The following is a 50,506-nucleotide window of genomic DNA, read 5'->3' as shown; positions in this document are numbered from 1 at the left end:
GGGTGGTGCTGGACGCGCGCACGGGGCGGGTGGTGGCGCTGGCCAGCCAGCCCGGATACGACCCGGCGATCTGGGCGGGCGGGATCTCGACGCGTGGCTACCAGTGGCTGCTGTCGGACAAGTCGGGCAAACCGCTGGTGTCGCGGGCGATCAACGGGCAGTTCGCGCCGGGTTCGACGTTCAAGGTCTCGTCCGTGTCGGCCATGCTCCGCGCGGGCTATCCGCTGAACGGCACCTACTCGTGCCCGGGTTCCTACACGGTGGGCGGCCGGGCCTTCAACAACTTCCGCGGCATCGGCCTGGGCACGCTCAGCCTGCACACGGCGCTGGTCAAGTCATGCGACACGATCTTCTACCGGGCCGCCTACGAGCAATACCTCAAGGACGGCGGACGCCACCCGAAGAAGGCGCCGAAGGAAGTGTTCGCCAACATGGCCAGGTCGTTCGGATTCGGCAGCCCGACCGGCGTTGACCTGCCCGGCGAGTCCGCCGGCCGCATTCCCGACCGGGCCTGGAAGAAGGACCTGTGGAACAAGACCAGCGCGGTCAACTGCGAGCGGTCGCGCAAGGGATATCCGGAGGTGAAGGACAGGGCGCGGGCCGAGTTCCTCAAGCGGCTGGCGCTGGAGAACTGCACCGAGGGATTCCTGCTGCGGCCCGGTGACTCGGCCAACTTCTCCATCGGCCAGGGCGACGTGCTGGTGACACCGATGCAGCTGGCCAGGGCGTACCTGGCGCTGGTGAGCGACGGGAAGGTGCGCAGCCCGCGCATCGGATGGGCGCAGGTGCGCCCGGACGGCAAGGTGGTCAGGACCTTCCCGGTGCCGGTGGTGGGCAAGCTGCCGCTCGGCGAGAAGGAGCGGCTCTACATCAAGAACGCGCTGAGCCAGGTCGCCGCAGACGGCACCGCGGCGGGGGCGTTCGCCGGGTTCCCGATGAACAAGGTGCGCATCGGCGGCAAGACCGGCACCGCGGAGGTGTGGGGCAAGAAGGACACCTCGTGGTTCGCCTCGTTCGCGCCGACGCAGAAACCGCAGTACGTGGTGGTCGTCATGGTCTCCCAGGGCGGGATGGGCTCGCAGACGGCGGCGCCGGCCGTACGGGAGATCTATGAGGGCATCTACGGCATCAAGCGGCCGGCTGCCGTGCCCGGCGGGAGGCTCGTGACCAGGCTGCCGAGGTTCGCGCCCGACGGAACGGTGGCCGGGGGATGATCGCCCGGTCCGCCGCCGTCCGGCGGCCCTCGCTCGTGCAGCGCATGGTGCACGAGAAGTCGACCGTACGCAGGCTCGACGGGCTGATGCTGGTCGCGGTGGCCGGATTGTGCGTGATCGGCACGCTGCTGGTGTGGTCGTCCACCAGGACCTGGGCGCCCGGGTCCACGGGCCTGGTGAAGAAGCACCTGCTCAACGAGGTCATCGGGGTGGTGCTGTGCGCGATGGTGGCCATGGTCGACCACCGGGCGATGCGGGCGTACGCGCCCCTGGTGTACCTGCTGTCGCTGGTGGGGCTGGGGCTGGTGCTCACGCCGCTGGGCGCGACGATCAACGGGTCGCACTCGTGGATCCTGCTCGGCGGGGGCTTCGCGGTGCAGCCGTCGGAGTTCGCCAAGGTCGGGCTGCTGCTGATGATCGCGATGCTGCTGGCGCAGCCGGCCGAGGGGACCGATCGGCCGCGCGGGCTCGACATCATGCTGGCGATCGTCGCCGCGTCGATCACGATGGGGCTGGTGATGCTCCAGCCCGACCTCGGCACGGCCATGGTGCTGGCTGCGATCACCGCCGCCGGGCTGATCATCGGGGGTGTGCGCAAGCGGGTGATAGCGGCGCTGACGGTGGTGGCTGCCGCGGGGGTGTTCGCGGTGTTCTACTTCCAGATGCTGGAGCCGTACCAGGTGGCGCGGTTCACCGCGTTCGTCGATCCGAGCGTCGATCCGCGCGGGGTGGGCTACAACAGTACGCAGTCGCTGATCGCCATCGGCTCCGGGCAGTTGCTGGGCAAGGGGCTGCTCGGCGGCGGGCAGACGACCGGCAGGTTCGTGCCCGAGCAGCACACCGACTTCATTTTCACGGTGGCGGGAGAGGAGTTCGGGTTCCTCGGGTCGGTCACGGTCGTGCTGCTGCTCGGCGTGGTGCTGCTGCGCGGGCTGAAGATCGCCAGGAAGTGCGAGGACAGGTTCGGGACGCTGGTGGCCGGGACGATCGTGTGCTGGTTCGCGTTCCAGACGTTCATCAATGTGGGAATGACGATCGGGATCATGCCGATCACCGGGCTGCCGCTGCCGTTCGTGTCGTATGGCGGAACCGCCACGTTTGCCAATCTCATTGCGATTGGGCTGCTGCAGGCCATCAGGGTGCGCGGGCAGTCGTTTAATTAGAAATATGTTCTTGGCCTATTGCGATGAGTGCGAGGAGCGCTTCCTGCTGCCCGCGAACCACGTCGTCGGTGTGCACAACCTGGAGAGCGGCGTGATCGCCGTGGAGCTGACCTGCTACGAGGGGCACCACATCGTGGTGCTCAGCGGAAACGACATCGACATCACCGGACCAGCCACCGTCTGAGCGCCGCTACGCTGGACGGTATGCCTGTCGAGTCGATTTTCCACCGCCTGGAAGCGCTGCTGCCCAAGGTGCAGAAGCCCATCCAGTACGTCGGGGGTGAGCTCAACTCGACCGTCAAGGACTGGGACTCCGCGGACGTGCGGTGGGCGTTGATGTACCCGGACGCCTACGAGGTCGGGCTGCCCAACCAGGGTGTGGCGATCCTCTACGAGATCCTCAACGAGCTGCCCGCGACGCTGGCCGAGCGGACCTACGCCGTCTGGCCGGACCTCGAGGCGCTCATGCGAGCGGAGGGCGTCCCGCAGTTCACCGTCGACGCGCACCGGCCGGTGCGCGCTTTCGACGTGCTCGGGCTGTCGTTCTCGACCGAGCTCGGCTACACCAACATGCTGACGGCCCTCGACCTGGCCGGCATCCCGCTTCGCGCCGTGGACCGGGGCGAGGACGACCCGATCGTGCTCGCCGGGGGCCACGCGGCCTTCAACCCCGAGCCGATCGCCGACTTCCTCGACGCGGCCGTGCTCGGCGACGGGGAGCAGATCGCCATCGCCATCAGCGAGGTCATCCGCGAGTGGAAGGCCGAGGGCCGGCCGGGCGGGCGCGACGAGCTGCTGATGCGGCTCGCCGAGTCCGGCGGCGTCTACGTGCCCAAGTTCTACGACGTCGACTACCACCCGGACGGCCGCGTCAAGCGCGTCGCGCCCAACCGGCCCGAGGTGCCGTGGAGGGTGCACAAGCACACCGTCATGGACCTCGACGAGTGGCCCTATCCGAAGAAGCCGCTGGTCCCGCTGGCGGAGACGGTGCACGAGCGGTTCAGTGTGGAGATCTTCCGCGGCTGCACGCGCGGGTGCCGGTTCTGCCAGGCGGGCATGATCACGCGTCCGGTGCGCGAGCGGTCCATCACCACGATCGGCGCGATGGTCGAGCAGGGCGTCAAGGAGTCCGGCTTCAACGAGGTCGGCCTGCTGTCGCTGTCGTCGGCCGACCACTCCGAGATCGGCGACATCGCCAAGGGCCTGGCCGACCGCTACGAAGGCACCAACACCTCGCTGTCCCTGCCCTCGACCAGGGTCGACGCGTTCAACATCGACCTGGCCAACGAGTTCTCCAGGAACGGCAGGCGCTCGGGCCTGACATTCGCGCCCGAGGGCGGCTCGGAGCGGATGCGCAAGGTGATCAACAAGATGGTCACCGAGGAAGACCTGATCCGCACCGTCACCACGGCCTACTCGCAGGGGTGGCGGCAGGTCAAGCTCTACTTCATGTGCGGGCTGCCCACCGAGCAGGACGAGGACGTGCTCGGCATCGCCGACCTGGCCAAGAAGGTCATCAAGGCGGGCCGCGAGGCGACCGGCAGCCGCGACATCCGCTGCACGGTCTCCATCGGCGGCTTCGTGCCCAAGCCGCACACGCCGTTCCAGTGGGCCGCGCAGGCCGACCACGAGACCGTCGACCGGCGGCTCAAGGCGCTGCGCGACTCGCTCAGGGGCGACAGGCAATACGGCCGGGCGATCGGCTTCCGTTACCACGATGGCAAGCCCTCGATCGTGGAGGGCCTGCTCTCGCGCGGCGACCGCCGGGTCGGCGCGGTGATCCGCGCCGTCTGGGAGGACGGCGGCAGGTTCGACGGTTGGAGCGAGCACTTCTCCTACGAGCGCTGGATGGCGGCCGCCGAGAAGGCTGGGGTCGACGTCGACTGGTACACCACGCGCGAGCGGGAGGAGAACGAAGTCCTGCCGTGGGACCACCTCGACGCCGGGCTCGACCGCGAATGGCTGTGGCAGGACTGGCAGGAGGCCGTCTCCGGCGCTGAAGTCGAGGACTGCCGCTGGACTCCGTGCTACGACTGCGGCGTCTGCCCGACCATGGGCACAGAAATTCAAATCGGTCCCACGGGGCGAAAACTCCTTCCTCTTACGGTGGTTTAGCGCGCTCAGTGGGCGAGCCGTGCCTCGGCGTACACGTCCATACGCCGGGGCGGCTTATCCTGAGACGAAGGAACACTTACAAGGGAAGGACGACAAGCTCTGAAACCTGTTCCCGAAGGGCCTCCGCCCGCGCCCACGGTGCAGCGCCTGCGTGTGCGTTACGCCAAGCGCGGCCGCCTGCGCTTCACCAGCCACCGCGACATCTCACGGGCCGTCGAGCGGGCGGTCCGCCGTGCCGGCATTCCGGTGGCGTACAGCGCGGGCTTCTCGCCCCACCCGAAGATCTCCTACGCGGGCGCGGCGCCGACAGGCGTCGCCAGCGAAGCTGAATACCTCGAGATCGGTGTTACCACGCCGTGCGACCCCGAGCAGGTCAGATCCGGCCTGGACGAGTCGCTGCCGCCGGGGCTCGATGTACTCGACGTCGTGGAGGCGGGTCAGGGGGGACTGGCCGACCGCTTGGAGGTCTCCGACTGGGAGGTGCGGCTGCCCGGTGCCGATCGCGAGCTCGCCGAGGTGGCGGCGGAGAAGTTCCTCGCGGCGGGCACCGTGGAGGTCGAGCGCCTCACCAAGAAGGGACCCCGTCGCTTCGACGCGCGGCAGGCCGTGCTGGGGCTCACGGTGTCCGAGGGAACAGACAGAACCGCAGCTCAGGTGCATGGACGACCGTGTGTCATACTGCGCATGGTTGTTCGGCACATGACGCCTGCCGTTCGACCCGACGATGTGCTCACAGGGCTGCGTCTTGTGGCCGACTTCGCGCCGCCGGTTCCCCCCGAGGTGACCAGGCTGGCGCAGGGGCCGCTCGACGTCAGCACCGGTGCGCTTGCCGACCCGCTCGACCTGGACCGCGATAACACGCGCGGCGGCGAGGCGGGGCCGGTGGGTGAGTACGTCGCCGGTTAAGGACGGGCCCAGCGCGAGCCGGGCACGACCGCTGACAGGACTTGGCGCCCACGCCTCCTCACGGGAGGCGGGGGCGGACAACGAGACACGATGCTCCTGCGCGGCGCGGCGACGCGCCCGGGAGCTGACGGGAGAACGCCCGCATGCTCGACAACGAGCCCAACGCCGGGGTCACAGGCCTCGACGGGGAGACAACTGAACAGCCCGAGGTGACCAAGCGTCGCCGCTCCGCCAGCCGCCCGGCCGGTCCGCCGCCCGAGCTGCCCGAGGAGCCGGCCGCCGTTCCGGTCACCGTTCCAGCCGCGCAGGCCGCGCCGGCGGTGGCGGAGGGTGCGCCGGTGCAGCGCACCGTCGTCCAGAGAGCCGCCGGTGAGCCCGATCCGGACCTTCTCGCGGCTGCCGACACGACCGCCGCCGCTGCACCCGAGGCCGAGAGCCCTGCCGAGGGCGTCCTGGCCGACGCCGTCGCCGAGGCCGTGGCCGAGGAGAAGCCCAAGCGGGCCGCGAGGACGCGGTCCACTGCCACGTCGACGCGGCGGCGTACGACCACCAAGAAGGCCGCCGAGGCGGAGCCGGAAGTCGCGGGAGCGCTCCCGGAGGGCGGCGAGGCCGCCGCTCCCGAGGCACCCGCTGAGGCCGCGCCCGTGAAGCGACGCAGGGCCACCCGCAAGAAGGCGGAGCCGGCAGAGGCTCCCGCCGCTGCCGCCGAGGTGGCGGCTCCCTCCGGCGGTGCCGAGGCGGCCGCGCCGTTCGGCGAAGGCCAGGCGGTCGCCGGTGGCGAGGCCGGGGCGGAGGTTCGCACCGGTGAGTCCGCCGTGGCGCAGCCTGAGGCGGCGCAGGCCGGTCGCGGTGACGCCGAGGCCGGAGCTGCCGGGGCGGTGGTCTCCGGCGGTGACGTCGAAGCCGCTGCCGAGGAAGACGACATCATCGAGATCCTGCCCGAGGACGAGCCGCTCGACGACGAGCCCGCCGGCGAGGACCTCGACGAGGAGCCCGTGCGGCCGAGCCTGCTCGCCGACCCGTTCGGGCTGACGGCCCGCCGGCAGGACCAGCCAGACACCGCGTTCCAGCGGCCGGCGGCCATCTTCGCTCCGCTGTTCCAGGCGCCCGACCCCAGCCAGGCCAAGCCCGTCGCGGTCCGCCGCGCCGAGCCGCCGCAGCCGGTCGCCGAGCCTGCGAAGGAGGCCGAGGAGCCGGCCGACGAGGTTGTGAGCGAGGACGAGACCGACGCCGACACCTCCGACGAGCAGGAGGAGGAGGAAGGCGGCGGCCGTCGCCGTCGCCGCCGCCGTGGCGGCCGGGGACGCGGCAAGGCGCGCGAGCGCGACGAGGCCGAGGACGGCGAGGAGCAGGACGAGGACACCGACGAGGAGCAGGACGAGGAGGCCCAGGAGGAGGAGACCTCCACCTCCCGCCGCCGCCGGCGTCGGCGTCGGCGCGGCACGGAGGAGGTCGCCGAGCCGGCCGGCGACGATCCGCCGAACACGGTGGTACGCATCCGCGCGCCCCGCTCCGGACGTCCGGCCTCGCTCGACACCGCCACCGACGGCGTGCAGAGCGTGCGCGGCTCCACGAGGCTGGAGGCCAAGAAGCAGCGCCGCCGCGAGGGCCGCGAGCTGGGCCGCAGGCGCCCGCCGATCATCACGGAGTCGGAGTTCCTGGCCCGCCGTGAGTCCGTCGACCGGATGATGGTCGTGCGCCGCCAGGGCGACCGCACGCAGATGGCGGTGCTGGAGGACGGCGTGCTCGTCGAGCACTACGTCAACCGCGAGGCCAGCCAGTCCTACGTGGGCAACGTCTACCTCGGCAAGGTGCAGAACGTGCTGCCGTCGATGGAGGCGGCGTTCGTGGACATCGGCAAGGGCAGGAACGCGGTCCTGTACGCCGGCGAGGTCAACTTCGACACCGCCGGGATGGAGGGCCAGCCGAAGCGGATCGAGGCGGCGCTGAAGTCCGGGCAGTCCGTGCTCGTGCAGGTCACCAAGGACCCGATCGGGCACAAGGGTGCGCGGCTGACGTCGCAGATCAGCCTGCCCGGGCGCTACCTCGTCTATGTGCCCGACGGTTCAATGACCGGGATCAGCCGCAAGCTGCCCGACAAGGAGCGCACGCGGCTCAAGAGCATCCTGAAGAAGGTCATGCCGGAGAACGCCGGTGTGATCGTGCGTACCGCCGCCGAGGGCGCCTCTGAGGAGGAGCTGGCCCGCGACGTGGCCCGGCTGTCCGCCCAGTGGGAGAACATCCAGAAGAAGGCCAAGTCGGCCAGCCCGCCCGAGCTGCTGTCCGCCGAGCCCGACCTGACCATCCGGGTCATCCGCGACGTCTTCAACGAGGACTTCACCTCGCTGGTCGTGCAGGGCGAGGACGCCTGGGAGACGGTCGACGAGTACGTCAAGTACGTCGCGCCGCACCTGGGCGAGCGGCTGTCGAAGTGGGACGGCGACCAGGGAGACGTGTTCGAGTCGCACCGGATCGACGAGCAGCTCGGCAAGGCGCTCGATCGCAAGGTGTGGCTGCCGAGCGGCGGCTCGCTGGTGATCGACCGTACCGAGGCGATGACCGTCGTCGACGTCAACACCGGCAAGTTCACCGGCCAGGGCGGCAACCTCGAAGAGACCGTCACCAGGAACAACCTGGAGGCGGCCGAGGAGATCGTGCGCCAGCTCAGGCTCCGCGACATCGGCGGCATCATCGTGATCGACTTCATCGACATGGTGCTGGAGTCGAACCGTGACCTGGTGCTGCGGCGGATGCTGGAGTGCCTGGCGCGCGACAGGACCAAGCACCAGGTTGCCGAGGTCACCTCGCTGGGCCTGGTCCAGATGACGCGTAAGCGGGTCGGTCAGGGGCTGCTGGAGGCGTTCTCGACGCCGTGTGACTGCTGCAACGGGCGCGGCCTGATCGTCCACACCGAGCCGGTAGAGGCCAAGCCTGAACCGCGCGGCACCCAGGGGAAGATGGCCGTCGAGAAGGTGGTCTCCGACAAGGTTTCCGCGGCGAAGGACTCCGGCAGCCGTGATACGGTGACCGGTGCGCTTGAAGACGTCCCGGTTGAGGACGACCAGGCAGGCCAGACTTCCGGCAGGGGGCGGAGACGCTCCCGCCGAGCCAAGTCCGCCGAGTAGTTTCGGCGGACTCCGACGATCCGTCCGGTTCGCCTAGGGCACCGTTAATCCGGTACCCTGGTGAATCGGTGCGTCAGGTGACGTGCCCTGTTGGCACGCCTACTCGGTTCGTCGGTTCGAGACAGACCGAATGATGGGCGCAGCATTCGGCGGCCACCCCTTCGTGGGTGTGGCCGAGAATCGCAGAGCAATCAACAGTGAGTCAGTAGAAGGGTTCCGCGGTGTACGCGATCGTTCGTTGCGGCGGCAGGCAGCAGAAGGTCTCCGTCGGTGACGTCCTCGAGGTGGACAAGGTCGCCGGCGAGGTCGGCTCTTCGGTTTCGCTGCCGACGGTGCTCGTCGTCAACGATGGCGACGTGACCACGGAGGCGGGCAAGTTCACGGTCAGCGCCGAGATCCTCGGCGAGACCAAGGGTCCGAAGATCCGCATTCTCAAGTACAAGAACAAGACCGGTTACAAGAAGCGCCAGGGTCACCGCCAGCGGTACACCCAGGTGAAGATCACCGGTATCGACCAGGCCTGATCGGGGAGTTTAGAGATGGCACACAAGAAGGGCGCGTCGTCCACCCGGAACGGCCGCGACTCCAACGCTCAGCGCCTGGGCGTCAAGCGCTTTGGCGGCCAGCTGGTCAACGCGGGCGAGATCATCGTCCGGCAGCGTGGCACCCACTTCCACCCCGGCGACAACGTCGGCCGCGGTGGCGATGACACGCTGTTCGCGCTGGCCGCCGGTCACGTGCAGTTCGGCCTCAAGCGCGGCCGCCGGGCCGTGAGCATCGTTCCCGTCGCGGAGTAGCTTTTCCTCGTCGCGACCTGGGGATTGTTGTTTTATCGCTTAGTAGGGGTGGATCGAGCGGTCTCGATCCACCCCTTGGCCTTTTCCAGGGCCTTTGTGTTTGATATGTGATGCCCCCTGGTGGGGCGATGGGGGAGTGCTTACATGCCGGACTTTGTGGACCAGGTGGTCCTGCACATCAAGGCCGGTGACGGGGGGAACGGGTGTGCCTCCATCCACCGGGAGAAGTTCAAGCCGCTCGGCGGCCCCGACGGCGGCAACGGCGGGCGCGGCGGCGACGTGATACTCGAGGTCGATCCCAACACCGCGACCCTGCTCGACTATCACCGGCGGCCGCATCGCAACGCCGAGAACGGCAAGCAGGGGCAGGGGTCCAACCGGGACGGCGCCAACGGGGCCGATGTGATCCTGCCCGTGCCCAACGGCACCGTCGTGAAGGACGCCACCAGCGGTGAGGTGCTGGTCGACCTCGTGGGGGTCGGCACCCGGTACGTGATCGCCCAGGGCGGGCACGGCGGGCTGGGGAACGCCGCCCTGGCCTCGACCAAGCGGAAGGCGCCCGGGTTCGCGCTGCTCGGTGAGCCGGGTGACGCGCTGGACGTCATGCTGGAGCTGAAGAGCGTCGCGGACGTGGCGCTGGTCGGGTTCCCGAGCGCGGGCAAGTCATCGCTGATCGCCGCCCTGAGCGCGGCCAAGCCGAAGATCGCCGACTATCCGTTCACCACCTTGATCCCCAATCTGGGGGTGGTGACGGCGGGTGACAACGTGTTCACCGTGGCCGACGTGCCCGGGTTGATTCCCGGGGCCTCGCAGGGGAAGGGGCTCGGGCACGAGTTCCTGCGGCACGTCGAGCGGTGCGACATGCTCGTCCACGTCATCGACTGCGCCACCATGGAGCCCGGGCGCGACCCGATCAGCGACTACGAGGTGATCGAGGCGGAGCTGCGGGCGTACGGGAGGCTCGAGGACCGGCCGCGGCTCGTCGTGCTGAACAAATCGGACGTGCCGGACGCGCGGGAGCTGGCCGAGATGGTCACGCCCGAGTTCGAGGCCCGGGGGCTTCAGGTGTTCACGATCTCGGCGGCCACCCATGACGGGTTGCGGGAGCTGACGTTCGCGATGGGTGAGTGGGTCGCGGCGGCGCGGGCCAGCAAGCCGATCGAGGAGCCGACGCGGCTGGTGATCAGGCCCAAGCAGCTCGGGGAGGCCGGGTTCCGGGTGCGGCGGGTCAACGAGCACATGTTCCAGATCACTGGTGAGAAGCCGGAGCGGTGGATCAGGCAGACCGACTTCAGCAACGACGAGGCCGTCGGGTATCTCGCCGATCGGCTGGAGCGGCTCGGCGTCGAGGGGGAGCTGGCCAAGGCCGGTGCCACCGCCGGTGCCGAGGTGGTCATCGGGCCCATGGAGGGCGGCTACGTCTTCGACTGGCAGCCCACGCTCAACGCCGAGTCGGTACGCCAGGGGCCGCGCGGCTCGGACAACCGTTTCGTGTAGGCCGGGCAGGGGTCCTGCGACCCCACCGGAACGGTCGGGCCTGTCCCGGCCGGAGGATGGCACCGGGCGACGGCGGAGGCGTCCGCCACGGGATGTGGCGTGCGACGGCAGAGGGCTGCCTCCGGCGCGGGATGTGGGGACGGCCGCCCTTCCGCTGCGGGGGATGCGGCGGGCGATGGCCGTGCCGCGGGGAGCCTGGGGCGGTTGGGTTCGGGTGGCGTGGCTGATCGCCGCTATGGGCGCAGGAGGGCTTCGGCGCCGCCGTCGGCGTACAGGATCTGGCCGGTCATGAAGGAGTTGTGCGTGCTCACCGTCCACGCCAGCAGGGACGCGATCGCGGCGACCGGACCGGGGAAGCCCAAGGGCTGGGGCATCGCCGTGGCCACCGACGCGCGGGCGGCCGGGTCGTTCAGGAACGTCCTTCTGGCCGCATCAGTGTCCACCACGCCCGGTGCGACGGCGTTCAGGGGGATGCCGGCTCCTGCCCAGCCGGGGGCGACGGCGGCGCGCCGGAGCCACTGGTTGAGGGCGAGCTTGGCCGACGGGTAGACGATGCGGCCCCGGCCTGCCTCGATGGCGTTGATGGCGGCTGCTGCGGCGGACTCCTCATCCATGGACAGGCAGGCCTTGACGATGCTCTCGTCGGCGGCCACGATCGCGCTCAGCGAGGACACCGCGACCGCGCGGGGCCGGTCGGACTCGGCCAGGAGGGGGCGCAGGCCCTCCAGGGTCGCGAGGGTGCCGAAGAAGTTGAGCCGTACGGTGAGCGGCGACGGCAGGGCGACGCCGGCCACGGCGATCAGGCCGTCGATCCTTCCTCCGGAGAGCGCTCTGATCTGCGGTACGAGCCGCTCGCGGCCCTCCGGCGCGGCCAGGTCGGCGATCACCTCGGCGTCGCGCACATCGCAGCGGATCACCCGCGCTCCTGTGGCCGCCAGGTGGTCCGCGGTGGCGGCGCCGATGCCCGAGGCGGCGCCGGTGACGACGTAAGTGCGTTCACTCATGGACAAATGACTACATCAAATGTAGTTATGCAGTCAATGAAGTATGGGGGACGGCGGGCTCGCCGATGTGCGGGAGCAGAGCCCGGTTTTTCGGGGCGATAGGCTTCCAGACGTGCGGGAACAGATCAGCTCAGCGTCGAAGGTCGTTGTCAAGGTCGGCTCCTCCTCGCTCACCACCCCCCAGGGAACGATCGACGTCGATCGGGTGGACGCTCTGGTGGACGTGCTGGCGGCTCGGCGCCGTACCGGGACGCAGATCGTCCTGGTCTCCTCGGGAGCGATCGCGGCGGGCCTCGGCCCGCTCGGGCTGACCGCGCGACCGCGCGACCTCGCCACCCAGCAGGCGGCCGCCTCCGTCGGACAGGGCGTGCTCGTCGCCCGCTACACCTCCTCCTTCGCGCGATACTCCCTGCGCGTCGGCCAGGTCCTGCTGACCGCCGACGACATGATGCGGCGCGCGCACCACCTCAACGCGCAGCGCACCCTGACCCGGCTGCTGGAGCTGGGCATCGTGCCCATCGTCAACGAGAACGACACCGTGGCCACCGACGAGATCCGCTTCGGCGACAACGACCGGCTGGCGGCGCTGGTGTCGCACCTGATCCGGGCGGACGCGCTGGTGCTGCTGTCGGACGTGGACGCGCTCTACGACGGCCCGCCCAGCCGCGCCGGCGCACGCCGGCTGGCGGAGGTCCGCGGGCCCGAGGACCTCGCCGGCGTCGAGCTGGGCAAGAACGGCGCCTCCGTCGGCACCGGCGGCATGGTGACCAAGGTGCAGGCCGCCAGGATCGCCACCGGGGCCGGGGTCCCTGTCGTGCTCACCGCGGCCGCTCACGCGGCCCAGGCGCTGAGCGGAGCTGACGTCGGCACGTACTTCCACCCCGGCGGCCGCCACCCCGGCACGCGCCTGCTGTGGCTCGCGCACGCCACCACCGGGCGCGGCCGGCTCCACCTCGACCAGGGCGCCGTCGAGGCCATCGTGACGCGGCGCAAGTCGCTGCTGCCGGCCGGGGTGACCTCGGTGGAGGGCGACTTCGCGGCGGGCGACCCCGTGGACCTGTGCGCGCCGAAGGGGCTGGTGGTGGCCCGCGGGCTGGTCAACTTCGACGCCGTCGAGATCCCCGATCTGCTCGGGCGCTCCACGAGGGAGCTGGCGAGCGCGCTCGGTCCTGAATATGAACGCGAGCTCATCCACCGCGATGACATCGTCATACTGGAAGCCCACAGTTAAGTTCGACGAGGAGCACGTGATGTCCGAAGAGTTCCTGAAGGTCGCCCGCGCGGCACGAGAGGCCGCCGCCGAGCTGGCCCCGCTGCCGCGGGCGCCGAAGGACCGGGCGTTGCGCGCCGTCGCCGACGCCTTGGTCGCGCACGCGGCGGAGATCGTCGAGGCCAACGCCAAGGACGTCGAGCAGGCCAGGGCGCAGGGCACCGCCGAGGCGATGATCGACCGGCTGCGGCTCGACGAGGCCAGGATCGGCGCGATCGCCGAGGCCGTGCGCCAGGTGGCCGACCTGCCCGACCCTGTCGGCGAGGTCGTCCGGGGCGGCACGCTGCCCAACGGGCTGGAGCTGCGCCAGCTCAGGGTGCCGCTGGGCGTGATCGGCATCATCTACGAGGGCCGCCCCAACGTCACGGTCGACGCCGCCGCGCTCTGCCTCAAGAGCGGCAACGCGGTGCTGCTCAGGGGCTCCTCCAGTGCCTACTCCTCCAACACCGCCCTGGTGAAGATCATGCAGGGCGCGCTGGAGGGCACGGAGGTGCCCGCGGGAGCCGTGCAGCTCGTGCCCGGGCAGACTCGCGACTCGGTCAAGGAGCTCATGCGGGCCCGGGGGCTCGTCGACGTGCTGATCCCGCGCGGTGGCGCCTCGCTGATCAACTCGGTGGTCGAGGAGTCGACGGTGCCGGTGATCGAGACCGGCGTCGGCAACTGCCACGTCTACGTCGACGCCGAGGCCGACGTGGAGCTGGCCGTGCAGATCCTGGTCAACGCCAAGGCGCAGCGCCCGTCGGTGTGCAACGCGGCCGAGACGTTCCTCGTGCACGAGGCCGTCGCGGACGCGTTCGTGCCGGCGGCACTGCGGGCGCTCGCCGAGGCGGGCGTGACCGTGCACGGCGACGAGCGGATCGCCGGCCACGGCTCCGGCGTCGTGCCCGTCACGGAGGACGACTTCTACGCCGAATACCTCTCGCTCGACATCGCCGCCGCCGTCGTCGGCTCGCTGGAGGAGGCGGTGGCGCACATCAGGCGCTACGGCTCCGGCCACACCGACGCCATCGTCACCAGGTCCCAGCGGGCCGCCCGGCGGTTCGTCTCGCTGGTCGACTCGGCGGCCGTGGCGGTCAACGCCTCGACCAGGTTCACCGACGGGGGCGAGTTCGGGTTCGGGGCGGAGGTCGGCATCTCCACGCAGAAGCTGCACGCGCGCGGGCCGATGGGGCTACTCGAGTTGACGTCCACCAAGTGGGTCTATACCGGTGAAGGGCATCTGCGTACGTCAGAAGGCACGGTGGTGGCGGGTTAACCGGCGTGTCGGGCTGACCGGCGCCGCGCACCGTGGCTTGACTGGGAGACATGGAGATTGTCGTCGCCCTCGTGTTCTCGGCCGCGGTGCTGTTCGGCGCCGACCGGTTGCTGCTCTGGCTGGAGAGCCGCGGCCACCTCAACTGGCGCAGGAAGGGCCGCAGGCGGCTGTCGGAGGAACCCACGGCTGGGCTCGACAGCATGCTCTCCGACCACACACGCCGATAAACCTTCGGCGTGCCTCAAGCGACGACTCGCGTCCCGGCGCTAGGGTTGTGTCCCTTATGGGCGCGCCCGGCGGGGAGGGACGGTGAGCAAGCTCGGCAAGGTCGGGCCGTACACCCTGATCGAGCGGCTCGGCCGGGGCGGCATGGGCGAGGTCTACCTCGCGACCACCCGCCGTGGCGAGCGCGTCGCGCTCAAGGTCCTGCACGACCTGGCCGAGGACGAGACCTTGCGGGTCAGGCTCGAGCGCGAGGTTCGCGCGCTGCGCAGGGTCGAGAGCCCGTACGTGGCCAAGGTCCTCGACGCCGATCTGAGCTGCGCGCGGCCGTACCTGGTCATGGAGCACATCGAGGGCGTCACGCTGCTCGAGCGGGTGCGCCAGAGCGGGGCCCTCGACGTCTCCCAGCTCGTCGACCTGGCGCAGGGCATCGCCGCGGCCCTGGCGATCATCCACGCGGCCGGGGTCGTGCACCGCGACCTCAAGCCCGGCAACATCATCATGGGCACCGAGGGCCCGGTTCTGATCGACTTCGGGATCGCGCAGGTGCTGGACGCGACGCGGCTCACCATGACGGGTACGTTCCTCGGCACGCCCGGCTACACGGCGCCGGAGATCTTCGCCGACGAGCACGTCGACTCGCCCGCCGACGTGCACGCGTGGGCGGCGACGGTGGCGTTCGCGGCGACCGGGCGGCCGACGTTCGGGCGCGGGACGGCCGAGGCGCAGATGTACGCGGTGCTCAATGGACAGGCCGACCTCAAGGGCGTGCCGGTCGAGCTGCTGCCGCTGGTACGGGCCGCGCTCAACAGGGAGCCCGGCAAACGGCCGACGGCGGCGTTGCTGGCCGACCGGCTGTCGCGGCTGGCCAGGGCCACCAGCGGGCCCGAGCCCGATCCGGTCGCCGCCGACCTGGCCGAGGAGGCCGGCAAGGGCGCGGCCGTGCGGAGCCGTCCCGCTGAGGAGGCGGCCCGGGGCGAGGCGAAGTCCGCCCGTGGCAGGCCGAACAGCGCGGGCGCGGACGGGAAGGTGCCCGCGCCGCGTGGCCGTACGAACGCCGATCGCAACCGCACCGGCACGGACGGGAAGGGTGCCGCGGCGCGGAGCCGGACGAGTGCGGACGGGGCCGGAGCGCGGAGCAGGGCCAGTGCGGACGGGACCGGGGCGCGGAGCCGGACGAGCGCGGACGGTGCCGCAGCGCGGAGCCGGACCAGCGCGGACGGGAAGGTGCCCGCGCCCCGGAGCCGCGCGAGCGCCGACGGGAAGACCACCGGGCCGCGCGCCAAGATGACCGCGCCGCGGCCGCGCGCGGCCGCGGCCGTCAGGAGCAGGCCGGCCAAGCCGCAGGACCGCGGGCGGGGCGGGCTCAGGGCCGAGTCGTCCACCACGCTGCCCGCGGGCAACGGCGCCCTGCTGCTGCTCGCGGTGCTGGCCGTGCCGTGCGTGGTGACCTCGGTGATCTGGCCGATCGCGTCCATCGCGATCACGACGGTGTTCGTGGTGCTGACCAGGACGCTGTGGATGAGCCACTGGCTGGTCAGGAACCGCAGCGCGCGGCGTACCCGGGTGGCGCTGCGCGTGCTGCTCTTCCCGCTCGCCCTGGCCGGGGCGGCGGCGACCGCCGTCGTGTGGCCGGGCGTGCCCGTCGCGGTGGCGTCGGGCGGGGCGCTCTGGGTGACGGGCGGCGGTCAGATCGAGACCGACTGGTGGCAGCAGCCCGCGCCCGTGACGGTGGCGGGCGTGGTGTTCGGGATGCTGTGCGGCGGCATCACCGGGCGCGAGATCGAGCGGATCGGTGGCCGGCTGCCGGATCTGCGCAGGGAAGGGTTGCGCGCACTGGCCGTGCTGGGCGGGTTCGTCGCCCTGTGCGCGGCCGCGGTGCGCGCCATCGCCCTCCTGCTCTGACCCGCCGCCCTATTCATGGCGGATCAGGCGGCGGGTCAACGCGGCTGATCAAGCTGATCGGTCGCGTGCGGCGAACGGTCTAGCCCTGGCCGCCGTCGCGGCGGGAGAAGCGGTTGAAGATGCGCTCGCCCGCGTTGACCGCGCCCTCGGCCACGTCGCGCAGGACGCCGATGAACGGGTCCTGTGACTGCGACCAGGACGCGCGGTAGGACTCGGCCGCCGCCTTGATCTCGTCGGTCACTCGTGCGTTGGGGTCGTCCTCCCGGCGCGGGTAGTCGCCGCCGATGATGCGCTCGTACTCGCCGCTGCGCTGCCACTTGTCGAGCTCGGCCACGCGCACCACGGCGAACGGGTGTGTGGTGCCGAGCAGGTTGAGCACCTTGAGGAAGCCGTCGCGAAGGTCGCCCGCGGTGTCGTATTCCTGGTACTGCTCCAGGAACGCCTCGATGTTCATCTCGTGGGTGTAGTCGCCGCCGGCGAGCTTCATCAGCGCCCTCTTGGCCGCCTCTGGATTCTGGCCCGACAGCAGGCCGCCGCGGTCCGCGGACAGCTCCGACTTGCGGTACCACTCCTCCAGGCCCGCGACGATCGCGCGCAGGCCGATGTAGCCGAGCGGGATCCAGGCGACGCGGGTGGCGAGGCGGGTGAGGATGTCGAGCATCGTCCGGTAGACCGCGTGCCCCGACAGGATGTGCGCGGTCTCGTGGCCGATGACGAAGCGCTGCTCCTCCTCGTTCATGAGGTTGAGCAGGCCGGTGGTCACGACGATGAACGGGTCGTCGAAGCCGATGGCCTTGGCCTGGACGTGCGGATCCTGCTGGACGTAGATCTCGGGGATCCGGTGCAGGTCCAGTGTGTAGGCGGCGTCGCGGCCCATGTCGTAGAGGGAGCGGAACTGTGTCTCGCTCACCCGCACGGCTGACGCCAGATACATCAGGCGAAGGCGACGCTCGCTAATGAGGCCGGACATCTGCTTGAGAACCGTGTCGAACCCACTCAACTTACGCAGAGCGACCAGGGCGGACCGGTCTGCGGGGTGTTCGTAGGCTCGGGACGAGATGCCGGGCAGTTGGACGCGGTTGCGGTCCGGGGTGGTCGTCATGCCCGGCATGCTACGTCCGCAACGGAAGTGATGCGCGGTCATCCCGAAGGGGGGTGCCATCATGTTGTGGTAGGGCGTCCGCGTAAGGTCCGATTCATGATGAACGCTCCTGGTATGCAAGGGATGCGGCGAGTGGGGGTGATGGGTGGGACGTTCGATCCCATCCACCACGGGCACCTTGTCGCGGCCAGCGAGGTGGCCCATCACTTCGAGCTCGACGAGGTCGTCTTCGTGCCGACGGGACGGCCGTACCAGAAGTCGGAGCGCGAGGTGTCGGCGGCCGAGGACCGCTATCTGATGACGGTCATCGCGACCGCGTCCAATCCCCGTTTCTCCGTCAGCCGGGTGGACGTGGACCGCCCGGGACCGACCTTCACCATCGATACTTTGCGCGATATTGCGGATATTTACGGTCCCGAGGTTGACCTCTACTTCATCACCGGCGCTGACGCGCTCGGGGCCATCCTCGACTGGCAGAACGCCGACGAGCTGTTCGAGCTGGCCCACTTCGTCGGCTGCACGCGCCCGGGGCACACGCTGCACGACCCGGGGCTGCCCGAGGGCAGGGTGACGTTGCTGGAAATTCCCGCGCTGGCCATTTCGTCGTCGGAGTGCCGCCAGCGGGTGGCCAAGGGGGAGCCGATTTGGTATCTGGTGCCCGACGGAATCGTGCAGTACATCAACAAGCGGAGGCTGTACCACGCTCACGGGTGAAGGACTCTGTGCCATGAGTGAGGGGTTTCGGCCCGGAAGGGTACTCTCAACATATGGGCATGCTGCCGACACAGGAGGACAGACCCGCATCGTGACCGCATCTGACAGATCCGTCCAGCTCGTGCGCATCGCCGCGGAAGCCGCGGCCGACAAGCTGGCCGATGACATCCTCGCCTACGACGTGAGCGAACAGCTCGTCATCACCGACGCCTTCCTGCTCTGCTCCGCCACCAACGACCGCCAGGTCCGTGCCATCGTCGACGAGATCGAGGAGCGGCTGCGCACCGAGGTCGACGCCAAGCCCGTGCGCCGCGAGGGCGAGCGTGAGGGCCGCTGGGTGCTGCTCGACTACATCGACATCGTCGTGCACGTCCAGCACGAAGAGGACCGCACGTTCTACGCGCTCGAGCGCCTGTGGAAGGACTGCCCGGCCATCTCGCTGCCGGAGAGCGTCATGCAGGCCAACCTGCAGCGGGCGCGCGCGTGAGCGAGCGCAGCGAGCGAACAATCAGAGCCATCAACATTGCTCATGCTGATTTCAAGCCTTTGGGCGAGGAATCTGCATGAGCAGGCGCATCGTTTGTCTGCGGCATGGGCAGACCTTGTGGAACGTTGAGCAGCGCTTCCAGGGGCACTCCGACATCCCGCTCGACGAGACGGGCGTCGCGCAGGCCTCCAGGGCCGCGTCGCTGCTGGCCTCGCTGCGGCCCACCCTCATCGTCTCCTCCGACCTCCAGAGGGCCAATGACACCGCGCTCGCGCTCGGGCGCGTCGTCGGGCTCGACGTGGCCGTCGACAAGGACTTCCGCGAGCGCGGAGGCGGCCAGTGGGAGGGGCTGACGAGGGAGGAGATCGCCGCACGGTGGCCCCAGGAGTACTCCGCCTGGGAGGCCCCCGACGGAGAGCCCGTCACCGACGTCGCCGCGCGGGTGGCAGCCGCCATGCGCCGGTGGGCGGCCCGGCTCGACGGCGACGGGCTGCTGGTCGTGGCCTCGCACGGCGCGGCGCTGCGGCTGGGCATCTGCGAGCTGCTCGGGCTGCCCGAGGAGCTCTGGCCGGCTCTGGGCGGTCTGGGCAACTGCTCGTGGTCCGTCCTCCAGGAAGGGCGCAAGGGCTGGCGGCTGCTGGAGCACAACGCCGGAACTCTTCCCGAACCCATCAACAGCGACGACAGGCCGGACGCCGAGGCATAGCGAATCCGTACGGCTCGGGGGCCGTACGGCAGGCGATCCCGTTCGAATAGATCGGCGACACACATCCGGAATCGGAGAGGTTCGCCGATGGAGATCCGGTCATTACGCTATGCGGTCACGCTCGCCGAAGAGCTACATTTCGGTCGCGCCGCGCAGCGGCACTTCATCGCGCCCCAGCCGTTCGGGCGCCACATCCAGCGGCTCGAACGCGAGGTCGGCCGGCGGCTGTTCGAGCGAATGCTGGTCTCGGAGGTGCGGCGCCGGATCGTCGAGGGGTGGAGCCGGCGCTGGACGATCTGCGGGCGCTCCGTAGTCCTTGGCCTGGCCATATCGGTGGCCAGAGCGCGGGACGGGCGGCGCGATTAGGCGAATGGGCGCGGATGGCTATATGCTCTCGGAGCGCCGCAACGGGTGGACTCGAAGCGGTGACCAGGGGCTATAGCGCAGTTGGTAGCGCGCCTCCATGGCATGGAGGAGGTCTGGGGTTCGAATCCCCATAGCTCCACAAGATCAAAAGGGCCTGATTTCCATCGTGGAATCGGGTCTTTTTGCTGGTCAGGGCACTGTATGTCGTTGGTGTGATGGTGGCGCCTTCGGCGTTGAGCGCACGGAGCTCCACCCGTTGGCTCATGTCGTAGGGAGGCGGGCGCGGGTCAGATGCGCAGCCGGGTGAGCTCGTCCTCGCTGAGCAGCAGGTCGGAGGCGGCCGCGGAGTCGCGGATCGTCTCGGGGCGACTGGCACCCGGGATGGGCACGATCATCGGGGAGCGGGCGAGCAGCCAGGCCAGGCATACCCTCTGCGGGCTCACGCCGCGTTCGGCCGCGACCGTATGGAAGGCGTGGAAGGCGGTCTCGGCCGGGTCGAGCGCGGAGGAACCGTCGAGCGAGCTACGGGAGATGCCGCCCAGCGGGCTCCACGGAAGGAACGCGATGCCGAGCCGCCGGCACAGCTCCATCTCCGGGTCGCTGTCGCGGACGCTCGGCGAGTAGCGGTTCTGCACCGAGACGAGCCGGTCGCCAAGCATCTGGCGTGCCTCCAGGATCTGCCGGACGTTCACGTTCGAGAGCCCGGCCATCCTGATCTTGCCTTCGTCCAGCAGCTCGCGCAGTGCCGTGACGGATTCGGCCCAGGGGACCTTCGGGTCCGGCTTGTGGAGCTGGTAGAGGCCGATGGCGTCCACCCCGAGGCGCTTGAGCGACCCTTCACAGGCCCGTTTGAGATGCTTGGGCGTGCCGGTCACGGTCCAGGAGCCGTCTCCCGGCCGGCCTCGTCCGCCCTTGGTGGCGATCAGGACGGAGCTCGTATCGCCGCCATACGTGGCCAGCGCTCGTGCGATCAGTTCCTCGTTGTGCCCGGTCTCGCCCGCGTGCCAGTGGTAGGAGTCGGCGGTGTCGATCAGGGTCACCCCGGCGTCCAGAGCGCCGTGGATGGTGGCGATCGCCCTGCCCTCGTCCGGCCGTCCTTCGATGGACAGCGGCATGGCGCCCAGTCCCACCGCGCCCACCTCGACGTCGCCGATGCGACGAGTACGCATGTCAGGTGCCCTTCCGCAGGTCGATCGCCATGGCGATGGCCTTCGGCAGCCAGTCCGTGGTCGTGGAGAACGCGTATCCGAGCCGGGCCGCGCGGCCATTGCCCATGGCGTAGTGGCGATCGAAGGAGAACGGCGACGCCTCCCCGCCGTCGACCAGCCGGTAGTCCGCTTTCCGCCCGGTCTCCGCCGCGATGAGGTCGCACAGGCCGGTCACGCTGAGCTCGCCATGGGAGGAGGCGTTGACGGCGCCGGTGAACTCCGCGCCCGCCGCCCAGAAGAGCAGGCCGGCGATCTCTTCGTCGTTGATGAAGGAGGTCGGGAACCGATCGCGGTGGACGTCGACGGGCCGGCCCGCCAGGATCCGCTCGACGTAGTGTTCGAGTCGTCCGGTGAAGTCTCTGGCTCCGATGCCCAGGACATGCGCGCTGCGCACGGTGACGAACGCGAACGGGCTCTCCCGGGTGAAGACCGCCTCGGCCTGCCGCTTTCCCTCGGCATAGCGCGTCGCCTCGCCGAAGACGCCCTCCATCCGCCCCGGATCGTGCCAGGGCTGGCCGGGCGGGACCGGCCACGAGGCGGGATCGACGGCCTCTTCGGTGACCGGCACCTCCGGGACGGCCGGCGGGATCAGCTCGGAGGTGGCCGGGTCGTAGACCTCCATGGTCGAGGTCATCACATACCGCGAAGTGCGGCGCCCGAAAACCCGGCGCGCGATCGCGGCCTGGTACGGCGTGTAGCAGACCTGGTCGATCACGGCATCGAACTCGCGGTTCCCGACCGCGGCGCCGAGAGCCTTCTCGTCGTCGCGATCGGCGGTGAGGTGGGTGATCCCAGGAGGCGGCGGCACCGACCCGCGGTTGATCACCGTGACGCGGGCACCGGAGTCGCGAAGTGACTCGATCAGACGCCGCCCGAAGTAACGGCTGCCACCGATGACGCATACGTTGTTCACGGCATCGACCCTGCCTGGATAGGGTGATAAGCAGAAGTGCCGGCTTGCTTAATCGGCTGTTAGGAAAACTGTTGATCGACGTGCAACGGCTCCGGATTCTCCGGGAGGTGGCCAGGCAGGGCAGCTTCAGCAAGGCGGCCGCCGCGCTGCTGTTCACCCCTTCGGCGGTCTCCCAGCACATCGCCACCCTGGAACGTTCGATCGGCGCGGCAGTCGTCGAGCGGAGCACCCGCGGAGTGGTGCTCACCGAGGCCGGCCGGCTCCTCATCGAGGCCGCCGAGGCCGTCTTCGCCGAGCTCCACCACGCGCAGGAACAGATCGACCGGATCGCGGCCGGCCGCACCAGGCTGACGATCGCCACGTTCAGCAGCGGCGGACGCCGCCTCCTTCCGCGCGCGCTCACCCCGTTCGTGGCCGATCATCCCGACGTGGAGATCAACGTGCTGGAGCGTGAGCCGGAGGACAGCCTTCCGCTTGTACGCGAAGGAACGGCCGATCTCGCCATCGCCTATCACTTCGATGGTCCGCTCCCTCTCGCGCGGGGTGACCGATCAACCCTCCGCTGGACCCCGCTGATGGAGGACCCCATGTCGGTCGTCCTGCCGAAGGGGCATCGGCTCGCCGGCCGTGAGGCGCTCGATCTGACCGAACTCGCCGACGAGCGCTGGGTCCTCGGCTGTACCAAGACCCAGGACTACCTGCGGCGCTACGCCGAGCGTGCCGGCTTCGAGCCCAGGTTCGCAGGTGCCACGAGCGACTATTTCTTCGCCCAGTCCCTTGTCGCCACAGGTGTCGGCGTCTCGCTGATCCCCCAGGTGGCGCTCGACCACTCGGCCACGGCCCTCGCCATCGTGCCGATCCAGCCGCCGCGCCCCACCCGCTACATCGGGGTGGCCACCGCCGGGCGGCGCCGTCCGCAACCGCTGGTCGAAGGCCTGGTGGGTGCGCTCTTCCGGGCCGTCGACCAGGGCTGACCGATGCCGGACGGCTTCCTCGAGTACGTCATCCTGCGGGACGACGGAGAGCTCTACGGGCGGTTGCCGGAGGTCAACGGCCTTTCTCGTAGATGAGGAGGCCACGGGACAGACGGAGGGGGACCATGATCAGCTCCACCACCATGGCCTTCCAGGCGTAGTAGAGGTTGACGGCCTTGTTCAGGTAGACGAAGGGCAGGTTGACCAGGACCTGCCGGACGGGGAGGCGGCGGCGTTTGGCCGCGTAGAGGAGGGCGGGGACGGTGAGGAGCAGCTCGCTGCCGGCCCACCAGGTCATCGTGCGGGCCACCGGCTCGTGCAGGGCGAGCGTGAGGACCAGCGGGGTGGCCCACCAGAGCGGGGCCAGGAGGATCTCCAGGAGGGCCAGCACGATCCAGGTGGCCAGCATGGGCTTGCGGGTGAGCAGGCGGGGGAGGTGGAGGCGGACGTTCTGCATGAAGCCCGCCATCCAGCGCCACACCTGTTTGCGCAGGTAGGTGAGGGTTTCCGGGTCGGCGGCCCAGGCCATGGCGTCGGCTACGTAGACCGCCCTGCGGCCCTCCGACTGCTGGCTCCAGGTGAAGTCCATGTCCTCGACGATGGTGCGTTCAGGGAAGCCGCCGAACGCGGTCAGGGTGGTGCGTCTGAACACCGAACAGCAGCCTGAGCAGACCATGGGGCTGTTGGCGAGCTGCTGGATCGGGCGGTGCCAGTGGAAGCCGAAGAGATATTCGGTGGACCTGCCGCGTTCCCAGGGTGTGCGGGTGAATCGGGTCTGTACGTTGCCCGCTGCCACGCCCACGTCTGGGTCGTCGAAGGCGGGCTTGATGCGCTCGATGTAGTCGGGGGCGAGCACGGTATCGGCGTCCACGGCCAGGACCAGGTCGGTGCCGCAGTGGGGGAGCGCGTGGTTTTGGGCCTTGGCCTTGCTGCCGAGGTTGCGGGGTGGGCGCAGGACCGTCACGCCGTAGGCGGCGGCCACCTCGCTGGTGCGGTCGGTCGAGCCGTCGTCGACGACGATGACCTTCTCGGGTGGGATGGTTTGGGCTGCTATGGACTGGAGGGTTGCGGGGAGGCCGTGCTCCTCGTTGTGGGCCGGGACGATGATCGTGAGGGTCTTCACCTGTGCCTCCGCCTCCTCAGCTTGAGGGCGATCAGGGTCACCAGGCCGACCGTGGCGTAGACGATCAGGCTGAACCCGAGTGTGGGCGGGCCTCCGGGCATCTCGTGCTTCCTCTCGACGGGGAGGTGCGTGCGTGGTGTCGATGTGGCAACGAGGATGCTGGGTCGGATGGGGTCGGGGTGACGGTGAATCGGGTTCTGTGGATGGCGGGCGGGTACCGGAATTGTCCTGTGGAGAAACGTCGGCTGTGAGCGTCGGTATGTGGGGTGGCAGGAGCGGACGGCGGCCAAAGAAATCCTTGGCCGCCGTCGCCGGTGCTCGTGCTAGCGCAGCGCGTACGCGCGGTCGATGGTCTGGGTCACAGCGCCGCCCGCCGTGTCCGGCGCGGTGACGCGCAGCGACACATACCCGCTCGTCTGCGCCAGCGGGGGATGCGTCAGCTCCACCCGGAACCGGCCGTCGCCCACCTTCCTGACCCGGGAGGCGTCCCGCCACGTGGCGCCGTCGTCGACCGAGTACTCCACCCTGGCCCGGGTGACGGCAGGCGCCCGACGCACGGCCGAATGCGCGCCGGCCCGCAGCTCGAAGGCGTACCTCGCGCCGGCCTCAGCGCGGTTGAGCAGGTCGAGTGGCAGGTCGTACGTGAGCTGGACGGCCGGTTGGAAGGCGCACGTGGTCCCGAAGGTGCAGGAGTATCCGCGAGGTGTGCCCGATGGGGGCGAAGAGGTGAAGCTTGAGGTTGTGGTGACCTTTCGGGACAGTGCTCGTCCGGTTGCGTCCACTGCCTCCAGCCGGTACGGCCCCGCCGTCCCCGGAACGCTGAACGACCGCGGCCGCCGCCCCTGCACCGGCACCTCCTGATCGCCGGCGAACAACCGGGGCGCGGACGTGACCGGGCTCAGGCTGCTGTAGTGCCGGGGGTCGGAGTCCAGCCACTGCTCGGCGGGCACGAAGCGGTCGCCGTCCCGGCACAGCGCGCACGGCACCTCCGCCGGATACCCCGCCGGCAGGTCCGCTGCCCCCGGCACCAGCGGCGCCCTGAACCACCGCTCCGTCAGCCGCCGGTCGCGACGTGTGAACCGGTCGGCCGAGCGTAGGTCCAGCCCGTTGTTGGTGATCGTCCGCGACCAGGTCACGTCATCCGATACCGGGCCGAAGTACTCGGTGCGGGCGACCGGCATCCGCAGCGCCCCGCCGTACGTCATGCGCCCGGGCTCCTCGCCGGCCGACGACTCCCCGTACTCCCACCCGCTGGTGTCCGGCTGGTCGGCGTGGTATGCGGCGTCGATCCGCACCAGGTCCCCCATGCGGACTTTCGCCGGCCTGGCGGGCACCCGGCCGCGCTCGTCGAAGCGGAGGTGGTAGGTGACGGCCGGTCCCGTGTAGGGCTCCAGCCGCAGCGAGACCGGCCCCTTGCCGAGCGCGGCGCGTACGGCGCGGCCCTCCGCGGCCGGCAGGCCCAGCCGCTGGAGCGCCCACCCGCCCGCGGGCACCCGCGCCCGGCCGCCGTCGACGTCCAGGTAGCCGAGGATGCCTGCCGCCCCGCGCCGGGAGGCGTTCTGAGCGGCGTCGTCCATTTTCGCACTCGCGGTGACGTACGGTGTCCCGCCCCCGCCCTCGACCGGGATCCCGGCCAGGACGACCTTGCCCGTCACGTCAATCCCGTCGAAGTCCTCGGGCCGGCCCTGCCCGACGGAGACGATGGGATATGTCGTGACCGAGCGGAGCGCGCGCATGGAGTCCATGTCGTAGGCCGGATGCAGCCCGATCTGGCCGGCCGTGGCGGAGGTGAGGACCGGAGGCTCCAGGTTCCACTGGTGGGACAGCCTGAGCTTGCCTGCCTTGGGTCCGGAGACCGGCGTGACGTACAGGTTGTGGCCGCCGCCCACCGAGCCGCCGTACAGGGAGACGGGCCACGTCCGGTCGGTGAACGTGCGCACGTAGTACGCCTGACCGCCCCCGTCCGCCGCGTTCGGGGTGTCCGGTCTGATGGGCACCGTCTTGCGTGCGTCCAGGGTGACCGTTTTGTCGGCGTCCAGGGTGACGTTCTCGATCACCCAGCTGTTGCGGTTGCTGATCCGGTTCTCGGCGACCAGGCCGATCACCTCGTAGTCGCCGGCGGGCAGCGCGAACTCGCCGATTCCGGAGAAATCCGTGCGCAGGTAGTAGTAGCCGTACGGGTTGAAGGGATCTTCGGGACTGTTCGGGCGTCGCAGCGGGATCGCGTACACGATCGGCTCGGCCTGGTAGCCCGGGAAGAACTCCTTGGTCCCGTACGAGTTGACCAGCGACACCTCGAGGGAGTGCGTGGCCGGGCCCGTGTAGTAGCTGAACGGGGTCACCAGCCGCACGTCGTCGCCGCCGGCCGCCGTGACCCAGCCGCCGTAGGCGCCGATCGGCCCGGCTGCCGGATCCACTTCGAGTTCCACGGTGGCGGTGCCGTTCGCGGGCACCGTGACGCTCTCCGCGCCGAGGGCGATCGCCTTGGCGGGGGCGGGCCGGCCGCTCCAGCCGCGGGTGACGAGGGACAGGGCCAGCGTGACGGGCGCGCCGCCGGTGTTGCGGTACGTGATCTGCCGGGTGGCGGCGGATTTGCCCAGCAGGCGGAAGTCGACCGCGGAGGTCGCGAAGACGCTCTGGGTGACCGCGCGGGCCACGTTCACCCGGCCGCTGCCCTGCTCGAACCAGTTGTGGGCGTCGTTCCGCTCGGCCGTGGAGGTCAGCGCGTCGCGCAGCTCGGCCGCCCGCCAGACGGGGTGCTGCTGGGCCAGGATCGCGGCCGCGCCGGCCACGTGCGGGGTCGCCATGGAGGTGCCGCTGTTCGATGTGTAGCGGTCGTCGCCGGGCACCGGCGGCGCGCTGGAGCCGGTTGAGCGGGCGGCGACGATGTCCACGCCGGGGGCGACGATGTTGGGCTTGACGGCCGCGTCCCCGAGCCTGGGGCCCCGGCTGGAGAAGTCCGCGAGGTTCGTGCCCGTCGTCTTGTCCACGGCGCCCACGGCCAGCGCCTCGTCGGCCGCCGCCGGGACGCTGACGGTGAGCGGGTCCGACTCGTTGCCCGCCGCCGTGACGAAGAGCGTGCCGTGCTTCTTCGTCAGCTCGTTGAGCGCCTGGCTCATAGGGTCCGTGCCGTCGCCGCAGCAGCTGCCCAGGCTCATGTTGACCACGTCGGCGCCCTGCTCGGCGGCCCACTCCATGCCGGCGATCGCCCACGACCAGTCGCCGCGGCCGCCGTCTCCGAGCACCTTGCCGACCAGCAGGGACGCGGCGGGCGCGACACCCTTGTACCTCTCCCCGGCACCCGCGATCGTCGAGGCCACGTGGGTGCCGTGGCCCAGCCTGTCGGCGATGCCGGGGGCGTCGGAGAAGTTCTCGGTCGCCAGGATCCGGCCGGCGAAGTCAGCGTGGCCGGCGTCGATGCCGGTGTCGAGGACGGCGACCTTGACGCCCTTGCCGTCGAAGCCCTTCTCCCAGCCGATGGGCGCGCCGATCAGCGGGACGCTCCGGTCGAGCGACGCCTCCGTCTTGCGGTCCAGCCAGATCTTGGCGATGCCGGCGGCGGACCTGGCGGTGCGGAGCCCGGCCCAGAACTCGTCCGCGCCGTCCGCGGGCACGGTGAGAGCGGCGCCGTTGACGCTGCCGAGCGCGCGTACGTTCTCGCTGGCAGGCAGGGCGTCCGCGGCCCGTGAGAGCGACTGGTCGCCGGTGTAGGTGATGATCAGTGGGATCGCCTCGGCACGCTGATCGCGCGCCAGCGTCTCGACGTCGAACAGCTCCTCGTCGAGAGCCCCCGCGGCGACCATCGCGGCGGCGTCCGAGGGCAGGGCGAGGTACCCGCCGTCCCTGCTGGGCAGCGTGGCGAACGTGATGGGTCCGCCGTCGGGCCGGGGAGCGGGCCTGATGGCGACAGAGGGGACGCCGCCTTGAGCGGGCGGCCGGTAGTCGACGACGTCTCCGGTGATGAGGGTGAGGGTGGCGGCACCGGGGGGCTGGGTCTCAGCGGGCTCGGTGGCCGCGGATGCCTCCGGCGGGGCGGACAGCGCCACGCCGGTTGTGAGGACGAGGGCGATGCCCGATAAGGCCGCCGCGAGCCGGGTTCGTAAAAAGGACAAGGTACGCCTTTCAGCTCCGATCAGGGCGCTCGTGCGGGAGCGCTCCCACCACTTCCGAGACGGCTTATATCCATTAAATGATCAAACCAATCGCGGCCTTGACACCCAGTCAGGGGCGGCTCCGGTACGGCGGCATACGATCGGAAGGTGACGACCGGAGTGATCCCTGACAGTTCGTTCGGCGAGCGCGTGCGCCGGCGCCTGGCCGGCGAGCGCGTCATCTGGCTGACGACGGTGGGCGCGGACGGCACGCCGCAGCCCAATCCCGTCTGGTTCCTGTGGGAGGGCGGAGACAGCGTACTGATCTACAACCGGGCGAACGCCCGCAGACTCGTGCACCTGCGCCGCGGCCCGCACGTCTCGCTGCACTTCAACACCAGTGAGACGGGTGGCGACGTGGTCGTGTTCAAGGGGGAGGCGGAGATCCTCGACGGTCACCGGCTCGCCGGCGGGGTGCCCGGCTACATCGACAAATATCGTGATCGCATCGCCGACTGGGGCGTCGAGGGGTTCGAGAAGGACTACCCGATCGCGCTCCGCGTCCGCTTCACCGGGCTCAGGGGCTTCTGAGAGCGTTCATAGCCGGGTTGGTGATGAGGCCGCGCGGAGGGGGCCGGGCCGTGGAAGGCCCGGCCCCGGTGCCTGATGTGCGGGATCGCGCGGCGAGCGTCAGGTGCAGGCCGCGCCGTTGAGGGTGAAGGCCGCCGGCTTGGCCGTGTTCCCGCCATGGGTGGCCTGGAAGCCGAACTGGGTGGAGGCGCCCGGCGCGAGGGTGCCGTTGTAGCCGGCGTTCTTGGCCGTGACCTGGCCCGTGTCGGGGGTGATCGTCGCGTTCCACGCGGAGGTGACCCGCTGGCCTGCGGGGAGCGTGAAGGCCAGCGACCAGGACGAGAGCTGCGCGGCGCCCGTGTTGGTGACCGTGACACTGGCCGTGAACCCGGTGTTCCACGTGTTCATCGTGTACGCGACCTGGCACGCCCCGGGCTGGGGAGTCGGCGTCTCCGACGGGCCGGGACCCCCGGTGTCCAGGCCGAGGAACGCGATCGCGGCGGCGGCCATCCCGCCCTGGGGCAGGTTGTGGCCGACGCCCTGGAGGCTGATCCCCTCAACAGGGACGGTCGTGCCGGTGCCGCCGTACCGGGTCCGCGCCCAGCCGGGCCGGGGCTGGTCGGTCAGGCTCGGGGTCTGGCTCAGGCCGTGGACGTTGGTCCACTGCTTGATCTGCTCCTGGAAATTCGGGTAGCGCAGCGTGGAGTCCTCGGTGCCGTGCCACACCTGCATGCGCGGACGGGGGCCGCTGTAGCCGGGGTACGCGGCGCGTACCAGGTCGCCCCACTGCTGCGGCGTCATGATGCGCTGGCCGTTGGCGCACTCGCTGTTCCAGCTCGACCCGTCCGTGGTGGCGAAGCAGCCGAACGGCACGCCCATGAACGCGGCGCCCGCACTGAACACGTCGGGGTAGGCGCCCAGCAGCACGTTCGTCATCATGCCGCCGGACGAGGCCCCCGTGACGTAGGTGCGGCCGGGGTCGGCGTTGTAGCGCTGCTGGACGTACCTGACCATGGAGACGATGCCCACCGGGTCGCTGCCGCCGTCGTGCCGCAGCGCCTGTGGTGAGGAGACGTCGAAGCACGAGCCGCTTCGCGTGGCCGACGGGTAGATGACGATGAACTTGTGCTGGTCGGCCTGCGAGGCGAACTCCGTGCCGGAGTGGAACGCCGGGCCGGAGCCGGTGCAGTAGTGGACGGCCACGAGCACCGCCGGGCGGGCGGGGACGCCGTCCGGGACGTATAAGTGCATGCGCAGGTTGGTCGGGTTCGCGCCGAAGCCGGTCACCTCCGTGAGCTGGGCCGAGGCGGCCGGCGGCGCCGCGATCAGGCCCGCGATGACGAGTGTCACCGCGGCGATCACGGCGCCTGCTATCCGAGCTGTCACGTTCATCGGACTCCTCTCGTTTCGCCTGAAACATTGCGAGTGTGTAATGAAAGTTTCATCGCGACAACATGCCTGGTGCTTGCCTGTGAGTGTCACGTCGTGAGCTGCGGAGGAACACAGTCGAAGCGCCAAAAGGTATGAAACTTTCGGCGAATGGTCGAAGGGCGTAGGGTCCCTTACGCCGTGAGCGCCGCCTCCGTCAGCTCCTGCCACCACCGCTCCCGGTGCGTGGCGCGGAGCAGGCGGTTGTGCAGGCGGTGCAGGACCTTGGCGTTGTGCGTGTTGACCTCGAGCTCCTCGGCCTGCGCCAGGCGGCGCAACGGTCGGCCGTGGCAGGTGGAGCAGCCACACGTGCCGGCGCCGAGCCACTCGACCGGTACGAACTCCAGCCGCTCCGGCACGAACGCGCTGCGCGCCCCGCCACGCCGCCAGCCGCCGCGCACTCTCTTCATGGCCTCACTCCGTGAGGCGTGCGGCTCCGGGTACAGGTGGCGCAGCACCTCGCGGACGCCGACCGCGGCCCACTCGGCGCCGTGCGCCAGCGCGGCCAGCGCCGTCACGCCCGCCGAGAGCAGGGGCAGCGGCAGCGGCCGGTACGGCGGCCCGTCCTCGACGACCAGCGCCACCGGCACCCCGTAGTCGGTGACCGTACGCACCAGGGCCGCCCGGTCCTCGGCCACCCACCGGGCGTGTACGGGGAGCACGGCGATCACGCGCTCCCACTGGACGGCCTGTTCGAGGATGGCGTGCAGGGAATCGTGGTCCCCTTCGCCGATATATCCGGAATCGGTGAGCGGGGCGGTCGCCCCCGCCTCCACCTGGTCCGCGATCCAGTCCGGCGACAGCCGGGCGGTGCCCCGTACCCGCGCCGACCCCGCGTACCGGCGGCGGTCGGCCAGGATCGGGCCGTCGTAGCCGCCGCGGCGCACCATGCGGACCGCGTCGTGCGCGGCCTGGCCGGTGAAGACCAGGCCGGAGCCGGGATGCCCGGCCAGCGCCACCGCGTCGTAGACGTCCCTGGCGCTGACCTGGACCAGCAGGCGGTCGCGCAGGTCCATGGCGCGCTCTCCGAAGGAGTATTTACGACGAAATATCCCCACAAAGAGAGGTGTTCAGCCGCTCCCGTAGCGCTCGGCGAGCACCTTCGCCGCGGCGGCCAGGCGATCGCGCAGCTCGCCGGGCGAGAGCACCTCGGCGTCCGTGCCCAGTCTGAGGAACTCGCCCAGCGCGTGCTCGATCGATTCGATCGGCACCGTGACCCGCGTCCAGCCCTCCTCGTCCGGCGGCCCGGCGGTCTGTTGCGCCGCCGCCACCACGCCCGGCGTCATGAGGTCGGCCAGGCGCTCCACGCCACGCGGCGACAGCCGCACCTCCGCCTCGCCCCACCGCAGCCGGGCCTCGAACTCGGCCAGGTAGCCCTGCCAGTACGCCGCCAGGTCGAAGCCCTCCGGCCGGGTGAAGCCCTCCGGGAGCGCGTGCAGGTCGAGGATCTGGGAGACGCGGTAGGTGCGCACGTCCTCGCCCACGCCCGCCACCAGATACCACCGTCCAGCCTTGACGACCAGCCCGTACGGGTCCAGCCGCCGCTCCACCTCCTGAGGCTCCTTCCAGCGGCGGTACCTGACCTGGATGCGGCGCTCGTTCCAGACGGCGTCGGCCACGGCCGCCAGGAACGTGACCGGGTCCTGGTCGCGATACCACGTGGGCGCGTCGAGGTGGAAGCGCTCCTGGATGCGCCCGGCCCGGTCGCGCAGCTCGACGGGGAGCGCGGCCATCAGCTTGAGCTGAGCCGCCGTCACCACCGCGCCCAGTCCCAGCTCGGCGGCCGGACCCGGCAGGCCGGCCAGGAACAGCGACTCGGCCTCGTCCGCCGTCAGGCCGGTGAGCCGGGTGCGGTAGCCGTCGAGCAGCTGGTAGCCGCCCTTCGGGCCCGCGTCGCCGTACAGAGGGATGCCGGCCGCATGGAGCGACTCGACGTCCCGGTAGATCGTGCGTACCGAGACCTCGAGCCGGTCGGCCAGCTCCCGCGCGGTCATCCGGCCGCGCGTCTGCAGGAGCAGCAGGATCGAAACCAGGCGAGAAGCACGCATCAACACTGACACTACCTGTCAGTGACCCCGGCCTACGTTTGGGCGCATGAACGATTTCGACTTTCTCGCCGGACACTGGAACGTCGCCAACCGCCGCCTCGTGAAGGCGCTCGCCGGGAGCGGCGAATGGGACGAGTTCCCCGGCCACTCGGTCGCCACCCGGCACTTCGACGGGGCGGCGAGCTTCGACGAGATCAGGTTTCCGACCAAGGGGTTCAGCGGGCTGACCGTACGCGTGTACAACCACGAGACGCGGCAGTGGTCGATCTACTGGGGCAGCAGCGCGCCGGGCGTGCTGGACACCTCGCCCATGGTGGGCGCGCTCGAGGGGGACCGGGGCGAGTTCTACGGCGAGGAGACCTACGAGGGCAGGCTGGTGCGGTGCCGGTTCATCTGGACGGTCATCGGCCAGGACACGGCCCGGTGGGAGCAGGCCTTCTCGGAGGACGAGGGGGAGAGCTGGGAGACGAACTGGACCATGGACCTCACCCGGGCGTGACGCTCTGGGTGGCGCTCGGCGTGCCGGCAGGAGCCTCGCCGGCGGTGCTGCGTACCCACAGGACCGCGGCCACGGCCAGGGCGGCGATCAGCAGCACCAGCCCGCCGGCCACGATCACCCACCACCAGCCGGACTTCGGCGGCTTGGCCTCGTAGAGAGGGACGTCGGGGAGCATGTCCGGCGTGTACGGCAGGCGCTGCGTCGAGTAGACGTTCGGCGGGCCTTGGCGGGGCGGCGGGGCCGGACGGGGAAAGCGGTGCCTGACGGTCTGATTGGGGTCGGGCTCCTGGCGGTCAGGCTGCTCACGAGTCATGATCCCCCGCACTCGGTGGAGGTCTGTTTACCCCCACATTGTCACACTCCCAAGGCATACCGTTGGGGCTCGCTAACCGTGGGGACTCAGCCCTGCGGCGGCCGGGGCGGGGCCTGCCAACCTGGAGGCTGCTGGAACGGCGGCTGCTGCCAGCCCGGTCCCTGGGGTGCCGCTGGTTGCCGCGGGTCGCGCCGGGCCACCACAGCCCAGATCAGCAACCCCGTGCCGCTCACTCCCAAGATCAGGTTGATCAGGCTCGTGATGGTGAACGCCGTCATGCCCAGCAGATCGCTCAGCTGGTTGAGCAGGAAGCCCATCAGGGCATTGAAGATCACTTGTATCAGGAGCAGAAGGCAGCCGATTGTCCCGATCACCGCCGCCCGTCCATGATGCGGCCGCCTCACCACCATCAGGATGGCGCCGACGATCAATAGGACGCCTGTCAGGACGGCGGAAACGAGGTTGAAGACGATGGGGGAGGTCGTCTCGATCATCAAGGAACTCCGGCAGATAGAGGGATGTCGGTCACGCTACGGGGATCGGCGTAGTTCTTCGACGGCCCGGGCGATCGAATTCAGGTCCAGCGGACCCTGGTAACGGACGCCGTTCAGGAAGAGCGTGGGGGTGCCGCGGACGCCGCTGTCGCGCCCCGACTCCTCGTCGAGGGCGATCCTGGAGACGTGCCGGGGCACGTCCGACCAGGGCTCGACGTCGAGTTGCGCGGCGTAGTGCTTGAGGTCGGCGTCCGTGAGGAAGCGCTGGTTGTCGAAGAGGATGTCGTGCATCTCCCAGAACCTGCCCTGATCGGCCGCGGCCTCGGCCACGATCGCGGCGGGGGCGGCGCGGGGGTGCAGGGTCCGGATGGGGAAGTGCCGGAACACCAGCCGCACGTCGGGGTTCTTCCTGCGGATCTCCTCCAGGACCGGATGGAGCCGTCCGCAGTACGGGCACTCGAAGTCGCCGTACTCCACGATCGTGACCTTGACCTCCGCCGGCCCCCGTACGTGATCGTCGGGCCCCACCGGCACGGAGAGGATCTCGGGCAGCACCTCGTCGGGCTCGACCTCGGGCGGCGCGCAGACTCCGCCCCGATCCCACGCCATCCGGAAGATCACCCACCCCAGCCCGGCGGCGAGCAGCGACCCCGCCAGGATCCCGATCTTCGCCTGGTCGCGGATCGCCGCATCGTCGAAGGCCAGGTCCACGATGAACAGCGCAACCGTGAACCCGATCCCCGAGACCGCGGCCCCGCCCAGCAACTGCCCCCACACCAGGTTCCCCGGCAGGATCCCCCACCCGAACCTGAGCGGCAGCCATGTGCCGAGCCAGATGCCGACGAACTTGCCGAGCAGCAGCCCCAGCGCCACGCCGATGGCCACCGGAGACGTGAGAGCCGCCCGCAGGGTCTCGCCGTCGAGCCGCACCCCGGCGTTCGCCAGCGCGAAGATCGGTACGATCACGAAGCTGGTCCAGGGGTGCAGCCGCAGCTGGAGCCGCTCGTTCACGGAGACGGCGTGCCGCACCCGCCGCGTGGCCACCATGGCCGCCCGTGCGCTCGGCTCGCTCGTGAACTCCTGCATGGCCTCGCCGGCGAGCAGCAGCTTCTGGTCGGTGGGGGCGTAGACGAAGACCAGGGCGCCCAGCGCGATGCCGATCAGCGTGGGATGGATCCCGCTCTCAAGCGTGGCCACCCAGAGCGCGAACCCCAGCACGATGTACGCCGGCGCCCGCCAGATCCGCAGCCACCGCAGCGTCACGATGGCCGCCAGCAGCGCCGCGGCGGTGATGAGTGCGGGAATGGACAGGCTGGCCGTGTAGAACAGGGCGATGATGATGATGGCCAGCACGTCGTCCACGATGGCCAGCGTCAGCAGGAACGCCCGCAGCGGATCGGGGCACCGGGCGCCGACGACGGCGAGCAGCCCGAGTACGAAGGCGGTGTCGGTGGCGATGGGCACACCCCATCCGCCGGCGCCCGGCCCGCCGAAGTTGAGCAGCAGGTAGACGCCGGCCGGCACCAGCATCCCGCCCAGCGCGGCCACGGCCGGCACGGCGATCAGCCGCCGGTCGCGCAGCTGCCCGAGCCGCATCTCGTAGGAGATCTCGAGCCCGATGACGAAGAAGAAGAGGGTCATCAGCCCGTCGTTGACCCAGTGCCGCAGGTCCAGCGAGAAGGCGGCGTCCCCGAAGGAGATGCCCATCGGCGTGTGCCAGAAGGCTTCGTAGGTGTCCCCCCAAGGGGAGTTCGCCCAGAGCAGGGCCAAGGCAGTGGCGACGAGCAGCACGCTGGTGCTCCCGGCCTCGGTCCTGAAGAAGGCTCGCAACATCACAGATCTCCCCTCGGAGATCCGATCCTAGATTGGCCCCCGCGGCGACCTGCGGTTGCCTACCCCGGTGCCCCCGGAGGGACGGCGGCCGCGCCGTTTCATCCGGGCTGGAAGAACAGGTAGACCACCGCGTCCCTGGCCAGCAGGAAGCCGACGATCGCCAGCGCCCAGCTGACCATCGAGGCCGAGTGCTTGGTCAGCCACGCCCGCAGCCGCTCCAGCCTCGGCTCCAGCCAGGCCCCGGCGATCCCGCGCAGGCCCATGAGCGCCAGCGGCGGCAGGATCATGATGAGCACGTAGCCGGCGAGCAGCGGCAGCCACTGCCCGGCGGCCAGGCCGGACGTGGTCATGATGCCGATGGCGGCCAGGTACGGCACCATCGTCGCCACCTCGAGCACCCCGGCCGTCAGCCCCAGCAGCACCATCACCCGCGGGCCGCCCAGCCGCGGCTCGAACCGGTGCTCCGGCTTGCCGCGCTTCGCCCGGCTCTTCGGGTCGAACCTGAAGCTCAGCAGGAACAGCCCCACGCCCAGGACGAGCTGCACCCAGTACGCCGGGCGGCTGTGCAGCGCGTCGCCGAAGGTCTCCATGGCCGCGGACAGCCCCAGCATCAGCGCGACCCCGACCAGGAAGTAGAAGACCGCGATGGTGCCGAGGTAGATCAGCAGCCGCGTCACCCGCGACCTGCCCGAGGCCAGCAGCAGGTAGATGGGGATGACCAGGGTGCCGAAGCTGGTGCTGTCGACCACCGCCAGGGCGGCGAGGGTGAGCATCAGTCCGATCGTCATGCAACGATCCTGCTGGCAAGGGGGTGCCGGGCGCCTCCTCCGCCGGGCCGAAACGCGCGTACATCCTTCTATGCATCCGTCGATGCCTTCGGCTCAGCCGAAGGCCGGCGGCAGGCCCCAGGAGAGCAGCCGGTGCGGGACGCGGCTCACGCGCGTGACCCCCGGCGGCAGCATTGCGGACGTCACGGAGTCACCGAGGACGCGGCGAGGTCCCGTGCCGCCAGGCGATCGGCGGCCTTGCCCAGCATGCGCCCGTTCATCCGCACCGCCCGCGAGCGCGGCACGAGCCGGGTCATCAGCCGCATCAGCCGCCCGGGAATGTGCATGGGCCGCTTCTTGAGGAACGCCGCCACGGTCTCCCGCACGGCGGCGTCGGCGGGCATCGGGCGGATCGGGAGCTCGGCGCGTTCGAGCCCGTAGGCGTCGATGATCGGCGTGTCCACATTGCCGGGGAGCATCACCATGACGTCCACGCCGGCGGACTCCAGCTCGTAGTGCAGCGCCTCGCCGAGCATGAGCACGTACGCCTTGGAGGCGCTCACGTGCGCCATGTTCGGCAGCCCGTGAACCGCGCCCAGCGCCGCCACCAGCACCATCCCGCCGCGCCCCCGTGCGACGAACCGCCGCCCGAACCCGTGCGCCAGCTCCAGGTACGAGGTCGCGTTGAGCACGAGACGGCGGTGCAATTCGTCGAGGGCCTGGTCGAGGAAGGGGCCGGGGCTGCCGCCGCCGGCGTTGGACACCAGCAGCCCGACGTCCAGGTCGCCGGTGGCCGCGATCAGTCCCGCGGCCGACTCCGGCTTGCTGAGGTCGACCGTGATGACGCTGAAATTTGAATCATAGTTTGGACTTTAATCTGGATTGCAGTACAAATCTAGGGGCCTAGGATTGATCGATGTGAAGACGCCACCCCCCGATCTCGCCGGCCGCCTGCTCGACGTGGGGGAGCAGGTGCTCCGCACGGACCCGCCGCCCTGGGGGCGACCGGCCGGATGGGCGAGGTCATGCAGGCCAACGACGCCTGGATCGCCGAGCCGCTGCGCGAGCTGATCGCCGAGGGTCGTGACGTGGGCGCGTTCGCCGCCGACGACGTCGCCGACGCCGTGAACGCCATCCTGGGCGCCGTCATGCTGGGCGTCCTGGGCCGGTCGATGTCCGGAGGCGGCGTAGGCGCGGCGTTCCGCGAGCGGCTGACCGATCAGATCGTCCGGGGCGTCCTCGCCTGAACCGCCGGCGGCGGCGCGGCCGTCTGAGGCCACGCCGCCGCCGGGAGGAGCTCACAGATCGCGCAGGTACGCCAGCGACGGCGCGAAGAAGTACTCGCCGCCCTTCATCGTGACGGTCTGCGCCACCTGGGCCTGCGGGGGCGACATTTCAGGCTTGCCCCAGACCTTGGGGAAGGTCACCTTGATGTCCCGGTCTCCCTGGCCGATGACCGGATCGTGGCCGGTCGCCGGGTTCTGGAAGTCCGGGTTGTTCGCCCACTGCTGCTGCGTGAACTCGAACTGGTCGAGCAGGCTGCCGTTGAACGCCATGAACAGCAGCCCGACCTCCCCGCTGGGGCGGTTCTCCGGCGGCGAGTCGTCCCACGGGTCATCGGTCCGCTCCCCGTACGTCTGCCCGCGCCTGGCCATGATCACCTCGCGCCCGAACGACCGCGGGTTCGTCTTCCTGACGTGCCCGCTGAACGGGCACTTGCTGCCGTCGTCCGCGTCGAAGGTGAAGTCGTTGACCACCGGCCCGCCGCCCGCCTTCGGCTTGGTGGTCAAGGGCGTGCCGTCCTTGAACCGGCCGACGAGCATGGCGCCCGCCCGGTCGCGGTCGGCGCCGGCCAGGCCGAGGCCGTCGGCCAGGTCCTGCTCGATCTCCTTGAACGCCCTGACGTTCTGCTCCAGCTTCCTGAACACCAGGTAGCTGCCGTGGTGGCGGGCCGGATCCGGCGCGAAGGGGTCCGGCACCAGGACGTTGCCCAGCGGGAACGCCGGGTCCCAGTGCTTCTTCGGCTCCTTGTCGACCTCGTCCTTCAGGAACAGCGGCTGGCTGCGGCCGTCCACGTACCCGAAGTGCTCGATGCCGTCGCCGGCCGGGTTTCGCATGCCCTGCCCGCTCTCCTCGCCGAGCAGCCGGGCGCTTGCCGGCAGCTCGCCGAGGATCTCGTCGCGCAGCGCCGCCACCGTGTCCGGCTCGGCGTCGCCGATGAGGATGACGGCGTGGATCTCCCGCTGGTAGGTGCGCTCCCACTGCTCCACCGGCGGGTCGTTCACCTCGGCGATCCGCTGCTTCATGCCGTCGCGGAACGCCTTGTCGCCGAACTTGCGCACGTCCTCGACCGAGTGGCCGAGGTCGCGGTATCCGGCCTTGCTGATGCCGACGCCGACGTACGGCGTGCCGCGGCGGCCGCGCGTCGCGAAGTCGCGCAACTCCTCCAGGTGGTTGCGCGCCGACTTCATCTTCGTGGTCGCGAGGTGCCGCAGGAACGCCTTGCCCTCGGCGACGTCGTTGAACCGGACGAACAGGACGGACAGGTGTTCGCGTACGTGCGCACGCAGGATGTTCGGCTGAAGGTTGTCGAGCATCGCTTTGGTGTCCGCGTCGAGCGTGGCCGAGTCCCAGGCCAGGGGTTGTTCGTTGGTCAGGTCGACAGGCATTTGCCGAGTCCCTTTCCCCGTTTCGGATTGAAATCGGGCCCCCTAAGCGCGCCGTAGGGGAAGACGCTCTCCACGAATCCCCCGCATGTCCAAACGCGCCCCATCTGTACGACTCCTGGGGGGTAGGGAAAGTTTCCCGGGAACCGGTCGGCCTGATTTCCCGATCAGCGGTGGGAGACCGTGAGCGTGGTACGGGCCAGGCCGCCGTTCTTGCAGTGGACCGTCACCGGGAACGTGCCTGCCTTGACCGCCTTCAGACTGGGCGACCAGGCGGCGGCCGGCGCGTCGGGGGAGTTGCGCCGCGTGGCGAACGCCGCGGACACGACCCCCCTGACCTCGGAGCCGCCGCACGTCGCCGTGACCTTGACCGGCCGGCCCACGGTGGCGGTGGCGGGGGAGAGCCCGACGCCCGCGCTGACGGTCGCCGGCGCGCCGCCGCCCCCGGGCGTCGGCGTGGGCTTCGGGGTCGCCGTCGGCGTGCCCGTGGGCGCGGGCGCCGGGGACGGGTTGCTCTGCCCGAAGACGACGTCCGAGCAGGAGTAGAACGCCTCCGGACTGTCGCCGCGCTGCCAGATCGCGTAGATCAGGTGGCGGCCCTGCTTGGCGGGCAGCTTGGCGGTCATCGTGTAGAAGCCCTCGGTCACCGCCGGGTTCTGCACGGTGTGGAACGGCTTGGTTTCCAGGTCCGACCACTTCAGCGGCTTGGCCGGGTCGTAGCCGTCCTTCGTGATGTACAGCTCGAACCCGCCCTTGTGCGGAGCGGTCGCCCGGTACTTGAACGTGTGGGACGCCCCGCCGGCCATGGTCGTGGCCGGCCAGTCGGCGCGGGCCTGGTCGAACCCGCGGTACTTGTCCCGGCCCGCGCTGCACAGCTTGCCGTCCGGGATGATCTCGCGGTGCCGGCCCGCCGCGTCGGCGATGTTGACCTCGTTCCAGTCGTACAGGGGCTGGGTGCCGCCGATCGCCACGGCCTGCTTGCACGCGGCCGACTTGGGGCTCTCCGGGCCCTCGCTGTAGCAGACCATGGTGCGGCTGGGCGGGTTGCTCATGGTGCCGTGCGCGTAGGCCGTGCCGGGGGCGACGGCGAGCACGAGGAGCGTGGGGGCGGCCAGGGTGGTGGCGACGAGCGCCTTGCGGTTGATCTGCATGCAGACCACCCTGGAGCACTTGAAATGCCGAAATATGCGGCTTAAGTGTCCTTTAAGGCTGGCTTAGACGCCTTTTCAGTGCGGATCCATACCTGCACCTGCGCGCCGCCCAGCGACGAGCGGTCCAGCCGCAGCACGCCCCCGGACGACTCGGCCAGCCTGCGCGCGATGTCCAGCCCTAGCCCGGTGGACCCGCTGCCGCTGGCGCCCCGCTCCAGCGCCGCCTCCGGGTCCGGGATGCCGGGCCCCGCGTCTGCGATCAGAATGCCCACGCTGTCCCGGCCCTCGTGCAGCGTGACGCTGAACGCCGTGCCCTCCGCCGTGTGCCGGAACACGTTCCCGAGCAGCGCGTCCACCGCCGCCGTCAGCTCGCTCGCCGGTACGGGAACCCGCACCGGCAGGGTGGCGCCGACGAGCTCCCACGGCCGCGCCTGGTCCTCCGCGAGCGCCGACCAGAACGCCAGCCGCTCGCGCAGCACCTCCGCCGCGTCGCACGAGCGTGCCGCCCGCGACGACGGCCGCCGGGCCGCCGCGATGATCGTGTCGACCTCGCCCTCCAGCCGGGCCAGCGCCTGCCTGCTGGGCTCGGCCTGCGGCCCGAGGTGGTCCAGGCTCAGCCGGAGCGCGGTGAGTGGCGTGCGCAGCCGGTGCGACAGGTCGGCGGCCAGCTCGCGCTCGGCGGCGAGCAGGTGGGTGACCCGGTTCGCCATGGAGTTGAACGCCGTCGCCGCCGCCTGCAGCTCTGGCGGCCCGTCGAAATAGATGCGCTCGCTCAGGTCCCCGGCGCCCAGCGCGGTGGCCGCGGTGCCGAGCCGGCGCGCGGCCCGTACGACCCGGGCCCCGAGCCGGTCGCCGACCAGCACCGACCCGGCCACCAGCACCACGGCCACCCCGGTCAGCACCGCCCACGACGCGAAGACGCCCTGGTTCAGGTGGTCGGCAGGAACGAACACCTCGATCACCGCGCCCCGGTCGCCGTCCAGCGCGACGGGCCGCAGCAGCGCGTACCCGGACGGCAGCTCCACCGTGCTCGCCCTCGTCTGCTCGGCGGCCCTGGCCACCTCGGCGGCGGGCGCGCGCGAGGTCCCCGCCGTCGCGCCACCCTTGACGTGGATGGCCAGCAGGCCGCGCCGCCCCGCCTCGGTACGGGCCATGGCATGCCCGAGATCGCCGCTCGTCGTCGTCAGCGCCAGCACCGGCACCAGCGCGGACGCCTGCCGCTCGGCGCCCGCCAGCGCCCTGCTCTGCGCGGTCTCCCTGACGATCAGCGCGAGCGGCACGAGGAAGGCCAGCGCGACCATCGAGGTGACCGCGACCATCAGGACGGCGAGGGTCCTCCTCACCGCGGCGCTGACAGCATGACGCCGACGCCGCGGACGGTGTGCAGGTAGCGGGGCTGGGAGGCGCTCTCGCCGAGCTTGCGCCGCAGCCACGACAGGTGCACGTCGATCGTCTGGTCGTCGCCGTACGCCAGCCGCCACACCTCGGCCAGCAGCTCCTTGCGGGTCACGACCCGGTCGGCGCGGGCGGCGAGGTAGGCGAGCAGGTCGAACTCGCGCCTGGTCAGCGAGAGCGGCCCGCCGTCGAGCGCGGCCTCGCGCCGGCTCACGTCCACGACCAGGCCGCCGACCTGGAGCGTCTCGGGCGCGGGCGCGGACCTGGCGCGGCGCAGCACGGCGTCGAGCCGGGCGCTCAGGTGGTCGCCGGAGAACGGCTTGACCAGGTAGTCGTCGGCTCCGGCACGCAGCAGCCTGACGATCTCTGCCTCGTCGTCGCGGGCGGTGGCCACGATGACCGGCACGTCGGAGATGCCGCGTACCATCCGCAGCGCCTCGGAGCCGTCCAGGTCGGGCAGGCCGAGGTCGAGGATGACGGCGTCCGGCGGGTGCTGCGAGATCTCCCTGAGCGCGTCCAGGGCGCAGCCCGCGCTGCGGACGGCGTGCCGCCGCCTGCCTAACTCGTGGATGATCGCCGATCGGACGAATTCATCATCTTCGACTACGAGAACCGTCGCCATGCGCACCAACCGTACAATCCCCCTATGCGTCGAGCCCTTCGATATGCCGCGATCTGGTGCGGAGCCACCGTGATCGCCGTGTCGGTGTCGTGGTTCGGCGTCCGCGGGGTGCTGCGCAGCGAGTTCGTGGACGACGTCGCGGTCGAGCCGTTCCTGGCCCAGACGGCAGCGGCCGACGTCGCCGCGCCCGAGGCGAAAACGCCGACGCGGGAGCCGAGGACCCCCGAGCCCCGGCGTACCACGAAGAGGCCGGTCCCGACCCCATCGTCCCGCGGGGGATCGCTCAAGGTGGTGACGGTCAAGGGCGGCGAGGTGGCGTTCCGGATCGGCTCCGACGGGTGCCGCCTGGTGTCGGCCACCCCGGTCAGCGGCTACACCGCCAAGGTCGCCCGCGCAGAGGGCTGGATCAGGGTGGACCTGGTCAAGGGCGAGCACGGCACCGGCGTGTTCTGCATCGGCCACGAGCAGCGCACCGACACCTGGGAGTACTGAGGTGATCCGCCTGGTGAGGCGCCTGCTCTCTACTGCGAATGGTGTAGCGGAACCGCCTCCCCGGGGACGATGGCGCGGGACCGTTCCGGTGCGAACGTGGTGAGCATGGACGCACTGCGCAGAGCCTTGGGCGGGCTCTCCCTGATCTACGCGCTGGTCTTCTTCACGGCCACGCTGCTGCACGCCGGGATCGAGCTCGGCCCGCTGCGCCAGCCCGTCATCGTCCCGGCCGCCATCGTGGAGACGCTGTGCGGCGCCGCCATGCTCGCCGGGGCCTACGGTGCGCTGGCCGAGCGGGCGTGGGCCTGGGACGGGTTGATCTACTCGCACGCTGCCGCGCTGGCCGGGGTGCTGATGGGAATGCTCTCGATGGCGCTCAGACCGGCGTTCGCGGAGAACCCGCTGCTCACCTGGTATCACGGCTCGATCGCGGCCGCGCTGGCCGCCGGCCTGAGCGCGGCCTTCTACGTGTCGAGGGTCCGCTAGGACTCCACGATCGGCGGCCGGGCGTCCTGCGTCTCCAGGGTCCGCAGGTGATCGAGCGCCTCCTACGTCTCCAGTGTCCGCAGGTATTCGGCGGCCTCGGCGACGTGCTCCTCGCTGAACACGCGGATCCCGTTCATCTCGAGCAGCGCCGTCGTGACGCCCTGCCCGGGCGTGCGGTGGCCACGGAAGGTGCCGTCGTAGATCGACAGCACGCCGCACGAGGGGCTCCCTTCCTTCAGCACCGCCACCCGGATCCCGGCGGCCTGGGCGACGGCGAGCGCGGACCGCGCGCCCGCCAGGAACTCGGCCGTCACGTCGGACCCGTCCGTGGCCAGCACGCGGGCGGCGCCGGAGAGCACGGCCGCCCCGCCCGCGCCGCCCTCGATCTCGGCGGCCGGGCGCGGGATCGGCAGCCCGCCCTCCACCTCGGGGCAGAACGGCACCAGCCGCCCCTCCTTGCGCCACCCGGCCAGCCAGGCGTCCGAGCTGGTCTTGGCGCCGCCGTCGTAGCGCACCCGGCGGCCCATCAGACAGGCGCTGACGAGGATCCTTTCCACGCCTTCGATCTTATGAGCGCGATGGGCACCAGCGAGACGGCGGCCAGCGCGATGGCGCAGCCGAAGGCGTACGTGAAGGGCCGCGCCACGTCCGCCCTGGTGAACAGCTGCAGCAGCACGGCGAGCAGCGCGACGCCGAACGGCGAGGCGAGCCGTACCGCGATCGTGCTCAGCGTGCTGGCGGCCGGAATGGCGGTCCGCTCCAAGGTCTTGAACGCGGCCGCCATCACCGACGTCGACACCAGCCCGTGCCCCAGGCCGAGCGCGAAGATCGGCACCGGGCCGCCGAACGCCGTGAAGGCCACCAGCCCCGCCACCGCCACGACCACGCCGGCCGCGCCGACGCCGCGCGGCCCCTTGCTGTCGGTGAGCTTGCCCGCCACCGGCATCGTGATCGCCGCGCCGATCCCCATCGGGGCCAGCAGCAGGCCGGCGTCCAGCGCGTTCCCGCCCTCGGCGAGCTGGCTGTAGAGCGGGACGAGCACCGTGAAGCCGAACATCGCGGCCGAGTAGCACACGAGCGCGACCACCGCAGCGGCGAACGTGCGGTTGCCGAACAGCCGCAGGTCCACCAGCGCTCCTGGGACCTTCATCGCCCGCACCGTGAACGCGGCGACCAGGGCGAGCCCGATCCACAGCGCCGGATGCAGGAGCGAGGCCCCGTTGCCCACCTCGGACAGGCCGTAGACCAGCGCGGCCAGGCCGGGGGACAGCACCGCCAGGCCGATCACGTCGAGGCCCTGCGGGTTCGCGCCCGGCTCGCTGGGCAGCAGCAGGAACGCGGCGAGCAGCGCCACCGCGCAGACCGGCACGTTGATCAGGAACAGCCACCGCCAGCCGACGGCCTCGACGATCACCCCGCCGAACGGCGGCCCGAGCACCGGCACCAGCATCGCGGGCACCGAGATCAGGGCCATCACGCGGCCCATGCGTTCCTTGCCGGCCGCCTGGGCCAGCATCGTCTGGCCCACGGGCAGGAGCAGGCCCCCGCCCAGCCCCTGCACCGCGCGGAAGGCGACCAGGCTCCCGACCGACCAGGCGGCGGCGCTGAGCGCCGAGCCCGCGATGAACAGCACCAGCGAGACCAGCCAGACGTTCCTGCTCCCGAACCTGCCCACCGCCCAGCCGGTGACGGGGACCGTCATCGACAGGGTCAGCAGGTAGCCGGTGACCGCCCACTGCATGGTCGCGATCGTCGTGCCGAAGCCGCGGGCCAGCGAGGTGATCGCCACGTTGACGATCGTCGTGTCGAGCATCGTCATGACGACGCCCAGGAGAACGACCAGGCCCGTCGTCCGGAGTGGATTTCGTACGCTGTATCGCATGCCGTACACCGTATCACTTTCGTACGGTGTAGCGCTTGCCCTAATATCGGGACCGTGAGTTCTGTCTGGTCGCGGCCCACGCCGCCCCGCCGCCCGGCCCTGACCAGGGAGGCGATCGTGACCGCCGCCATCGCGATCGCCGACGCCGAGGGGCTGGCCGCGGTCTCGATCAGGCGCGTGGCCACCGAGCTGGGGGCCAGGGCGATGACGCTCTACTCGTACATCGAGCGCAAGGAGGACCTGCTGGCCCTGATGCTCGACGAGGTCGCCGCCGAGGTACTCATCGACGGGCCGCTGCCCGCAGACTGGCGCGAGGCGCTGCTGCTGATCGCCCGGCGCGAGCGGGAGCTCGTCCGCCGTCACCCCTGGCGCGTCGACCTGATCTCGCAGGGAGCCGTCGTGGGGCCGAACGGGCTGCGGCACGTGGAGCAGAAGCTGGCCGCGCTCGACGGGCTCGGGCTCGACCGGCTGACGGCCTGGCGGATCTTGGCCGCGTACAACGACTACATGAGCGGGTTCGTGGTCAGAGAGTCGCTGGAGCGCGCGGCGCCCAGGCAGCGGGGGATCAACGAGGCCGAGCGGGCGGCGGTCGCGGAGCCGTACATCAAGGAGCTGGTCGAGAGCGGTGAGTTCCCCCGGCTGGCGCCGATGATCGAGCAGGGCGTGCCGGGGGCCGACGACAACTTCGAGCGCGGCCTGCGCTGGCTGCTGGACGGGATCGAGCGCGATCTGCCCGCACGCTAGCCCGGCCTTCTCCGGAATCGGGACCGCCCCACCCGGGCGATAGCCTTACCTCCGATGAACACCACCGTCTCCACGATCGTCATCGTCGGCTCGCTGCTGCTCATGCTGGCGAGCCTGATCGTCGCGATCCGCAACCGGCCGATGGGCATGGTGCTGCTGGTCGGCTTCGCCGCGCTCGAGGTGGCCGTGCTGGTGCAGCTGGGGTTCGTGATCGCGGCGGTGGCCGCGGGCGAAGGGCCCGACGACAAGGCCACGCTGTGGGGCTACCTCGCCGGCGAGGTCGTGATCCCGCCCGCCGGGGTGTTCCTGGCGCTGGCCGAGCGCAGCAGGTGGGGGTCGGCGATCCTGGTCGTGGCCGGGTTCGCGATCGCGGTGATGACGGCCCGGCTGCTGCAGATCTGGCAGGGGGTGGCGTGACGACCTCGACGACACGGCGGCGGGACGGCGCGGCGGACCGGAGGGGGACGGCGTGACCACGTCGTCCATCGGCACGGGTCCCGGGCGGGCCCTGATCGCCGTCTACGCGCTGTTCTCGCTGGCCGCGGGGGCGCGGGCGGCCGTGCAGATCGCGGGCAAGTTCGACGAGGCGCCGCTGGCGTACTCGCTGTCGGCGTTCGCGGCGCTCGTCTACATCCTGCTCACCGTCGCCCTCTGGCGCGGCGCACGGCGCCTCGCGCTGGTCGCGCTCGGCATCGAGCTGGCCGGCGTGCTCATCATCGGCACCGCCAGCCTCCTCGACCCGGAGGCCTTCCCCGACGAGACGGTCTGGTCGGGGTACGGCAAGGGTTACCTCTTCATCCCGCTGGTGCTGCCCGTCGTGGGCCTCTACTGGCTGCTGCGGCGCAGGCGTTAGCGCCCGTCGTGCCCGGGCAGAGGAGCTCCCCATGAGCACGATCGAGCACTCAATAGACGTCGAGGTCCCCATCACGGTGGCCTACAACCAGTGGACGCAGTTCGAGAGCTTCCCCGAGTTCATGGAGGGCGTGGAGTCCGTCAAACAGATCACCGACACGCGTACCGTCTGGGTGGCGGAGATCGCCGGTGCCCGGCGCGAGTTCGAGGCCGACATCACCGAGCAGCACCCGGACGAGCGCATCGCCTGGCGCACCACCGACAAGCCGCACCAGGCCGGCGTCGTCACCTTCCACCGGCTCGACGACAACACGACCAGGGTCACGCTCCAGATGGAGTACGACCCGGAGGGCTTCGTCGAGACCGCGGGCGACTGGCTGCAGCTCGTCCGCATGCGCGTCATCGGCGACATGAAGCGCTTCAAGGCGTTCATCGAGTCGCGCGGCGGGGAGACGGGCGGCTGGCGCGGCGACGTGCCCGGCCCGCACCAGCGCGGCTCGACGTACGGCGAGAGTGACCAGCCGGTGCCGCCCGGCACGGTGGGCGGCGACGCCTACCCGCCCGGCGACACCCTTCCACCGCCCGGCCCGGTGCCTCCGCGCGACGAACCCCCGGAGGGCCCGCGTCCGGTCCTGTGACCGCACATTTCGGCGGCCGGCCACGTAGCACGTGGGACGGCCGCCGACGCGTGTCGGTGCCAGGAATAAATCCATATTTCGGTCCTGTTAAGGTGGTGATTCGTCCCATGATTTGATGAGTGGAGGACCTTCCCCGCATGAGCGTGCTCGCCCAAGAGTCCAGAGGCAGAACGACCCCCCTCGCCTGGCTCCTCGTGCTGGGAATCGTGCTCGCCGCACTCAACCTGCGCACCGCCGTCACCAGCGTCGGCCCGCTCCTCGACCAGCTGTCCGGCGCCCTGGGCATGACGAGCGTGGGCACCGGCCTGCTCACCACCCTCCCCGTGCTGGCCTTCGCCAGCGTGGGCGCCGTCACTCCGTCCCTCGCCAGGCGGATCGGCGAGCACCGGCTCCTCCTGCTGGCCCTCGTCACGCTGGGCGCGGGCCTGCTGGTCAGGTCGCTGGTCGGCTCGGCCCCGGTGTTCCTGCTGAGCAGCGCGGTCGCGCTGTCCGGCGGCGCCGTCGGCAACGTGCTCATCCCGACGCTGATCAAGCGTCACTTCCCGGCCCGTACCGGGATCATGACCACCGTCTACACCACGGCCCTGGCGACGGGCACCATGCTGGCCGCCGCCGCGACCGTGCCGATCGAGCGCGCGTCAGGCGACTGGCACATCGCGCTCGGCGTGTGGGCGGCCCTGGCCGCCGTCGCCGCCATTCCGTGGCTTGCGCTGCTGCGCAGTGAGCCGGAGCGGCACACAGGCGGCCGGGACGCGGGCCTGCGCCGGATGCTCGGCAGCAGGCTGGCCTGGATGATCGCGATCTACTTCGGCACCCAGTCGATGATCGCCTACATCATGTTCGGCTGGCTCGCCACCATCCTCACCGACGACGGCTACAGCACCTCGCAGGCCGGGCTGATCCTCGGCGTGTTCACCGCGCTGAGCATCCCCGTCTCGATCGCCGTGCCCATGGTCGCCTCGCGCTTTCGCGACCAGCGTCCCGTCGTGGTCGTCCTCGTCGCGTTCTACGCGGCCGGCTTCCTCGGGCTCTGGGCCGGGCCGGCGTCGACGGCGCCGGTGTGGGTGTTCCTCATCTCCGTTGGGATGGGGTCGTTCCCGCTGGCGCTGGTGATGCTGGGGCTGCGCACCCGCACGCCGGAGGCCACGGCCGCGCTGTCGGCGTTCGGCCAGAGCGCCGGGTACCTCATCGCCGGCGCCGGCCCGCTGCTGGTGGGCGTGCTGTACGAGTTGACGGGCGGGTGGGGGCTGACGTACACGCTGATCTTCGGCGTGCTCGCCGCACAGCTCTTCACCGGCCTGTACGCCGGCCGTGACCGCTACCTGGAGGACGAGCGGCCGCCGGCACGTTGACGCGGATCGGCTCCGGCCTTTCTGTCAGCATATGCTGACAAGCGTGCCTCTGTCAGCATATGCTGACGCCATGGAAGTCACCGAACTGGCCGAGGCGGCCGCTGATCGCGATCCCGGGGTGGGCCTGGCGGCGGTGGCCGCGCTCAGGGCCCTGCTCGAAGAGCTGGAGGCGATGCACGTCTCGAACGCGCGCGCTCAAGGGTGGTCGTGGGAGCAGATCGCCGACGCGCTGGGGGTTCGGCGGCAGACCGCCCACCGCAAGCACGCACGCAGGACAAGGGGGTAGCTCGTGTTCGCCAGATTCACAGAAGGCGCCCGCCACGCCGTGGTCAGGGCAGGAATCCTCGCGCTGGACGCCGGTCGGCCCGTGCTCGACGCCGATCTGATGCTGCTGGGGCTGGCCGAGGTGCGGCCGTTCGCGCTCTCGTCGTTCACCGCCTCCGGGCGCGACGTACGGGAGCGGGTGGACGCCGGCGACGCGCGGTCGCTGCTCGCCACCCTCGGCATCGACCTCGACCTGGTGCACCGCCGCACCAGAGCCGGCGCCGACGAGCCCCGGGCGTGGAACCTGCGCCGCTCCCGGCTGCGGCCGCTCCGCGTGACGCTGTACGGGCCGCTCGGCGAGATCCCGCTGGCCATGCATGCCAGGAAGGTGATCGAGGTGGCCATGTGGCGGCCGGGCCCGGTCACGGGGGAGCGGCTGCTGTGGGGGTTGCTGGCCGACTACTCGAACGGCGCCGCCGGGATCCTCCGGGATGCCGGGGTCGACCTCCGCACGCTGGTGCGCGAGGCGGGCATACCCTTCCGCCAGGTCGCCTGAGCGCCGCACTTCAGAGGGCGCCCGCTCCGGGACCCGTCGCGGGCCGCAGGTGGGCGACCTTCTCCGGGTTCGCGACGAGGTAAATGGTGTCGATCTTGCCGTCCGAGAGCACCAGCGAGATCACCGTGATCACCTTGTCGCCCGCCGAGATGACGATCGCGGGCGCGCCGTTCATCTCGGTCATCCCGAAGGACAGGCCGGAGTCCTTCGCCAGGCCGACAGAGGGCATGAAGCGGGCGATGTTCACCGGGGTGTTGATGGACAGCAGGTAACGGCCGACGTGGTCGGCGCCGGTGATGATGCGCAGAGCCGCCCTGGCCTTGCCGCCGCCGTCGCTGACCATCGTGACCTCACTGGACAACAGCTCGATCAGCCCGTCCAGGTCCCCGTTCGCGGAGGCGTTGATGAACCGCACGGTCATCCGCCTCCGCTCGTCCCTGTCCACGTCGAACCGCGGCCGTTTCTCCTGTACGTGGTCGCGCGCCCGCCGCGCGAGCTGCCTGGTGGCCGGCTCGGACCGCCCGATGACCTCGGCGATCTCCGAGAACGGCAGACCGAACGCCTCCCGTAACACGAACACGGCCCGTTCCAGCGGCGAGAGTGTCTCCAGCACCACCAGCAGCGCCATCTCCACCGATTCGGCCAGCTCGGCCTGCTCGGCGACGCCGGGCTCGGTGCTGATCGGCTCGGGCAGCCACGGCCCGACGTACGCCTCCCGCCGCGACTTCGCCCACCGCAGCCGGTCGATGGCCAGCCGCGAGGTCACCTTGACCAGGTAGGCTTTGGGGTCGCCGACCGTCGCCTCGTCCAGGCCCGACCAGCGCAGCCACGCCTCCTGAACGACGTCCTCTGCATCGGCGACGCTGCCCAGGATCCGGTAGGCGACCCCGGTCAACAGGCTCCGATGGTCTTCAAAGGTCGACATACCCCTAAGACGTAGCAGATGCCCTTCGGCGTGACACGAGCGCTTCTGGATTCCGATAGACTTGGTGATCGAAAGGGGCTATGGCGCAGTTGGTAGCGCGCCTCCATGGCATGGAGGAGGTCTGGGGTTCGAATCCCCATAGCTCCACCCCGATCACACCGCCCCTTACCTGCGGAAACCTCACAGGCAAGGGGCTTTCTCACATCCGCTCGAAGCTGCGGAACAGCTCCCAGTCCGTCACCGCGGCGTCGAACGCGGCCAGTTCCACCCGCGCGTTGTTGGCGTAGTGCTCGACCACGTCCTCGCCGAAGGTCTCACGGGCCAGCTTCGACCCCTCGAACAACGCCAGCGCGTCGCGCAGCGTGTGCGGCA

The 50,506-nt window shown here is 70.6% G+C and carries 51 protein-coding genes, 2 tRNA genes and 1 pseudogene; 32 read left to right on the top strand and 22 right to left on the bottom strand.

The features are described from left to right. The 9 genes from EJK15_RS34190 to obgE form a co-directional block, all read left to right on the top strand. The coding region (locus EJK15_RS34190; protein WP_276615451.1) for a penicillin-binding transpeptidase domain-containing protein at positions 1-1,214 on the top strand (1,214 nt) is incomplete at its 5' end. After that, positions 1,211-2,377 carry a rod shape-determining protein RodA gene (rodA, locus tag EJK15_RS34185; protein WP_138714616.1) on the top strand — a complete coding sequence of 389 codons (1,167 nt, stop codon included), beginning with the start codon at positions 1,211-1,213 and terminating at the stop codon, positions 2,375-2,377. The genes EJK15_RS34190 and rodA, both read left to right, overlap by 4 nt. Positions 2,378-2,381: 4 nt before the next feature. Further along, a complete protein-coding gene (locus tag EJK15_RS34180; protein ID WP_138714615.1) occupies positions 2,382-2,561 on the top strand; it encodes a hypothetical protein in 180 nt (59 codons plus the stop codon). A 20-nt stretch (positions 2,562-2,581) separates the two neighbouring features. Continuing rightward, on the top strand, positions 2,582-4,492 hold the full coding sequence (locus tag EJK15_RS34175) for a TIGR03960 family B12-binding radical SAM protein (protein ID WP_138714614.1): 1,911 nt from the start codon (positions 2,582-2,584) through the stop codon (positions 4,490-4,492). Between the two features lie 153 nt (positions 4,493-4,645). After that, positions 4,646-5,398 carry a TIGR03936 family radical SAM-associated protein gene (locus EJK15_RS34170; RefSeq protein WP_240777389.1) on the top strand — a complete coding sequence of 251 codons (753 nt, stop codon included), beginning with the start codon at positions 4,646-4,648 and terminating at the stop codon, positions 5,396-5,398. Between the two features lie 143 nt (positions 5,399-5,541). Then, positions 5,542-8,523: an Rne/Rng family ribonuclease gene (locus EJK15_RS34165; RefSeq protein ID WP_240777388.1), complete on the top strand. Its 2,982-nt coding sequence runs from the start codon at positions 5,542-5,544 to the stop codon at positions 8,521-8,523. 221 nt (positions 8,524-8,744) lie between these two features. Continuing rightward, positions 8,745-9,047 (top strand): 50S ribosomal protein L21, encoded by a 303-nt coding sequence (gene rplU, locus EJK15_RS34160; protein ID WP_049575732.1) that lies wholly within the window; start codon positions 8,745-8,747, stop codon positions 9,045-9,047. A 15-nt stretch (positions 9,048-9,062) separates the two neighbouring features. Then, the gene (gene rpmA / locus EJK15_RS34155; protein ID WP_090773491.1) at positions 9,063-9,320 is read left to right on the top strand and encodes a 50S ribosomal protein L27; all 258 of its coding nucleotides are present in this window, start codon (positions 9,063-9,065) and stop codon (positions 9,318-9,320) included. A gap of 144 nt (positions 9,321-9,464) precedes the next feature. After that, positions 9,465-10,817: a GTPase ObgE gene (obgE, locus tag EJK15_RS34150; RefSeq protein WP_138714612.1), complete on the top strand. Its 1,353-nt coding sequence runs from the start codon at positions 9,465-9,467 to the stop codon at positions 10,815-10,817. A 233-nt stretch (positions 10,818-11,050) separates the two neighbouring features. Here the strand turns inward: obgE and EJK15_RS34145 are convergent, their stop codons facing one another. After that, a complete protein-coding gene (locus EJK15_RS34145; protein ID WP_138714611.1) occupies positions 11,051-11,821 on the bottom strand; it encodes an SDR family oxidoreductase in 771 nt (256 codons plus the stop codon). A gap of 112 nt (positions 11,822-11,933) precedes the next feature. Between EJK15_RS34145 and proB the strand changes: the two genes are divergently transcribed. From proB to EJK15_RS34130, 4 genes are all read left to right on the top strand, one after another. After that, complete coding sequence (proB, locus tag EJK15_RS34140; RefSeq protein WP_206061254.1) at positions 11,934-13,052, top strand: glutamate 5-kinase; 1,119 nt, start codon at positions 11,934-11,936, stop codon at positions 13,050-13,052. Between the two features lie 19 nt (positions 13,053-13,071). Then, positions 13,072-14,346 (top strand): glutamate-5-semialdehyde dehydrogenase, encoded by a 1,275-nt coding sequence (locus EJK15_RS34135; protein WP_138714610.1) that lies wholly within the window; start codon positions 13,072-13,074, stop codon positions 14,344-14,346. Positions 14,347-14,396: 50 nt separating this feature from the next. Continuing rightward, on the top strand, positions 14,397-14,573 hold the full coding sequence (locus tag EJK15_RS71065) for a hypothetical protein (protein ID WP_171074687.1): 177 nt from the start codon (positions 14,397-14,399) through the stop codon (positions 14,571-14,573). A gap of 82 nt (positions 14,574-14,655) precedes the next feature. Further along, a complete protein-coding gene (locus EJK15_RS34130) occupies positions 14,656-16,473 on the top strand; it encodes a serine/threonine protein kinase (protein WP_138714609.1) in 1,818 nt (605 codons plus the stop codon). 79 nt (positions 16,474-16,552) lie between these two features. Here the strand turns inward: EJK15_RS34130 and EJK15_RS34125 are convergent, their stop codons facing one another. Then, complete coding sequence (locus EJK15_RS34125; protein WP_171074686.1) at positions 16,553-17,584, bottom strand: M48 family metallopeptidase; 1,032 nt, start codon at positions 17,582-17,584, stop codon at positions 16,553-16,555. A 114-nt stretch (positions 17,585-17,698) separates the two neighbouring features. On the opposite strand from EJK15_RS34125, the gene nadD reads away from it, so the two are divergent. The 5 genes from nadD to EJK15_RS34100 all read left to right on the top strand — a co-directional run bounded on the left by nadD (position 17,699) and on the right by EJK15_RS34100 (position 19,987). Then, positions 17,699-18,289: a nicotinate-nucleotide adenylyltransferase gene (nadD, locus tag EJK15_RS34120; protein ID WP_420847115.1), complete on the top strand. Its 591-nt coding sequence runs from the start codon at positions 17,699-17,701 to the stop codon at positions 18,287-18,289. Positions 18,290-18,380: 91 nt separating this feature from the next. Then, positions 18,381-18,776, top strand: coding sequence for a ribosome silencing factor (rsfS, locus tag EJK15_RS34115; RefSeq protein WP_138714606.1), 396 nt, complete (start codon positions 18,381-18,383; stop codon positions 18,774-18,776). Positions 18,777-18,852: 76 nt separating this feature from the next. Further along, positions 18,853-19,482 carry a histidine phosphatase family protein gene (locus tag EJK15_RS34110; protein ID WP_171074685.1) on the top strand — a complete coding sequence of 210 codons (630 nt, stop codon included), beginning with the start codon at positions 18,853-18,855 and terminating at the stop codon, positions 19,480-19,482. Positions 19,483-19,569: 87 nt separating this feature from the next. Further along, positions 19,570-19,848, top strand: a complete 279-nt coding sequence (locus EJK15_RS73100; protein WP_206061253.1) for a LysR family transcriptional regulator — start codon at positions 19,570-19,572, stop codon at positions 19,846-19,848. 66 nt (positions 19,849-19,914) lie between these two features. Then, positions 19,915-19,987: transfer RNA gene (locus EJK15_RS34100), tRNA-Ala, on the top strand. A gap of 148 nt (positions 19,988-20,135) precedes the next feature. Here the strand turns inward: EJK15_RS34100 and EJK15_RS34095 are convergent. Together EJK15_RS34095 and EJK15_RS34090 are read right to left on the bottom strand one after the other, a co-directional pair. Next, positions 20,136-21,017: an aldo/keto reductase gene (locus EJK15_RS34095; protein ID WP_138714604.1), complete on the bottom strand. Its 882-nt coding sequence runs from the start codon at positions 21,015-21,017 to the stop codon at positions 20,136-20,138. 1 nt (position 21,018) lies between these two features. Next, on the bottom strand, positions 21,019-21,969 hold the full coding sequence (locus tag EJK15_RS34090) for an NAD-dependent epimerase/dehydratase family protein (RefSeq protein ID WP_138714603.1): 951 nt from the start codon (positions 21,967-21,969) through the stop codon (positions 21,019-21,021). Between the two features lie 80 nt (positions 21,970-22,049). On the opposite strand from EJK15_RS34090, the gene EJK15_RS34085 reads away from it, so the two are divergent. Then, positions 22,050-22,943, top strand: a complete 894-nt coding sequence (locus EJK15_RS34085) for a LysR family transcriptional regulator (RefSeq protein ID WP_240777391.1) — start codon at positions 22,050-22,052, stop codon at positions 22,941-22,943. 73 nt (positions 22,944-23,016) lie between these two features. On the opposite strand, the gene EJK15_RS34080 is transcribed toward EJK15_RS34085, so the two are convergent. Both EJK15_RS34080 and EJK15_RS34075 read right to left on the bottom strand, forming a co-directional pair. After that, positions 23,017-24,066, bottom strand: a complete 1,050-nt coding sequence (locus EJK15_RS34080; protein ID WP_138714601.1) for a glycosyltransferase family 2 protein — start codon at positions 24,064-24,066, stop codon at positions 23,017-23,019. 323 nt (positions 24,067-24,389) lie between these two features. Further along, positions 24,390-28,178, bottom strand: a complete 3,789-nt coding sequence (locus EJK15_RS34075) for a S8 family serine peptidase (protein WP_138714600.1) — start codon at positions 28,176-28,178, stop codon at positions 24,390-24,392. A gap of 147 nt (positions 28,179-28,325) precedes the next feature. Between EJK15_RS34075 and EJK15_RS34070 the strand changes: the two genes are divergently transcribed. After that, complete coding sequence (locus EJK15_RS34070; protein WP_138714599.1) at positions 28,326-28,748, top strand: TIGR03667 family PPOX class F420-dependent oxidoreductase; 423 nt, start codon at positions 28,326-28,328, stop codon at positions 28,746-28,748. Between the two features lie 99 nt (positions 28,749-28,847). Here the strand turns inward: EJK15_RS34070 and EJK15_RS34065 are convergent, their stop codons facing one another. The 3 genes from EJK15_RS34065 to EJK15_RS34055 form a co-directional block, all read right to left on the bottom strand. Next, on the bottom strand, positions 28,848-30,119 hold the full coding sequence (locus tag EJK15_RS34065; RefSeq protein WP_138714598.1) for an extracellular catalytic domain type 1 short-chain-length polyhydroxyalkanoate depolymerase: 1,272 nt from the start codon (positions 30,117-30,119) through the stop codon (positions 28,848-28,850). Positions 30,120-30,289: 170 nt separating this feature from the next. Next, positions 30,290-31,171, bottom strand: a complete 882-nt coding sequence (locus EJK15_RS34060) for a hypothetical protein (protein ID WP_138714597.1) — start codon at positions 31,169-31,171, stop codon at positions 30,290-30,292. 54 nt (positions 31,172-31,225) lie between these two features. After that, positions 31,226-32,203 (bottom strand): helix-turn-helix transcriptional regulator, encoded by a 978-nt coding sequence (locus EJK15_RS34055; RefSeq protein WP_138714596.1) that lies wholly within the window; start codon positions 32,201-32,203, stop codon positions 31,226-31,228. A 46-nt stretch (positions 32,204-32,249) separates the two neighbouring features. Between EJK15_RS34055 and EJK15_RS34050 the strand changes: the two genes are divergently transcribed. After that, a complete protein-coding gene (locus tag EJK15_RS34050; protein ID WP_138714595.1) occupies positions 32,250-32,702 on the top strand; it encodes a hypothetical protein in 453 nt (150 codons plus the stop codon). Here the strand turns inward: EJK15_RS34050 and EJK15_RS34045 are convergent. The 5 genes from EJK15_RS34045 to EJK15_RS34025 form a co-directional block, all read right to left on the bottom strand. Continuing rightward, positions 32,689-33,015, bottom strand: coding sequence for a hypothetical protein (locus EJK15_RS34045; RefSeq protein WP_138714594.1), 327 nt, complete (start codon positions 33,013-33,015; stop codon positions 32,689-32,691). The genes EJK15_RS34050 and EJK15_RS34045 overlap by 14 nt on opposite strands. Positions 33,016-33,101: 86 nt before the next feature. Continuing rightward, positions 33,102-33,509 (bottom strand): hypothetical protein, encoded by a 408-nt coding sequence (locus tag EJK15_RS34040; protein ID WP_138714593.1) that lies wholly within the window; start codon positions 33,507-33,509, stop codon positions 33,102-33,104. Positions 33,510-33,545: 36 nt separating this feature from the next. Then, positions 33,546-35,342 carry a Na+/H+ antiporter NhaA gene (nhaA, locus tag EJK15_RS34035; protein WP_138714592.1) on the bottom strand — a complete coding sequence of 599 codons (1,797 nt, stop codon included), beginning with the start codon at positions 35,340-35,342 and terminating at the stop codon, positions 33,546-33,548. Positions 35,343-35,440: 98 nt separating this feature from the next. Beyond that, on the bottom strand, positions 35,441-36,130 hold the full coding sequence (locus EJK15_RS34030) for a GAP family protein (protein WP_138714591.1): 690 nt from the start codon (positions 36,128-36,130) through the stop codon (positions 35,441-35,443). Between the two features lie 182 nt (positions 36,131-36,312). Continuing rightward, a complete protein-coding gene (locus EJK15_RS34025) occupies positions 36,313-36,951 on the bottom strand; it encodes an SDR family NAD(P)-dependent oxidoreductase (RefSeq protein ID WP_138714590.1) in 639 nt (212 codons plus the stop codon). Between the two features lie 171 nt (positions 36,952-37,122). On the opposite strand from EJK15_RS34025, the gene EJK15_RS34020 reads away from it, so the two are divergent. Next, positions 37,123-37,356 (top strand): hypothetical protein, encoded by a 234-nt coding sequence (locus tag EJK15_RS34020; protein ID WP_138714589.1) that lies wholly within the window; start codon positions 37,123-37,125, stop codon positions 37,354-37,356. 51 nt (positions 37,357-37,407) lie between these two features. On the opposite strand, the gene EJK15_RS34015 is transcribed toward EJK15_RS34020, so the two are convergent. The 4 genes from EJK15_RS34015 to EJK15_RS34000 all read right to left on the bottom strand — a co-directional run bounded on the left by EJK15_RS34015 (position 37,408) and on the right by EJK15_RS34000 (position 41,943). Further along, positions 37,408-38,778, bottom strand: a complete 1,371-nt coding sequence (locus EJK15_RS34015) for a Dyp-type peroxidase (RefSeq protein ID WP_138714588.1) — start codon at positions 38,776-38,778, stop codon at positions 37,408-37,410. A gap of 164 nt (positions 38,779-38,942) precedes the next feature. Continuing rightward, complete coding sequence (locus EJK15_RS76510) at positions 38,943-39,926, bottom strand: lytic polysaccharide monooxygenase auxiliary activity family 9 protein (protein ID WP_138714587.1); 984 nt, start codon at positions 39,924-39,926, stop codon at positions 38,943-38,945. Positions 39,927-39,967: 41 nt separating this feature from the next. Next, positions 39,968-41,269, bottom strand: a complete 1,302-nt coding sequence (locus EJK15_RS34005; RefSeq protein ID WP_138714586.1) for a sensor histidine kinase — start codon at positions 41,267-41,269, stop codon at positions 39,968-39,970. Beyond that, the gene (locus EJK15_RS34000; RefSeq protein ID WP_138714585.1) at positions 41,266-41,943 is read right to left on the bottom strand and encodes a response regulator transcription factor; all 678 of its coding nucleotides are present in this window, start codon (positions 41,941-41,943) and stop codon (positions 41,266-41,268) included. The genes EJK15_RS34005 and EJK15_RS34000 overlap by 4 nt, the downstream gene beginning before the upstream one ends. A gap of 24 nt (positions 41,944-41,967) precedes the next feature. Between EJK15_RS34000 and EJK15_RS33995 the strand changes: the two genes are divergently transcribed. Together EJK15_RS33995 and EJK15_RS33990 are read left to right on the top strand one after the other, a co-directional pair. Beyond that, on the top strand, positions 41,968-42,435 hold the full coding sequence (locus EJK15_RS33995) for a hypothetical protein (protein WP_138714584.1): 468 nt from the start codon (positions 41,968-41,970) through the stop codon (positions 42,433-42,435). A 105-nt stretch (positions 42,436-42,540) separates the two neighbouring features. After that, positions 42,541-42,921 (top strand): hypothetical protein, encoded by a 381-nt coding sequence (locus EJK15_RS33990; RefSeq protein ID WP_138714583.1) that lies wholly within the window; start codon positions 42,541-42,543, stop codon positions 42,919-42,921. Between the two features lie 62 nt (positions 42,922-42,983). Here the strand turns inward: EJK15_RS33990 and EJK15_RS33985 are convergent, their stop codons facing one another. Both EJK15_RS33985 and EJK15_RS33980 read right to left on the bottom strand, forming a co-directional pair. Beyond that, on the bottom strand, positions 42,984-43,478 hold the full coding sequence (locus EJK15_RS33985; protein ID WP_138714582.1) for a 2-thiouracil desulfurase family protein: 495 nt from the start codon (positions 43,476-43,478) through the stop codon (positions 42,984-42,986). Next, the gene (locus tag EJK15_RS33980; protein ID WP_138714581.1) at positions 43,448-44,803 is read right to left on the bottom strand and encodes a DHA2 family efflux MFS transporter permease subunit; all 1,356 of its coding nucleotides are present in this window, start codon (positions 44,801-44,803) and stop codon (positions 43,448-43,450) included. The genes EJK15_RS33985 and EJK15_RS33980 overlap by 31 nt, the downstream gene beginning before the upstream one ends. Before the next feature lie 54 nt (positions 44,804-44,857). Between EJK15_RS33980 and EJK15_RS33975 the strand changes: the two genes are divergently transcribed. From EJK15_RS33975 to EJK15_RS33945, 7 genes are all read left to right on the top strand, one after another. Further along, positions 44,858-45,547, top strand: coding sequence for a TetR/AcrR family transcriptional regulator (locus tag EJK15_RS33975; RefSeq protein ID WP_206061252.1), 690 nt, complete (start codon positions 44,858-44,860; stop codon positions 45,545-45,547). Positions 45,548-45,601: 54 nt separating this feature from the next. Next, the gene (locus tag EJK15_RS33970) at positions 45,602-45,964 is read left to right on the top strand and encodes a hypothetical protein (protein WP_138714580.1); all 363 of its coding nucleotides are present in this window, start codon (positions 45,602-45,604) and stop codon (positions 45,962-45,964) included. A gap of 52 nt (positions 45,965-46,016) precedes the next feature. Continuing rightward, positions 46,017-46,400: a hypothetical protein gene (locus EJK15_RS33965; protein WP_138714579.1), complete on the top strand. Its 384-nt coding sequence runs from the start codon at positions 46,017-46,019 to the stop codon at positions 46,398-46,400. 31 nt (positions 46,401-46,431) lie between these two features. After that, on the top strand, positions 46,432-47,037 hold the full coding sequence (locus tag EJK15_RS33960) for an SRPBCC family protein (RefSeq protein WP_138714578.1): 606 nt from the start codon (positions 46,432-46,434) through the stop codon (positions 47,035-47,037). Between the two features lie 119 nt (positions 47,038-47,156). Continuing rightward, positions 47,157-48,389, top strand: a complete 1,233-nt coding sequence (locus EJK15_RS33955) for a CynX/NimT family MFS transporter (RefSeq protein ID WP_338089903.1) — start codon at positions 47,157-47,159, stop codon at positions 48,387-48,389. A gap of 70 nt (positions 48,390-48,459) precedes the next feature. After that, positions 48,460-48,675, top strand: a complete 216-nt coding sequence (locus EJK15_RS33950) for a helix-turn-helix domain-containing protein (RefSeq protein ID WP_138714577.1) — start codon at positions 48,460-48,462, stop codon at positions 48,673-48,675. A gap of 3 nt (positions 48,676-48,678) precedes the next feature. Continuing rightward, positions 48,679-49,209: a Clp protease N-terminal domain-containing protein gene (locus tag EJK15_RS33945; RefSeq protein WP_138714576.1), complete on the top strand. Its 531-nt coding sequence runs from the start codon at positions 48,679-48,681 to the stop codon at positions 49,207-49,209. A gap of 10 nt (positions 49,210-49,219) precedes the next feature. On the opposite strand, the gene EJK15_RS33940 is transcribed toward EJK15_RS33945, so the two are convergent. Then, on the bottom strand, positions 49,220-50,134 hold the full coding sequence (locus EJK15_RS33940) for an RNA polymerase sigma-70 factor (RefSeq protein ID WP_138714575.1): 915 nt from the start codon (positions 50,132-50,134) through the stop codon (positions 49,220-49,222). 74 nt (positions 50,135-50,208) lie between these two features. On the opposite strand from EJK15_RS33940, the gene EJK15_RS33935 reads away from it, so the two are divergent. Then, a tRNA-Ala gene (locus EJK15_RS33935) sits at positions 50,209-50,281 on the top strand. Between the two features lie 52 nt (positions 50,282-50,333). Here EJK15_RS33935 and EJK15_RS33930 read toward each other — a convergent pair. After that, positions 50,334-50,506 (bottom strand): annotated as a pseudogene (locus EJK15_RS33930) (glutamine synthetase); the annotation flags it as partial.

The sequence above is a fragment of the Nonomuraea basaltis genome (assembly GCF_005893125.1).
GTDB classification, from domain to species: Bacteria; Actinomycetota; Actinomycetes; order Streptosporangiales; family Streptosporangiaceae; genus Nonomuraea; species Nonomuraea basaltis.
Note: the sequence above shows the minus strand (reverse complement) of the source record. Positions and strands in the feature narration are given on the sequence as shown.

Bases quoted from the DNA above. Each gene is read 5' to 3' on its own strand.
- rodA (WP_138714616.1), top strand. From the start codon at position 1,211: ATGATCGCCCGGTCCGCCGCCGTCCGGCGGCCCTCGCTCGTGCAGCGC.
- EJK15_RS34180 (WP_138714615.1), top strand. From the start codon at position 2,382: ATGTTCTTGGCCTATTGCGATGAGTGCGAGGAGCGCTTCCTGCTGCCC.
- EJK15_RS34175 (WP_138714614.1), top strand. From the start codon at position 2,582: ATGCCTGTCGAGTCGATTTTCCACCGCCTGGAAGCGCTGCTGCCCAAG.
- EJK15_RS34165 (WP_240777388.1), top strand. From the start codon at position 5,542: ATGCTCGACAACGAGCCCAACGCCGGGGTCACAGGCCTCGACGGGGAG.
- rpmA (WP_090773491.1), top strand. From the start codon at position 9,063: ATGGCACACAAGAAGGGCGCGTCGTCCACCCGGAACGGCCGCGACTCC.
- obgE (WP_138714612.1), top strand. From the start codon at position 9,465: ATGCCGGACTTTGTGGACCAGGTGGTCCTGCACATCAAGGCCGGTGAC.
- EJK15_RS34145 (WP_138714611.1), bottom strand. From the start codon at position 11,821: ATGAGTGAACGCACTTACGTCGTCACCGGCGCCGCCTCGGGCATCGGC.
- EJK15_RS34135 (WP_138714610.1), top strand. From the start codon at position 13,072: ATGTCCGAAGAGTTCCTGAAGGTCGCCCGCGCGGCACGAGAGGCCGCC.
- EJK15_RS71065 (WP_171074687.1), top strand. From the start codon at position 14,397: ATGGAGATTGTCGTCGCCCTCGTGTTCTCGGCCGCGGTGCTGTTCGGC.
- EJK15_RS34125 (WP_171074686.1), bottom strand. From the start codon at position 17,584: ATGCCGGGCATGACGACCACCCCGGACCGCAACCGCGTCCAACTGCCC.
- nadD (WP_420847115.1), top strand. From the start codon at position 17,699: ATGCGGCGAGTGGGGGTGATGGGTGGGACGTTCGATCCCATCCACCAC.
- EJK15_RS34110 (WP_171074685.1), top strand. From the start codon at position 18,853: ATGAGCAGGCGCATCGTTTGTCTGCGGCATGGGCAGACCTTGTGGAAC.
- EJK15_RS73100 (WP_206061253.1), top strand. From the start codon at position 19,570: ATGGAGATCCGGTCATTACGCTATGCGGTCACGCTCGCCGAAGAGCTA.
- EJK15_RS34095 (WP_138714604.1), bottom strand. From the start codon at position 21,017: ATGCGTACTCGTCGCATCGGCGACGTCGAGGTGGGCGCGGTGGGACTG.
- EJK15_RS34065 (WP_138714598.1), bottom strand. From the start codon at position 30,119: ATGAACGTGACAGCTCGGATAGCAGGCGCCGTGATCGCCGCGGTGACA.
- EJK15_RS34060 (WP_138714597.1), bottom strand. From the start codon at position 31,171: ATGGACCTGCGCGACCGCCTGCTGGTCCAGGTCAGCGCCAGGGACGTC.
- EJK15_RS34055 (WP_138714596.1), bottom strand. From the start codon at position 32,203: ATGCGTGCTTCTCGCCTGGTTTCGATCCTGCTGCTCCTGCAGACGCGC.
- EJK15_RS34050 (WP_138714595.1), top strand. From the start codon at position 32,250: ATGAACGATTTCGACTTTCTCGCCGGACACTGGAACGTCGCCAACCGC.
- EJK15_RS34045 (WP_138714594.1), bottom strand. From the start codon at position 33,015: ATGACTCGTGAGCAGCCTGACCGCCAGGAGCCCGACCCCAATCAGACC.
- EJK15_RS34040 (WP_138714593.1), bottom strand. From the start codon at position 33,509: ATGATCGAGACGACCTCCCCCATCGTCTTCAACCTCGTTTCCGCCGTC.
- nhaA (WP_138714592.1), bottom strand. From the start codon at position 35,342: ATGTTGCGAGCCTTCTTCAGGACCGAGGCCGGGAGCACCAGCGTGCTG.
- EJK15_RS34030 (WP_138714591.1), bottom strand. From the start codon at position 36,130: ATGACGATCGGACTGATGCTCACCCTCGCCGCCCTGGCGGTGGTCGAC.
- EJK15_RS34020 (WP_138714589.1), top strand. From the start codon at position 37,123: ATGGGCGAGGTCATGCAGGCCAACGACGCCTGGATCGCCGAGCCGCTG.
- EJK15_RS34015 (WP_138714588.1), bottom strand. From the start codon at position 38,778: ATGCCTGTCGACCTGACCAACGAACAACCCCTGGCCTGGGACTCGGCC.
- EJK15_RS76510 (WP_138714587.1), bottom strand. From the start codon at position 39,926: ATGCAGATCAACCGCAAGGCGCTCGTCGCCACCACCCTGGCCGCCCCC.
- EJK15_RS34000 (WP_138714585.1), bottom strand. From the start codon at position 41,943: ATGGCGACGGTTCTCGTAGTCGAAGATGATGAATTCGTCCGATCGGCG.
- EJK15_RS33995 (WP_138714584.1), top strand. From the start codon at position 41,968: ATGCGTCGAGCCCTTCGATATGCCGCGATCTGGTGCGGAGCCACCGTG.
- EJK15_RS33990 (WP_138714583.1), top strand. From the start codon at position 42,541: ATGGACGCACTGCGCAGAGCCTTGGGCGGGCTCTCCCTGATCTACGCG.
- EJK15_RS33980 (WP_138714581.1), bottom strand. From the start codon at position 44,803: ATGCGATACAGCGTACGAAATCCACTCCGGACGACGGGCCTGGTCGTT.
- EJK15_RS33970 (WP_138714580.1), top strand. From the start codon at position 45,602: ATGAACACCACCGTCTCCACGATCGTCATCGTCGGCTCGCTGCTGCTC.
- EJK15_RS33960 (WP_138714578.1), top strand. From the start codon at position 46,432: ATGAGCACGATCGAGCACTCAATAGACGTCGAGGTCCCCATCACGGTG.
- EJK15_RS33950 (WP_138714577.1), top strand. From the start codon at position 48,460: ATGGAAGTCACCGAACTGGCCGAGGCGGCCGCTGATCGCGATCCCGGG.
- EJK15_RS33940 (WP_138714575.1), bottom strand. From the start codon at position 50,134: ATGTCGACCTTTGAAGACCATCGGAGCCTGTTGACCGGGGTCGCCTAC.